Here is a 42,919-nt window from a genome sequence, read left to right as displayed (position 1 = left end):
GCCATGACCGAAGGTCTGCGCTTCGCAATTCGCGAAGGTGGCCGTACGGTTGGCTCGGGCGTCGTTGCCAAGATCGTAGCTTAAGCCGGTACCTTAACGGTCCGCGCTTACGGGGTCAGCTTTTGGCAGCTGACCTCTCTGCTGTTTTAGGGGTATAGCTCAACTGGCAGAGCGTCGGTCTCCAAAACCGAAGGTTGGGGGTTCGATTCCCTCTGCCCCTGCCAAACAACTGTCTGCAAGCTGGAAATGGCGAATTCTCCCGTAGAAACTGTACGTACGACTGGCGACAAGCTGCTGCTGGCTCTGGCCGGGCTGCTGGTGATTGCTGGCGTCGTGGCGTTCTACGCTTTGGAGCAACAGGCACTGTATGTGCGCGTTGCTGCCATCGTCGTCGTTCTGGCCATCGCAGCAGGTGTTGCATTGGCATCGCAAACTGGTAAAGGCTTCCTGGCTTTTGCGAAGGATGCGTATCGGGAAGTGGGTAAGGTCGTTTGGCCGACCCGTAAAGAGGCTGCCCAAACGACCGCGATCGTCTTCGCGTTCGTCATCATCATGGCGCTGTATCTGTGGATCAGCGACAAGACGATCGAGTGGGCAGTGTTCTCTTTGATTCTTGGCTGGAAGTGATATGTCTGATACCGGAGCTGCACCGAGCAAGAAGCGCTGGTACGTCATTCATGCCTACTCCGGCATGGAAAAAAGCGTAGCCAAGCAACTGCAAGAGCGCATTACGCGTGAGGGCATGCAAGATTACTTTGGTCAGATCCTTGTTCCGACCGAAGAAGTTGTTGAAACTACGGCTGGCCATAAGAAGGTCACCGAGCGTCGTTTCTTCCCCGGCTATGTGCTGTGTGAGATGGAAATGACGGATGAATCGTGGCACTTGGTGAAGAACACCCCCAAGGTCACGGGCTTTATCGGCGGCACGGGTACGCGCCCGATTCCGATCCGACAAGCCGAAGTCGACAAGATCATGTCGCAAATCAAGGACGGGGTTGAAAAGCCGCGTCCGAAGACGTTGTTCGAAGTGGGCGAGCTGGTTCGAGTCAAGGATGGTCCTTTCACGGACTTCAACGGCTCGGTGGAAGAAGTGAACTACGAAAAGTCCCGCCTCCGTGTCTCCGTCACCATTTTTGGACGGGCAACTCCGGTAGAACTGGAGTTCGGACAAGTCGAAAAGATCTAAGAATAAAATGCGCCGGCGCGACGTCCGGCGCGTTTTTGCGTTGGTGACACCCGTCGCCGAGGAGCGTCAGTAGCCCCGTTTTTGGTGAACGCGCGCTATGACTCAACCCCGAATATGCGCCACATATTCGTTCCGGAGTAAACCATGGCAAAGAAAATCATCGGCTTTATCAAGCTGCAGATTCCTGCAGGTAAAGCCAACCCGTCGCCCCCCGTGGGCCCGGCCCTGGGTCAGCGTGGCCTGAACATCATGGAGTTCTGCAAGGCGTTCAACGCGCAAACGCAGAGCCTCGAACCGGGTCTTCCGATTCCGGTGGTGATCACCGCCTTCGCGGACAAGAGCTTCACGTTCGTCCTGAAGACCCCGCCGGCAACGGTGCTGATCAAGAAGGCTGCCAACCTGCAAAAGGGTTCGGCCAAGCCGCACACCGACAAGGTGGGCAAGATCACCCGCGCACAAGCGGAAGAAATCGCGAAGACCAAGATGCCTGACCTTACCGCCTCCGATCTGGACGCCGCGGTTCGCACCATCGCTGGCAGCGCACGTTCGATGGGCATCACGGTGGAGGGTCTGTAATGGCTAAGATCTCGAAGCGTCAACAAGCACTGGCCGCAAAGGTCGACCGCAACAAGCTGTACCCGGTCGGCGACGCTCTGGCCCTGGTCAAGGAATGCGCAAGCGCCAAGTTCGACGAGTCGATCGACGTCGCCGTTCAACTGGGCGTCGATGCGAAGAAGTCGGACCAAGTGGTTCGCGGTTCGGTCGTTCTGCCGGCCGGTACCGGTAAGTCGGTTCGCGTGGCCGTTTTCGCCCAGGGCGAAAAGGCTGAGCAAGCCAAGGCTGCCGGCGCTGAAATCGTCGGTATGGAAGACCTGGCCGAGCAGATCAAGGCCGGCAACATGGACTTCGACATCGTGATCGCTTCGCCGGATACGATGCGTATCGTCGGTACGCTGGGTCAGATCCTCGGCCCGCGCGGCCTGATGCCGAACCCGAAGGTTGGCACGGTCACCCCGGACGTCGCTACGGCAGTGAAGAACGCCAAGGCAGGTCAGGTGCAATACCGTGTCGACAAGGCCGGTATCATCCACGCCACGATCGGTCGCGCTTCGTTCGAAGCCGCTGCTCTGCAGCAGAACCTTTCGGCTCTGCTTGAAGCCCTGACGAAGTCGAAGCCGGCTTCGAGCAAGGGTGTCTACCTGCGCAAGATCGCCCTGTCGAGCACGATGGGCGTTGGCGTGCGTGTGGACCAGACCAGCTTGTCGGCCTAAGCGATAAATATCGCAATCGCAGGGTGATGGCGTCCCCTGCGATGGCTGAGATCCTTGAGATCGACAGCCTGTAGCAAAAGACTTTGGGCGGAAGCGAATTCTTCGGAAGTTGCTTCCGGTTATCAAAGACCGTTGGCGGGAATGGGCATTCACTGACGCTCCCTTAATACGCCAGCCAACGCAGATGGCGAACCCGAACAAGTTATGCAGTCACACCGTCGCACGCGGGCAACCGGGCGCGAAGGTTGAAACTCCAGACATGTCGGTAAGCCGTTAGTGGAACGGCATCACCATGAGGTGATGTCAATTTTGGAGGTTAACCGTGGCACTTAATCTTGATGATAAGAAAGCCGTCGTGGCAGAAGTATCGGCGCAAGTCGCCGGCGCTTCGACCATCGTTGTGGCTGAATATCGCGGAATCACGGTTGGCGATCTGACGAAGCTTCGCGCCAATGCGCGTCAGCAAGGCGTCTACCTGCGCGTTCTGAAGAACACGCTGGCACGCCGTGCGGTGGAAAACACTGCATTTGCTGACCTGGCTGAGCAGATGACCGGTCCTCTGATCTACGGTATCTCGACGGATCCCGTAGCCGCTGCGAAAGTCTTGAACGACTTTTCGAAGGGCAACGACAAGTTGATCTTGAAGGCCGGCTCGTACGACGGCAAGGTGATGGACAAGGCAGGCGTGCAAGCGCTGGCCTCGATCCCGAGCCGCGACGAACTGCTCGCGAAGTTGCTGGGTGTCATGCAAGCGCCGGTTTCCGGCTTTGCTCGCGTCCTGGCTGCCGTGGCAGAGAAGAAGCAAGCGGAAGCTGCTTAATTCTCTCCCCGGTTACACGATCGCTGACTTCGGTCCGAACACAATCTAGGAGTTTTACAAATGGCAATCACGAAAGACGAAATCATCGAAGCCGTAGGCGCGATGTCGGTTATGGAACTGAACGACCTGGTCAAGGCGTTCGAAGAGAAGTTTGGCGTGTCGGCTGCCGCGATGATGGTCGCTGGCGGTGCTGCTGGCGGCGGTGCTGCTGCAGCTGCTGAAGAGCAAACCGAATTCAACGTCATCCTGGCAGAAGTCGGTGCAAACAAGGTCGGCGTCATTAAGGCCGTCCGCGAAATCACCGGCCTGGGCCTGAAGGAAGCCAAGGATCTGGTTGATGGCGCTCCGAAGGCTGTCAAGGAAGGCGTCGACAAGGCTGCCGCTGACGAAGCCAAGAAGAAGCTGGAAGAAGCCGGCGCCAAGGTCGAAGTTAAGTAATTCGGCTCTGCGCGTAGGGAAGGCTGGCGACGAAATGTCGTCAGCCTTTTTGTGCTTTCAGGAGATGCAAATCCCAAAACCGGGATTCCAAATTCGAAAGCGGGCTTGAAGCTGAGCCAAGTGGTTGAAATTGAAGTGATTTCGCTGTACCTCGTAAGACTCGCACGGTTTCAAACGGGCGTTCGCCCAACGAGACGGGTCCAGGGACATGCGATAGCGGCCGATGTGCCGCGCTGGGGAAGTAAGCGAGAGGCCAAAGAAAAAATCGCGACGGGAAGCGTATTCGATGCGTCAGGCATCGGCCCGTAACGGTTTTCTCTTTGTCTTCTGAAGCGACTGCAGAAGGCAAGTTTGGTCGGGCGACGGGCAACACAGGCATCCGTCGCCGTCAGCCAGCGGTTGGTAGCGGCCAACCACCAAGCTCGTTGCTCCGCGGCAAGCCCGCCGTGGGGGACGTCTGGTCTCAGTCGATGAACACCCGTTGGCGATGCCTGCCGTCGTCGTCAGCGTAGTGATTCGGAGATCGTAATGCACTATTCCTTCACCGAGAAGAAACGCATTCGCAAGAGTTTTGCGAAGCGTCCGACCGTGCACAAGGTGCCGTTTTTGCTGGCCACCCAGCTCGCCTCGTACACATCGTTCTTGCAAGCCGATGCGCTTGCATCGGAGCGGAAGCCGGAGGGTCTGCAAGCAGCCTTCTCCTCCATTTTCCCGATCGTTTCTCACAACGGGTTCGCACGCCTGGAGTTTGTCAGCTATCTGCTTGGCACGCCTGCGTTCGATGTCAAGGAATGTCAACAGCGCGGCCTGACCTTCTGCTCGGCCCTGCGCGCCAAGGTTCGTCTGGTGATTCTCGATAAGGAATCGCCGAACAAGCCGGTAGTCAAGGAAGTCAAGGAACAGGAAGTGTACATGGGCGAAATTCCGCTCATGACCTCGACGGGTTCCTTCGTCATCAATGGCACGGAACGTGTCATCGTCTCGCAGCTGCACCGTTCGCCGGGCGTGTTCTTCGAACACGACAAGGGCAAAACGCACAGCTCGGGCAAACTGCTGTTCTCCGCGCGTATCATCCCCTACCGCGGCTCGTGGCTCGACTTCGAATTCGATCCGAAGGACATTCTGTACTTCCGCGTTGACCGCCGTCGCAAGATGCCGGTCACGATCCTGCTCAAGGCCATCGGCCTGACGCCGGAACAGATCCTCGCGAACTTCTTCGTGTTCGACAACTTCAAGCTGATGCCGGAAGGCGCACAGATGGAGTTCGTGCCGGAGCGTCTGCGTGGTGAAGTGGCTCGTTTCGACATCACGGATCGCGAAGGCAAGGTCATTGTCCAGAAGGACAAGCGCGTCAACGCCAAGCACATCCGCGACCTCGAGAACGCCAACACCAAGTTCATCTCGGTGCCGGAAGACTATCTCCTCGGCCGTGTGCTCGCGAAGAACGTGATCGATGGCGACACCGGCGAAGTGATCGCCAACGCCAACGACGAAATCACCGAAAGCGTGCTGCTCAAGCTGCGCGAGTCGGGCGTGTCGGACATCCAGACGCTGTACACGAACGATCTGGACCAGGGTTCGTACATCTCGGCCACGCTGCGTATCGACGAAACCGCCGACCAGACGGCCGCGCGTATCGCGATCTACCGCATGATGCGCCCGGGCGAGCCGCCGACCGAAGATGCGGTCGAGGCCCTGTTCAACCGTCTGTTCTACAGCGAAGAAGCTTACGACCTGTCGAAGGTGGGTCGTATGAAGTTCAACCGTCGTGTTGGCCGTGACGAAGTGCTCGGACCGATGACGCTGGAAGACGACGATATTCTCGCGACGATCAAGATCCTCGTGGATCTGCGTAACGGCCGCGGCGAAGTCGACGACATCGACCACCTGGGTAACCGTCGTGTGCGTTGCGTCGGCGAACTGGCAGAGAACCAGTTCCGCGCCGGTCTCGTGCGTGTCGAGCGTGCTGTGAAGGAACGTCTGGGTCAGGCCGAGTCGGAAAACCTGATGCCGCACGACCTGATCAACAGCAAGCCGATTTCGTCGGCCATTCGCGAGTTCTTCGGTTCGTCGCAGCTGTCGCAGTTTATGGACCAGACCAACCCGCTGTCGGAAATCACGCACAAGCGTCGTGTTTCCGCACTGGGCCCGGGCGGTCTGACGCGCGAGCGTGCAGGCTTTGAAGTCCGCGACGTGCACCCGACCCACTATGGCCGCGTGTGCCCGATCGAAACGCCGGAAGGTCCGAACATCGGTCTGATCAACTCGCTGGCACTGTACGCCCGCCTGAACGAATACGGCTTCCTCGAGACGCCGTATCGCAAGGTGGAAGACGGCAAGGTCACCGACCAGATCGACTACCTGTCGGCCATTGAAGAAGGTCGTTACGTGATCGCTCAGGCGAACGCGTCGATCGGCGCCAGCGGCGAACTCACCGACGAACTCGTGTCGTCGCGTGAAGCCGGCGAAACGCTGATGGTCACGCCGGACCGCATCCAGTACATGGACGTGGCACCGTCGCAGATCGTCTCGGTCGCAGCCTCGCTGATTCCGTTCCTCGAACACGATGACGCGAACCGCGCATTGATGGGTTCGAACATGCAGCGCCAGGCCGTGCCTTGCCTGCGTCCGGAAAAGGCGGTTGTCGGTACGGGTATCGAACGTACGGTGGCCGTTGACTCGGGTACGACCGTGCAGGCGTTCCGTGGCGGCGTGGTCGACTATGTCGATGCAGGCCGTGTGGTGATTCGCGTGAACGACGACGAAGCCGTTGCCGGTGAAGTCGGCGTGGACATCTACAACCTGATCAAGTACACGCGTTCGAACCAGAACACCAACATCAACCAGCGTCCGATCGTGGAAGTGGGCGATAAGGTTGCGCGCGGCGATGTGATCGCCGACGGCGCGTCGACCGACCTGGGTGAGCTGGCGCTGGGTCAGAACATGCTGATCGCGTTCATGCCGTGGAACGGCTACAACTTCGAAGACTCGATCCTGATCTCGGAACGTGTCGTTGCGGAAGACCGTTACACGTCGATCCACATCGAAGAACTGAACGTTGTCGCTCGCGACACGAAGCTCGGACCGGAAGAAATCACGCGCGACATCTCGAACCTGGCGGAAGTGCAACTGAGCCGTCTGGACGAGTCGGGCATCGTGTACATCGGTGCAGAAGTCGAAGCCGGTGACGTGCTGGTGGGCAAGGTCACGCCGAAGGGCGAAACCCAGCTCACGCCGGAAGAAAAGCTGCTGCGCGCGATCTTCGGCGAGAAGGCTTCGGACGTGAAGGACACCTCGCTGCGCGTGCCGTCGGGCATGAGCGGCACCGTCATCGACGTGCAGGTGTTCACGCGTGAAGGCATTCAGCGCGACAAGCGCGCTCAGCAGATCATCGACGATGAACTGAAGGGCTACCGCCTCGACCTGAACGACCAGTTGCGCATCGTGGAAGGTGACGCATTCCAGCGTCTGGAGCGTTTCCTGGTGGGCAAGACGGCCAATGGCGGCCCGAAGAAGCTCGCCAAGGGCACCAAGATCACCAAGGAATACCTGGCCGATCTGGACCGCTACCACTGGTTCGACATCCGTCTGGCAGAAGACGAAGGTGCGCAACAGCTCGAACAGATCAAGGAATCGATCGAGCAGAAGCGTCACTCGTTCGACCTGGCTTTCGAAGAGAAGCGCAAGAAGCTCACGCAAGGCGACGAACTGCCGCCGGGCGTGCTGAAGATGGTCAAGGTGTACCTGGCGGTCAAGCGTCGTCTGCAGCCTGGCGACAAGATGGCCGGCCGTCACGGTAACAAGGGTGTGGTCTCGAAGATCGTGCCGATCGAGGATATGCCGTACATGGCCGATGGCCGTCCGGCAGACATCGTGCTCAACCCGCTCGGCGTGCCGTCGCGGATGAACGTGGGTCAGATTCTCGAATCGCACCTCGGCTGGGCAGCGAAGGGTCTGGGCTGGCGTATCGGCGAAATGCTGCAAGCGCACACCAAGGTCCAGGAGCTTCGCAAGTTCCTGACGAAGATCTACAACGAGAGCGGTCAGCAAGAAGATATCGACAGCCTGTCGGACGACGAAATCATGTCGTTGGCACGCAACCTGCAGAACGGTGTTCCGTTCGCGACGCCGGTGTTCGATGGCGCGCATGAAGAGGAAATCCGTCGCATGCTGGATCTGGCGTTCCCGGATCACATCGCGAAGGAACTCGGCATGACCCCGTCGAAGAACCAGGTCACGCTGTTCGACGGTCGCACTGGTGAAGCCTTCGAGCGTACGGTCACTTGCGGCTTCATGCACATGCTCAAGCTGCACCACTTGGTCGACGACAAGATGCACGCACGTTCGACCGGTCCGTACTCGCTGGTGACGCAACAGCCGTTGGGCGGTAAGGCTCAGTTCGGTGGTCAGCGCTTCGGTGAAATGGAAGTGTGGGCGCTGGAAGCTTACGGCGCATCGTATGTGCTGCAGGAAATGCTGACGGTGAAGTCGGATGACGTGACGGGTCGTACGAAGGTGTACGAGAACCTCGTCAAGGGCGATCACGTGATCGATGCCGGCATGCCGGAGTCGTTCAACGTGCTGGTCAAGGAAATCCGTTCGCTCGGTATCGATATCGACCTGGAGCGCGGTTAATCGCGTTCAGGCAACAGGAGAAAGCAATGAAAGCTTTGCTCGATCTATTCAAGCAAGTCCAGCAGGACGAACAGTTCGACGCGATCAAGATCGGTCTGGCTTCGCCGGACAAGATCCGCTCGTGGTCGTTCGGTGAAGTGAAGAAGCCGGAGACGATCAACTACCGGACCTTCAAGCCCGAGCGCGACGGTCTGTTCTGCGCCAAGATCTTTGGTCCGATCAAGGACTACGAGTGCCTTTGCGGCAAGTACAAGCGCCTGAAGCACCGTGGCGTGATCTGCGAGAAGTGCGGCGTCGAAGTGACGCTGGCCAAGGTGCGCCGTGAGCGCATGGGCCACATCGAACTGGCGTCGCCGGTCGCGCACATCTGGTTCCTGAAGTCGCTCCCGTCGCGTCTGGGCATGGTGCTCGACATGACGCTGCGCGACATCGAACGCGTGCTGTACTTCGAAGCGTACGTGGTTCTCGAGCCGGGCATGACGCCGCTCAAGCGTTGCCAGATCATGACCGAGGAGGATTACTACAACAAGGTCGAGGAATACGGCGACGAATTCCGTGCCGAGATGGGCGCGGAAGGCGTGCGCGAACTGCTGCGCTCGATCGACATCGACGCACAGGTCGAGCATCTGCGCGCCGAGCTGCAAGCCACGGGCTCGGAAGCCAAGATCAAGAAGTACGCCAAGCGCCTGAAGGTTCTTGAGGCATTCCAGCGCTCGGGCATCAAGCCCGAGTGGATGGTGCTCGAAGTCCTGCCGGTGCTCCCGCCTGAGCTGCGCCCGCTGGTGCCGCTCGACGGTGGCCGCTTCGCGACCTCGGACCTGAACGATCTGTATCGCCGCGTCATCAACCGTAACAACCGTCTGAAGCGTCTGCTCGAGCTCAAGGCCCCGGACATCATCGTGCGCAACGAAAAGCGCATGCTGCAAGAGTCCGTGGACTCGCTGCTCGACAACGGTCGTCGCGGTAAGGCGATGACCGGTGCGAACAAGCGCCCGCTCAAGTCGCTGGCCGACATGATCAAGGGTAAGAGCGGTCGTTTCCGTCAGAACTTGCTGGGTAAGCGTGTCGACTACTCGGGCCGTTCGGTGATTACTGTGGGCCCGACGCTCAAGCTGCATCAGTGCGGTCTGCCGAAGCTGATGGCGCTCGAACTCTTCAAGCCGTTCATCTTCCACAAGCTGGAAGTGATGGGCGTGGCCACGACCATCAAGGCCGCGAAGAAGGAAGTCGAGAACCAGACGGCGGTGGTGTGGGACATCTTGGAAGAGGTGATCCGCGAGCATCCGATCATGCTGAACCGCGCACCGACGCTGCACCGCCTGGGTATTCAGGCGTTCGAGCCGGTGCTGATCGAAGGCAAGGCAATTCAGCTTCACCCGCTGGTTTGCGCGGCGTTCAACGCCGACTTCGACGGTGACCAGATGGCTGTTCACGTGCCGCTGTCGCTCGAAGCGCAGATGGAAGCGCGTACCCTGATGCTGGCCTCGAACAACGTGTTGTTCCCGGCTAACGGCGATCCGTCGATCGTGCCGTCGCAGGATATCGTGCTGGGTCTGTACTACGCGACGCGCGACAAGATCAACGGCAAGGGCGAAGGCCTGTCGTTCATCGACGTGTCCGAAGTGCTGCGTGCGTACGACAACAAGGAAGTCGAACTGGCTTCGCGCGTGAACGTGCGTATTACGGAGTACCTGGTCGACGCGGAAACGGGTGAGAAGACGCCGAAGATCACGCTGTACCCGACGACCGTCGGCCGCGCGATCCTGTCGGAAATTCTGCCGCCGGGTCTGCCGTTCTCGGTGCTGAACAAGTCGCTCAAGAAGAAGGAAATCTCGAAGCTGATCAACACGGCGTTCCGCCGTTGCGGTCTGCGCGAGACGGTGATCTTCGTCGACAAGCTGATGCAGTCGGGCTTCAAGCTCGCTACGCGTGCCGGTATTTCGATCTGCGTCGACGACATGCTCGTGCCGACGAAGAAGGAAGAACTGATCGGCGAAGCGTCGAAGAAGGTCAAGGAATACGACCGTCAGTACATGTCGGGTCTGGTCACGTCGCAAGAGCGTTACAACAACGTCGTGGACATTTGGGGTGCTACCGGTGACGCCGTGGGTAAGGCGATGATGGAGCAGCTCTCGAAGGAAAAGACCACCGACCGCGATGGCAATGTCGTGGACCAGGAGTCGTTCAACTCGATTTACATGATGGCCGACTCCGGTGCTCGCGGTTCGAGCGCCCAGATTCGCCAGCTCGCCGGTATGCGTGGCCTGATGGCCAAGCCGGACGGCTCGATTATCGAGACGCCGATTACCGCGAACTTCCGCGAAGGCCTGAACGTGTTGCAGTACTTCATCTCGACCCACGGTGCACGTAAGGGTCTGGCCGATACGGCACTGAAGACGGCAAACTCGGGTTACCTGACGCGTCGTCTGGTCGACGTGACGCAGGATCTGGTCGTGGTCGAAGACGATTGCGGCACGAGCAACGGCGTGGCGATGAAGGCGCTGGTCGAGGGCGGTGAAGTGGTCGAAGCCCTGCGTGACCGTATCCTGGGTCGCGTGGCTGTGGCCGACGTCGTGAATCCGGAAACGCAAGAGACGGTGTACGAAGCCGGTACGCTTCTCGACGAAGACATCGTCGAGAACATCGAAGCGCTGGGTATCGACGAAGTGCGCGTGCGCACCCCGCTGACCTGCGATACGCGTTTCGGTCTGTGTGCACTGTGCTACGGCCGTGATCTGGGTCGCGGTACGCGTGTGAACGTCGGCGAAGCCGTCGGCGTGATCGCAGCACAGTCGATCGGTGAACCGGGCACGCAGCTGACGATGCGTACGTTCCACATCGGTGGTGCGGCATCGCGTGCGGCAGTGGCCTCGTCGATCGAAGCCAAGTCGAACGGTACGGTTCGCTTCACGGCGACCATGCGTTACGTGACGAACGGCCGCGGCGAGCAGATCGCGATCTCGCGTTCGGGTGAAGTCCTGATCACGGACGATCACGGTCGTGAGCGCGAGCGTCACAAGGTGCCGTACGGCGCCACGCTGCTGCAACTGGACGGCGCACAGGTCAAGGCCGGTGCCCAACTGGCTACGTGGGATCCGCTGACGCGCCCGATCATTACCGAACACGGCGGTTTCGCCAAGTTCGAGAACGTCGAGGAAGGTGTCACGGTTGCCAAGCAGATCGACGATGTGACGGGTCTGTCCACGCTGGTCGTGATCGATCCGAAGCGTCGTGGTCCGGCGTCGAAGAACGTGCGTCCGCAGGTCAAGCTGCTCGACGAGAACGGCGTGGAAGTGAAGATCCCGGGCACGGATCACCCGGTGACGATCGGCTTCCAGGTCGGCGCACTGATCACCATCAAGGATGGTCAGCAAGTGCCGGTGGGTGAAGTGCTCGCACGTATCCCGACTGAAGCGCAGAAGACGCGTGACATTACCGGGGGTCTGCCGCGCGTGGCCGAACTGTTTGAAGCGCGTGCACCGAAGGACGCCGGCATTCTGGCCGAAGTCACGGGTACGACGTCGTTCGGTAAGGACACGAAGGGCAAGCAGCGTCTGGTCATTACCGATCTGGACGGCAACCAGCACGAATTCCTGATTCCGAAGGAAAAGCAGGTGCTGGTGCACGACGGTCAGGTGGTGAACAAGGGCGAAATGATCGTGGACGGCCCGGCCGACCCGCACGACATCCTGCGTCTGCAGGGTATCGAAGCGCTGTCGCGCTACATCGTCGATGAAGTGCAGGACGTGTACCGCTTGCAGGGTGTGAAGATTAACGACAAGCACATCGAGGTGATCGTTCGCCAGATGCTGCGTCGTGTGCAGATCACCGACAACGGCGATACGCGCTTCATCATCGGCGAACAGGTCGAGCGTTCGGACATGCTCTACGAGAACGACGCCATGAACGCCGCGGACAAGCGTCCGGCGCAGTACGAGAACGTGCTGCTGGGTATTACGAAGGCGTCGCTGTCGACGGATTCGTTCATCTCGGCTGCATCGTTCCAGGAAACGACGCGCGTGCTGACCGAAGCCGCCATCATGGGCAAGAAGGACGACCTGCGTGGTCTGAAGGAAAACGTCATCGTTGGCCGTCTGATCCCGGCAGGTACGGGTCTGGCGTATCACAAGGCCCGCAAGGCCCGCGAAACGTCGGATCGCGAGCGTCACGACCAGATCGCTCTGGAAGAGGCGTTTGCCCCGATCCCCACTTCGGTGGAAGAGCCGACGGCAGAGTAAGCCGGACGCGGGCGGCGCTGGCGCAAGCCGGCACCGCCGATCCGGCACTACGCTGTATCGCTGTACGAAAGCGGCACCCTTTGCGGGGTGCCGCTTTTCTTTTGCGCGACGGTAAAACGTGGCCAAGACGCCAATCCGAGGCAAACTTCCGTCATCGCAATGTCGTTTTAAGTGTTTGAAATAACGATATAATTTTCGCTTCCTAAAGCGATGTGGCGTAACTTTCTACGAACCGGAATATGGCGATAACTCCTGTAATTCTGTGCGGCGGTAGTGGTACACGTTTGTGGCCTTTGTCGCGAGCCAGCTATCCAAAGCAGTATCTCGCGCTCGCCGGTTCGGACACATTGCTCCAGCAGACGGTCAAGCGCGTCGGCGCGCTCGACGGCGTGGCCGCCCCGCTGATCATCTCCAACAACGAACAGCGCTTCCTCGTGGCCGAGCAGCTGCGCGCGATCGACACGACCCCAGGCGCTATCGTGCTCGAACCCGTGGCACGCAACACCGCACCGGCGGTCGCGGCGGCGGCGCTGATTGCCCTGCGTCAGGACGCCGACGCCACGCTGCTCGTGCTGCCTTCCGATCACGCCATCGCCAATGAGGCCAAGTTCCTCGAAGCGGTGCGCGCGGCCAAGACGCTGGCCGACGACGGCTATCTCGTCACCTTCGGCATTCCGCCGATGTCCCCGCATACCGGTTACGGCTACATTCGCCGCGGTGCAGCCACGCAAGTCTGTGCGAGCGGGTTCAACATCGACCAGTTCGTCGAGAAGCCGGACGCCGACAAGGCCGCAGCACTCATCGCCGCGGGCAACTGCTACTGGAACAGTGGCATGTTCATGTTCAAAGCGTCGGCGTATCTCGACGAACTCGAACGTCTCGCCCCGGCAATGCTCAGGCAGGTGAAAGCGGCGGTGGAGCAGGGCGCGGTGGATATCGACTTCTTCCGCCTGGACAAGGCGAGTCTCGAAGCCTGCCCGTCGGACTCCATCGACTATGCCGTCATGGAGAAGGCGCAGCGCGCCGCCGTGGTAGACGCCGATGGTCTGGGGTGGAACGACATCGGTTCGTGGTCGGCGGTCGCGGAGATTGCCGAGCGCGACGAGAACGGCAATAGCCTGATCGGCGATGTCGTGACGCACGGCGTGAAGAATAGCTATGTGCGCGGTGAGAGCCGGATGGTCGCGGCCATCGGCGTCGAGAATCTCGTGATCGTGGAAACGCCGGACGTCGTGCTGGTCACGTCGAAGGATCACGTTCAGGACGTCAAGCGCGTGGTCGAGACGCTGATCGCCGAAGGCCGCTCGGAGTCAGTGTTCCATCAGCGCGTATTCCGGCCGTGGGGCGACTACGAAGGCATTTGTGTGGGCGATCGCTTCCAGGTGAAGAAGATCGTCGTGAAGCCGGGCGCTTCGCTGAGCTTGCAGATGCACTTCCACCGCTCGGAGCACTGGATCGTGGTGAAGGGCACGGCGCGAGTGGTGAACGGCGACACGACGACGCTGCTGACCGAAAACCAGTCGACGTACATTCCGCTGGGTACGACGCACCGTCTGGAAAACCCCGGCCGCGTGCCGCTTGAACTGATCGAAGTGCAGTCCGGCGCGTATCTGGGAGAAGACGATATCGTCCGCTTCCAGGACGACTACGGCCGTACGAAGTAAGCACGCAGGAAACAGATAAGAAGCAGGTAAGAAGCACCGAGCAGTCCCGCTCGCCCCGATGAAGGGGCGAGCCGCACGACGAAGGCACGCGCAGCACAGAAGCCGTTGTTCGATAAAAACACGAATGACACGGGGCAGCGATGAGCGAGGGGGCGAAGGCACGAAGGCCAGCGGTGAGTGCGCGCCAGGAGGGGATGCCTGTCGTCGGTGATGCATCCGCCGCGACGCCCGCACTCGTCGATAATCGCCCGATCAGCCGCGCTCACGCGCAAATGCGTGCCACCATCGATGCCAGCCCGCGCACCCGCGCGGTGGCGCAGCGGCAAGCGCTCGCTTCGCCGCCCCCACCGTTGTCATCGCCTGCGCCCATCCAGCGCGTCATCAATTTCTCGGCTGATGTCGAGCGCCAGTACACCAAAGACGCCTTTCTGACGAAGCTCACGCACGTCAGTGCGCTGACGTTCGACGAGATTCGGCGGACATGGATCGCAGCCGAAAAATCCTCAGAGCAGATCACACTGCCGGACAACATCGAAATGGCCTGGGCCATGCTGGCGCCGTTCCGGCCCAAGCCGCCGAGACGCCGGGGTGCCAAAGCGCCTGTTCTGCCTCAATACCCCGAGAACGATGTCCGTCTGCTCGATCAGGCCGCCAGCGCCATTCCAATGACGTCACGTTTCGACGTCGGCAAACATCAGGCCGCCATCAGTAGCCACTTTCAGACAATTTTTCCGCCCGCGAAAGAGGAGTCGGAGGAGGCGCAGCAGCCCTGGAACCCCGAGGAGCCGGGCGAATTCGAGGAGCATTTGTCCACGGTCGACTTCACGACGTGGGACAACCTGCTGCCCAGGCAGAAGCGAGTGCTACTGCGTAACCGGGACAATCCGAAGGTGCTGATGCGCGAGCTGAAAAACCTCGTTACCCACACGTCGGACGCCACGAACGATTACCTCATCGCGCTTTACAGTCATCTCGCCGCGTTACGGGGAGACGCCCGTGCCATAGGCGAGGAGGCAGGGCTGCCCGACAAAGGCGAATACCTTCAGACGATCGTCGACATCCGAAGCGGGAAGGCGCTCGGTTCCGAAGCGTACAAACCGCCGAAATACAGTCAGGTGTCGTCCATCGACTGGACTGACAGGGGCGAGCTGGTCGAGGATCATCCGTTCCTGCGTCAGCGAAGCGAACAGCTCTACAAGCATCTGGATGCGCGGCGCGACAGGAATGCGCTGGACGTTCTCACCAAGTGGGCGTCGCCCGCCACGGGGGTGCAGAAGAACAACGTGGGCATGGACATCGGTCTCTCGGCCAAGAGCCACGACCCGGGACACGCGGGCGACGACATCGCGTTGCTGGATTCGACGCTCGCACGCATTGCGCCCATTGAGGGCACCCTTTACGCCGCCTATCCGAGAAACGATTCGCTCCAGCCTGGCAGGCTTTTCAGTCAGGGAACGCCGCTGAGCGCAAGCGAATCCGCCGGCGGCACGGTCGCGTTTTCGAAGGGCGGCATGAAGAAGAAAGGCGACCCGATGGATCGCTATCGCATCTACGCCAAGGGCATGAACGGCATTCCGATCAGCCCCGTCGCGCCCGATATCGGGCACGGGCAGCGGGAGGTCGTCTTCCGGGCGAGTGCGACGTTCAAGGTGCTCACCGTTGAGGAAGGCAATTACGGCGCGGGCGTGACCCGGCTCGTGACGATGGTCGAGCAAGGCGAGTCGACATCACAGATCGATGCCGTCAAGCAAAGTCAGGAAGCGCTGCTCAACAGCAACGACCGGTGGCTGACACGGCTCGGCGACGTGGACGTCGATCAGCGCACGCAGTCGTGGTTCATCTCCAACAGCACGGGCGGCACCGTGGAGGGGCAGCGCGACGCCAGCTTTGCATTTCCGTACGGGAAGAAGACCGCGCAGGCATGGCACGACGTCATTACCGACAATGGCATCGATATCTGGTCGATCGACGGATTCCGTACCGTGGCTGCGCGCCTGGCGGGAGAGACCCGCAGCGAAATCGAATTCATCACGCAGGACGACGAGCCGTCATTCTGGGGCGCGCCGGTGAAACTGACATCGCCGGAAAGGAAGACGCTGACCGGACACGGCCTCTCGGTGACAAGCGCGAAGGGCAAAGGCAACAAGGGCCTGTTCAATGTGAGTTACCAGCAAGAAGACAAGGCATCGGCACTCGGCGAGTTGCTTGCGCAAAGCAAGGAGGCGTTTGACGCTATTCTTGCCCGGAAACCCAAACCGAAAGGACGTCGTCGGGTCGATCCCGAGACGGAAAAGGAAAACGACATCGCCCGGCTGGCGGCACGTGTTCAGCAGCAGATCAGTGTGCTGCATCCGCTGCACGACACCAACGGGCGCGTGAGTCGCGCCTACGCGTATCTGATTCTTCGTCGTGCGGGATATGGCGACAGGCCGCTACGGTTGTTCGATCAGGACAAGGACCAGACCACGTCGCAGGCGGACTGGGAAAACCAGTTCGCCAGCTATCAGCCGGAAGAAGAGGAGGAAGACGACTGGTTGCCGAGTATCGGTCCGGTGACGGATATGGGCGGCGCTCGCAGCTTCATCGGCACGTTGGCGGGCGGCACGATGCCCCGTCGGCTATCGGAGGTAGAGAGGGAGGAGAAGACGCTCAGTGCTCAGCAGGACGTCGATGACCGCGACTTGTGGGTCGAGGAGGAGATGCTGGCGTTCGCCTCGCACCGGCCGTCATGGCTGCCGCCAGAATTGGGGCTGGAGATGGACGCTTTCGTCGCGTCCGAGATGAAGCGCAGGGAAGCGGAAGAAGAGGCGCCAGAGAAGAAGGGCAAGAAGAACAAGAAGAAGCGGGTGCGCGCGACGCCGTCGACAAAGCCCAGGCGATATGCCGATGCGGTGGCGCTTCAGCATCGCGTGACGATTGCGATATCGAACAGGATTCAGACCAGTCTTAACCGGAAGCGAAGCTTCGACGAGATCGACGAGCAGGGCGTGTCGGACGAAGAGGATTCGGACCGGGACAACGCGTCGGATATCGAGGACGATGAAAAGACGCACTTCTCGGCGCGTCGCGTTATTGTCGGTAGGCGTGGTCGACGTGGTGGCCGTGATCTTTCGGAGGCATCGGAAGATACCGACGACGCATACGAAGCGCACCACGACGAACAGGACGAACAGGACGACGAAGACGACCCTGACTACCGGCCCGGCGACGAGAGGAAGTACAAGAAGCCGAGGAGCCGTCGATAAAAAAGCCCCGCCGTCGAATCGAGGGCAGGGCTTTGTGCTGAGGGCAGGGAACGTCGATCAGAACCCGAAGTGCCCTTGCACGTAGACCATGCGCGGTGCGCCGACCATAATGCCGCCGTTCTGATCTGTGTTGCGCGTGTAGAAGCGCTTGTCGAACACGTTGTTCAGACCCACGGTGATGTCTGCGTTCTTGTAGAACGGCAGCTTGTACAGCGCTTGCAGGTTCCATACCCGGTAGCCCGGCACCTTGCCGTTCAGACCATCGGCCGACGGCGCATCGGTGTTCGCAAGATCCGAGTACTGAGAGCTTTGGTGCGTGGTGGAGACGTTGAACGTCCACTGACCGATCGTGTAGCGCGCGCCGAGAGTGTCGGTGAATCGCGAGTAGAACGGCACGTCGAGACCGGCCGTCGTGCCCGACTTCTGGATCGCACGCACATACGTAAAGTTCGCATACAGGTTCAAGCCGCGCAGCGCGCTGTCGCGATCGAACGTGTAATCGATCGCGGTTTCGATACCGTCGTGGTTCGTTGCACCGATGTTCTGGAACGTCGCGGGACTCACGCCCGGCACCTGCAGAATCTGGTTGTCGAACTTCATTCTGAAGGCCGTCAGTTCGGCCTTCCAACGATTGTCCGTCCAACGCGTGCCGATTTCATACGTGCGGGCCAGTTCTGGCTCCAGCGGGTTCGACGCCGACATCGAATTGAGCTGCGTGTTCTGCACCGGGCCGAACGACGTGCTGTAGTCCGCGAAGATTGTCCACGCACTGTTCACCAGATACGACAGGTTCACCGAAGGCAGCGGCTTGTTGTTGTCCGTGCGGAAGGTGCCGCCCGAGGCTTTGTCCACGCGTTGCGACGAGATCATTTCGTAGCGCAGGCCCGGCGTGAAGCGCCAGTTGCCCCATGCCATGCGGTCGTCGATGTAGAACGCGTTGGCGCTGGTGTAGTTGTAGAACGTCGTCGTGGCGGACGTCTTGCCATTGGACAGCGTCGTCTGGAAGTTGTTGTCGTCGCCACGCTCACGAATGAAGCGATAGCCGACGGTGACGTCATGCGCCGTCGGACCGAAGAACAGGCGCTGGGTGTAGCGCGGCTCGATGCCGAACGTCTGATAGTTACGCGGCTGGTGAATCTGCGCCAGCGGCAGGACCGAGAGGTTCGTCAGCGTGCTTTGGCGATAGCTCTCGTTGTAGAACGTGCGGATCTCGAATTCCTGCGTGTCCGAGATCGTGTTCAGGTAGCCGAAGTCGAGACCGGTGCGATTGCCGCTCCAGTAGTCGGTCGGACGCGTGTTCTGGAACGGATCGGCGTTGTACTGCGCGGCCGTCAGCCCGCCCGGGGTCATCGACTTTGCGTCGAAGTACGAGATCTTGCCGTACACCTGCTGGCTCGGCGTGATGTCATAGCGCCACTTCAGCGCGAGATCGTTCACATGCTCGTCGCTGCCCTTTCGCCAGTCGCGGCCGACCATGCCCGAGTACAACAGCGCGAGGCCCAGACCGTTGTCCATCTGCGTGCCGAGGAACAGGCCGTACTGCGTGTTCGCCCCACCACCGGTGGTGTACATGTTTTCACGCACGGTCGCGTCGGCCGTCAGGCCCGGCGTGCTCGGGATCGAACGTGTCTTGAAGTTGATCACGCCACCAACGTTCTGCGGACCGTAGCGCACGGCACCACCGCTACGCACGACGTCGATGCTCTCGATGTTGAACAGGCTGACCGGCGCGAACGACAACTGCGGCTGACCGTAGGGCGCGACAGCGAGCGGGATGCCGTCGAGCAACACGGTCGAGCGCGGGCTGAAACGGCCCGCGAGACCGCGCACGCCGACGTTCAGCGAGATGGCGCTGCCTGCACTGCTGGAGTTGTCCGTGGCCTGAACACCGGGAATGCGGCGCAGGACGTCGCCGATGCTCGAGGCACCCGACGCGTCGATCTGCTCCTTCTTCACGACCGTGCGCGCGCCAGGAAAAGTCTTCGCGCTGTTGTCGAGGCCGGTGCCCAGCCAGTCGCCGGAGACGTTCACTGCACCGAGTTCGACGTCGGCCTTTGCTTCGGCCGCCGAGGTCGCTTGTTGTGCGTGCGCGGCACCCAGCGTGACCATCAGCAATGCGGCGGCGCACGCGGTCGCGCGGGGCAGGCGTTGCAGGCGATGGGTGGGAATAACGGCAGAAATAGCCGCGGGAACAGCGGCACGGCGACTTGCGGACATCTTCATCTTGGCAGACCTTCGTAACTTCTGGCGGTGGCGAGCTAGGCCGCTGAGGGATGTGCGTAACGGCCATGCCTGACGGCAAAGCACATCTGCGGCGTGCGGATCGTTATGAGTAAGACGTTGTAATAAAGCGACGCGGATTATAAATGCAAATCACTCTCATTTTTAATGGGTGCCGCCGAACATCTGTCGGTAATCGGACGGGAGGGATTGCGCAGGGGCGCGCGCGATGGGGGGAGCTGAGAGGAATGCGCGACATTGCGCAGAGATGTCGCGCAATGTCGGACGGAAACGGGAAGATGCGATAACAAATGCCGATCGCCGTGTTTGCTTCAACGGTCGGTTGAGACTGTGGCTCCAACACCACAACCGCTCGGCAGATGGGGGTTCACGCGGTATCGGATTATCCAGTTTTTCTTATCAATCGCCCAAAATCGATTGATTGTTCGTGGCGCGCGTGGCCGCAAGAATAGGGGACTATTCAAGACGATGCCGACAACGGAGACCCCGCGATGCCGAAGCTCGACGCCTCGACCCATCAGGCCCTTGCCCGCGAACTGCACGAAGCCGAGCGCAGCCGCACGCCCGTGATGCAGTTCTCCCGCCGTTATCCCGAGATGACGATTGCCGACAGCTATGCGATCTCGCAGGCGTGGCTCGCGCTGAAGTTCGCCGAGGGTCGTCGCGTGATCGGGCACAAGATCGGGCTGACGTCGCGTGCCATGCAGGTGGCCGCCCAGATCACCGAACCCGATCACGGCACGCTGCTCGACGACATGCTTGTTGCCGACGGCGCAACGCTGGAGGCGTCGCGCTTCATCGTGCCGCGTCTCGAAGTGGAGCTGGCGTTCATTCTCGCCAAGCCGCTCAAAGGACCGGGCGTGACCCTGTTCGATGTACTGGACGCCACCGCCTGGGTGACGCCCGCGCTGGAACTGATCGACGGTCGTATCGAGCTGTTCGATCGCGACACCAAAGCGCCGCGTAAGGTCTTCGACACGATTGCCGACAACGCGGCGAATGCCGCCGTGATTCTCGGTGGCCGTCCCGTCAAACCGGATGCCATCGACCTGCGCTGGGCAGGCGCGCTGCTGTATCGCAACGGGGTGATCGAAGAATCCGGGTTGAGTGCCGCAGTGCTGAACCATCCGGGCAATGGCATTGCATGGCTCGCCAACAAGCTGGGCGCGTTCGACGAAGGGTTGCAGGCGGGCGAGATCGTGCTGGCGGGCTCGTTCACACGGCCGGTGGCCTGCACAGCGGGCGATGTCTTCCACGCGGACTACGGTCCGCTCGGCGCCATCGGTGTGCGCTTCGTCTAAGTCCGAATGCTGCTTTCGACGGCATCCGACTGCCCTTCACATCAGGAAGCCCTTGTCATGAAAACACCTCCGAATACCTTCCGTCAGGCGCTGGCACGTGGCGAGCGTCAGATCGGCCTGTGGATGGGACTCGCCACGCCGTACGCCGCGGAGCTGTGCGCAGGCAGCGGGTTCGACTGGCTCGTAATCGACGGCGAGCACGCCCCTAACGATCTGCGCACGATGCTCGCGACATTGCAGGCCGTCGCGCCCTATCCGGTACACCCGGTGGTACGTCTGCCGCACGGCGACGCGGCGCTCATCAAGCAAGTGCTCGAAATCGGCGCGACGACGCTGCTCGTGCCGATGGTCGAGTCTGCCGCGATGGCGCGCGATCTCGCGAGCGCCACGCGCTATCCGCCGCAGGGCACGCGTGGCGTCGGCAGCGGACTGGCGCGCTCGTCGCGATGGAATCGCTATGAGGACTATCTGCACGCCGCGAACGACACGACGTGTCTGCTCGTCCAGGTGGAGACGGCCGATGCACTCGCGCAAGTCGACGAGATTGCCGCCGTTGACGGCGTGCACGGCGTGTTCATTGGCCCGGCCGACCTCGCGGCGTCGATGGGCCGTCTCGGGCAGGCCACTCACCCCGACGTGCGCACGGCCATCGAAGATGGCGTCGCACGCATTCGTCGCGCGGGCAAGGCGGCGGGAATCCTGTGTGTCGACGAGACGCTGGCGACACACTACCTCGACCTCGGGGTGACGTTCATCGCGGTCGGGATCGACACCACGTTGCTGGCCAATGCGAGCCGCGCGCTGGCCGCGAAGTTTGCTGTCTCGGACGCCTCAACCCCCGAGAAGGGCTGATCGGGTAACCAAGGGGCGCGCGATCCCTCCGATGTTCCGGTTCGCGCGCCTTCCACGCCTTTCCCCTTCGTGCTTCCCCTGAAAATTCATTTAAAGAGACAAGGCATGAGTGATACCCGTTTTGACGTCGCCGGTGTGTCGGTGTCGCCAGACCACTACATCGATGGCCGCCGCGTGGCGTCTGCCGAGACGTTCGCATGCGTCTCGCCCATCGACCAGACGCATCTGGGCGATATCGCCAGCGGTAATCTCGGGCACGTCGATGCCGCGGTGACGTCGGCCTCGCTGGCGTTTCCCGCATGGGCGGCGCTGAGCGCGGCGCAACGTCAGCCGTATCTTCAGCGCTTTGCTGACGCCATCGGCCGACGCGCCGACGCGTTCGCCACGTTGGAGAGCGCAGACGCTGGCGTGCTGCGCTCGCGCATGGCTCACGGCGTCGTGCCACGTGCGATGCAGAACATCACGTGGTTCGCCGAGCATGCGCTGACGCTGCAGGACCGCGTGATCGAGACACCGCAGGCACGCCACCTCGTGCGTCACGATCCGGCCGGTGTCGTGGCCATCATCACGCCGTGGAATTCGCCGTTGATGCTGGCGACGTGGAAGATCGGCCCGGCGTTGGCGTCCGGTAACACGGTGGTGCTCAAGGCGCCCGAGTGGGCGCCGTTGACGTCGTCGTTGCTGGCGGATTGCGCGCACGAGGCAGGATTGCCGCCGGGGGTCTTCAACCTGTTGCAGGGCTCTGGCGCACAGACCGGGGCGGCGCTGGTCAGCGATGCAAGGCTCGCGCGTATCTCGTTCACCGGCTCGGTCGCTACAGCCAAATGGATTGCGAAGACGGCTACCGACAACCTCGTGCCGTGCAGCCTCGAACTCGGCGGCAAGTCGGCCTTCATCGTACTGGCCGACGCCGATCTCGACGCGGCCGCCGCGACCGCCGCGCTGATGTACCGCAACGCCGGGCAGGTGTGCCTCGCCGGGACGCGTCTGCTCGTGCATGCGGACGTGGCTCCCGTGTTCATCGAGAAGCTGCGCGAGGTGGTCGGGCGTCTTGTCGTGGGCGATCCGCGCGACGCGGCGACCGAAGTCGGGCCGATCATCCATATGCGCCAGCTGGAGCGTGTGCAGGGGTTCGTCGAACGGGCGGTCGCGGGCGGTGCTCGCCTGCTGTGGGGCGGCATGCGGCATGACTTTGGCGCGCAGTATTTCGCGCCGACGCTGCTCACCGATCTGCGTCAGCACGAGGAGATCGTGCAACAGGAAGTCTTCGGCCCGGTGCTCACGCTGCAAACGTTTGCGAGCGACGACGAAGTCGTCGGCATGGCTAACGGCACGGACTACGGACTGGGCGGCGTCTGCTATGGCGACGAAGTGCATGCCATCGCCATTGCCGAGCGCGTGCGCACGGGTTTCATCTGGATCAACAGCTTCGGCATTCGCGATCTGGCCGCGCCGTTCGGTGGCATCAAACGCTCGGGCGTCGGACGCGAGGGCGGCGACTGGAGCTTCGAGTTCTTCTGCGACGTGAAGGATGTCGTCGTGCCGAAACAACCGTTCAAGGCGAGCTTCAGCCATCGCTGACGGCGCGCTGTCACATCGTCAAAACAATCAGCAAGACAACAGGACAAGAGGAGAGCAGCATGGGACAGATCGTTGGCGCGGCGCTGGTGTCGCATCACCCCGGCCTGATGCAGTGTGAGGAGTTTCGCGTGTTGCAGGGCGCGGGGGCGGATTCGGACCTGATTCCCGGATACGCGCGGTTGCGCGAGCGCATTGAAGCTGTGCGTCCGGACGTCGTCATGATTTTCGATTCGCACTGGTTCACGACCGGCTATCACCTGGTCGACGGCGGCGCGCGTTACTCGGGCATGTACACGTCGGACGAGATGCCGTGGTATCTGCACGGCGTGCCGTACGATTATCGCGGACACCCGGAACTGGCGCTCGCCATCGACGGCGTCGCGCGTGAGCGTGGCGTGCGGGCGCGCGCCGTGCAACACCCGGATCTCGCACGGCATTACCCGACGATCAACGTCATCAAACAGTTGCGCCTCGAAGCAACGCCGATCGTCACCGTGAGTTCCTGTCAAAACTGCGAGACGCAGCACTTCCTGCAGTCGGGCGAAGTGATCGGCGAGGCGATTCGCCGCAGCGATCTGCGGGTGGTGATGCTCGCGTCCGGCGCGCTGAGTCACAAATTCAACGGCATCGACTGGAAGCCGAATCATCCGCGCATCTTTCACGAGAGCAACGTGTCGCGTCCGGAGAACATCGAGAGCGACAAGCGCGCCATCGAAGCGTTTCGCGAGGGACGCCACGACCGGATTCTGGCGGACTGGGATACGGACTACCGGAAGCGTCCGTGGGAAGCGCACGGCGCGCACTACTTGCAGATGGTCGGTGCGCTCGGTGGGGCCGAATGCCGCAGCGCGGGTACGGTGCTGTCCGACTACGAGAACGCGCGCGGCACGGGCAACGTGCACATCTGGTTCGATACGATCTGACGGGGCGACATCATGGATTTCGAATTTCCGCTGCGTGAATTGCCTGCGGTGATGCGCGGCCCGCGTGTCGAGCGTCGCCATATTCTGCTGGGCGGCAGCGCGTACTGGGGCACGATGGTCGAAGAGGCGGGAGAGGCGCAGGGCATGCTTCGGCTCGACGATGGACGTCTTGTCGACCCGCAAACGGTGACGCATCTGCCGCCGGTGAATCCGTCGAAGATCATCGCCGTGCACATCTCCTATCGCTCGCGTAGCATGGAGACGCGCAACAAGCCCAAGCCCACCGACACGCCGACGTACTTCATGAAGCCGACGACGTCGCTGAACGGACATGACGGCCAGATTCTGAAGCCGACGGATTGCCGGTATCTGAACTACGAAAGCGAGTATGCGGTGGTGATCGGGCGCACGTGTCGCAACGTGCTGCCGGACGAAGCATGGGATTACATCGAGGGTTTCTGCCCGGCGCTGGACATGGGCTTGCAGGACTTTCGCGACACCGATCAGGGGTCGATGCTGCGGGTGAAGGGCGCGGACACGCTGCTGCCCATCGGACCGGGTATCGTGCGAGGCGTGAACCTGTTCGAACAGACGTTGCGCACCTATCGCAACGGGCGCGTCGTGCAGGAAGCGCACATCGGCGACGAAACGATCTGGGGCCCGCATTACGTGATCGCGGACATTGCGCGTCACATCACGCTGATGCCGGGCGACGTCATTCTGATGGGTACGCCGTGCCACTCGCGTTCGGTGGATGCGGGCGATCTGGTGGAATGCGAGATTACGGGATTGGGACGGCTCTCCGGCCGGGTCGTGCAGATCGATGCGCCGCGTGCGGCGGCGCTCGGTGTGGGCCATCCGCCGGGCGACAGTCCGGAAGTGCGCCGTGTGGCGCTGGGTTTTGACGAACGTGTGCCGGAGCGATTCAAGGAGAATTATCGTCTCGCGGCACATCAACCGGAGTGAACGGATGAAGGTGACGATCATTGGCGCGGGCGCCATCGGTGGACTGATCGGGCAACGACTCGCGGCGACGGGAGAAGCGCAGGTCAGCGCGCTGGCGCGTGGCGCGACGCTGGCCGCACTTCGCGAGCGGGGCTGGCGGGTCAAGCAGGGCGAGACGCTGGCGACCGGCCCGGTGGCGGCGGCGCATGCTTTGGAAGACGCCGCGAAGCTTGGCGAGCAGGATCTGGTTGTGATCGCGGTGAAGGGGCCGGCGCTGGCGCAGGTTGCGGCGTCGGTGGTCCCGTTGCTCGGTCCGCAAACGCTCGTGTTGCCCGCGATGAACGGCGTGCCGTGGTGGTTCTGCCAGGGCGTGCCGGGGTTCAGCGCAGGAGAGAGCGATGGAGGCAGCGGTGGCGATGCGACGCTGACGAGCGTCGATCCGATTGGTGCAATCGGTGCGGCGATTCCGCTAGCGAACGTGATCGGTTGCGTGGTGCACGCGAGTGCTTCGACGCCGGAGCCCGGGCTGGTCGATCACAAGATGGGCCGTGGGCTGATCATCGGTGAACCTGGGGGCGGGGCGAGCGAGCGCGTGCAGCGTCTGGCGGCGTTGCTTGAGCGTGCTGGCTTCGAGGCGAAAGCGTCGGAGAACGTGCGTCTGGACATCTGGTACAAGCTCTGGGGCAATCTGACGATGAACCCGGTGTCGGCGATCACGGGCGCGACCATCGACCGGTTGCTCGACGATCCGCTGGTGCGCGACTTCTGCTCGGCAGCGATGCGCGAGGCGGCCGCCATCGGTGCGAAGATCGGCTGCGCCATCGACCAGTCGCCGGAAGACCGGCATCAGGTGACGGCAAAGCTGGGGGCGTTCAAGACGTCGATGTTGCAGGACGTAGAGGCGAATCGTCCTATCGAACTCGACGCGCTGGTCAGCGTGGTGCGCGAGATCGGCCAGCGGGTGAGCGTTCCTACCCCGAACATCGACGCGCTGCTGGGCCTGACCCGATTGTTCGGTCGGGTGCATGGGTTGTACCCGCAGTAGGTCGTCGTTCGCGATTGTCGCTGTTCGTTGCTATCGACGTAAAAGAGAAGGGGCACCGAGGTGCCCCTTTGCTATTGGTTCGTCTACTTCTCTACTTGCACTTGATCAGCGCACGCCCGTGTGGCGGTACACCTGACTCAGCGCCATCAGTCCCACGGCGGCAGCGGCCATCATGTAGAAGCTCGGGGCGAGTTTGCTGCCGGTGGCGTTGATCAGCCAGGTCAGAATGAACGGGGCGAAGCCGCCGAAGAACGTCACCGACAGGTTGTACGACAGCGACAGACCCGTCGTGCGCGTCTTTACCGGGAAGATCTCCGAGGCCAGCGCGGGGAGCGGCGCGAAGTACATCGTCATCAATACGCCCAGCACCGTCTGCAACGCGAGCATCACGCCGAAGCTCGGGTGAGTCGACAGCAACCAGAACATCGGCCAGATCGTCACGAGCAGAAGTGCGGCGGCGATCATCATCGGTTTGGCGCGTCCCACACGGTCGGACCACGCGCCGACGACCGGCGAGAGGAACATCTGCACGATCCCCGTTGCCACCGTCGCCGCAAACGCGACCGACGCAGGCAAGCCCAGTTGCTTGATGGCATACGTCGGCATGTACAGCACCAGATACGTGGACACCGTGGCGACGACCACGGCACCCACCGCCAGCAACAGGCGCATCTTCTGATGACTCAGCGTGTCGCGCAGCGGTGTCTGCGTTGGCTCGGCTTCCAGAAACTCAGGCGTCTCGCTCACGTGACGGCGGATGTAATACGCAACCGGGCCGATCAGCAAACCGAACAGGAACGGCACGCGCCAGCCCCAGCTCTGCATCTGATCCGGCGACAACGTGCTCGTGAGCACCGCACCGAAACCGGCGGCAAGCAATGTCGTCAGCCCCTGACTCGCGACCTGAAAGCTCGCGAAGAAGCCACGCCGTTGCGGTGCGTGTTCGGCGAGGAACGCGGTGGCGCTGCCGAATTCGCCGCCCGCTGAGAAGCCCTGAATCATGCGTGCCAGCACAATGCCAGCGGGTGCGAGCAAGCCGATGGTCTCGTACGTCGGCATGAAAGCGATGATCGCCGTGCCCGCCATCATCAGCAAAATCGTGAGCGTCAGTGCTTCACGACGTCCCCGTCGATCTGCATAGACGCCGATCACAATCGCGCCCAGCGGTCGCATGAAGAACGACACGCCGAAGGTGCCGAGCGTGAGCAGCAGTGAGGTCGTATCGTCGTGCGTGGGGAAGAACAGCTTCGAAATCGTGACGGCGAAAAAGCCGTAAACGACCAGATCAAACCATTCCAGCGCGTTACCGATGGACGCCGATATCACCGCGCGCCAGGTGTGAGAAGTCGAGTGCCCGCGAATATGGGCACCGGCAGCCGTTGCAGTGTTCATGAAGTCTCCGTTCGTCGTTTTATATGTTGAGCATGCTTGTCCAGCGTTGTTCGGCGAGCATGCGCGCCGCGCTAATGCCCGGTCACCGCTTCGTGAGCACCTGTGCGATGGCGCGCGCGACGGTGTCGACGTTGCGCGTGTTCAGGCCCGCGACGCACATACGTCCCGAGCGCAGCACATAGACACCGTGCGTCTCGCGCAGCGTGTCTGCCTGCGCGGCCGACAGGCCCGTGTACGTGAACATGCCGCGCTGCGCGATGTAGCGCGACAGCTTCTCGCCGGTCACATGGGGTTCCAGACGTGCGTGAATCTGCGCGCGCATCGACGCGATGCGCGTGCGCATGCCGTCGAGTTCGGTCTGCCATGCGCTGCGCAGCGACGGCGTCGTCAGCACTTGCGCGACAAGCCGTGCGCCATGCGTCGGCGGATTGCTGTAGTTCGCACGTACGGTGCCCATCAGCTGGCCGAACACGCGCGACGCTTCGTCCGCCGTGGCGCAAACCACCGACAACGCGCCGCAGCGCTCGCCATACAGGGAGAAGTTCTTCGAGAAGGAGTTGGCGACGACCGTCGGCACGCCTGCGTCGGTCAGTGCGCGAACTGCGAAGGCGTCGGCGTCGAGCCCGTCGCCGAATCCCTGATAGGCCATGTCGACGAACGCGATCAGCCCGCGCTCGCGCAGCACAGGCACGAGCGCCTCCCACTGCGCCTTCGAGAGATCGACGCCGGTCGGGTTGTGACAGCACGCATGCAGCAGCACGATGCTCTGCGGCGGTAGCGAGGACAGCGTGGCCATCATGGCGTCGAAGCGCAGGCCACCGGTGGCGTCGTCGTAATAGGGGTAGGACTGCACCGGGAATCCGGCGCTCTCGAACACCACGCGATGGTTGTCCCAGCTCGGATCGCTGATCCAGAGGCTGCTCTCGGGGAAGTAGCGCTTCAGGAAATCGGCCCCGACACGCAATGCGCCGCCGCCGCCCAGCGTCTGCAAGGTGGCGATGCGCTGTTCGCGCCGCGCGGCGTTCTGCTCACCGAAGACCAGCGCTTGCACAGCGTCGCGGTACGCCGGGGTGCCCGCCATCGGCAGATAGGGACGGGGGCCAATGTCGGCGAGCACCGCCGACTCGGCGTCACGCACGGCCTGCATGACCGGCAGACGGCCGTCGTCGTCGAAGTAGATGCCAATGGACAAGTTGACCTTGTGCTGGCGGGGATCCTGACCGAAGGCTTCGTTCAGGCTGAGGATGGGGTCGCCGGGGTAGGCGTCGACATGGGAAAACATGAGGCTCGCTCCGTCTCGATCGTCGGTTCACGGGGGAATTTTGAAAATCGATTGTGGGCGACGCCCCTTTGCGGAACAATCAATCGATTCTGGTCCATTCGTAAGTGAAACTTGATAATCGAAACGCCATGCCCCTGACCCGTGTCACCCTGCGCCAGTTCGAAGCACTGGTGGCTATTGCGGAATTGCATAGCTTTGCCGAGGCAGGCAATCGCCTGGGACTCACGTCGTCCGCTATCAGTCAGCTGGTCGCCGAGCTGGAGTCGGTGCTCGGCTTTCGCATCTTCGACCGGACCACGCGGCGCGTCGCGCTCTCCAGCGCCGGTCGCGATTTTTTGTCGTCTGCCGAGTCGGTGCTGCGTTACGTTCAGGCTGCCGAGAAAACGGCCGACGACTTGCGTAACCGCGCCGCCGGTATCGTGCGCGTCGGTGCGCCGCTGGTGCTGGCCAGCATGGCGCTGCCCGCCGCGATTCGCGAATACGCCGCTTCGCGACCGAAGGTCGTGGTGCGTGTGGTCGATACCCCCGTCGACGCGCTCATCGATCATGTCGCCAACGGCGATCTCGACATTGCCATCGGTCCGAATCGTGCGACGGGCGCGCATGTGGCCGGTACGCCTGCGTTCGATAGCCCGTGGGTGTTGTGGTGCGCGCCAGAGCATCCGCTTGCGCGTCGCAAGCGCGTTCGATGGACCGACCTGCGCGACACGCCTCTCGTCGCCGCCGGGCGCGATCACGAGCGCAGCGTCGCGCAGATGCGTCAGTCTGCGCTACCCGATGCGCGCATCACGTCCATCGATGTCGTCGACAACGTGACGACGGCACTCGGCGTCGCCTCGCAGGGATTGGCCGCGACGCTTACACCCGGCTATGTAGCGGCGCTTGCCCATCCGTTCGGCTTGCTGATGCGTCGCGTTGTCTCGCCCGAGACGATTCGGCAAGTGTGCGTTTACCGGTCGGTGTCGCGCGCGCCGTCGCCAGCGGCGGAAGGGTTCGCGCAATTCTTGCTGGAGTGGCTGCCGCAGTGGAACGCACGGATCATGGAGACAGCGAAGACGTGACCAACTTCGCAGGTGCCTCCATCACGACCGTTCAGGTCAGTGACGCAATGTTCCAGACCGGAAAGTACGGCGGTTCGATGATGTTTTCGCTGAGGTTGAACTGCGTGCAGGGCGCGAGCTTCTCGCTGTACGGTTGTGAGTCGTATCAGAAGAGCTTCGGCACGTGTGGCATGCGCGGCGTGCTTGTGAACGTTGGGGCGAAGTACGCCTTCTGAGGTGCGAGCGGCGCACCCGTCGACGCAGTGTCGCCGGGTGCGGTGAATGTCAGAACTTAGCGTTAGCGGCGCCTGGCATCGGGCGAGGGGAGTGCGGCGAGGTCTTCGCTCAGTTGCGCGCGCAACGTGACGATGGCTGCGGTGGTGTCGGCGGGCTTCAGTTCCTCATGCGCGATGGCCTCGCGCAAGTGGTGACGCAGCATCGGATCGCGCGTTTGCGTCAGCGTCTCGCGATAGAACGGCAGGACGCTCTCCGGGTGTCCGCCGATGCGATAGAGATGCGCGATCTCCTCGATGGTGCGAACCGCAGCGAAGCCCGGACCGCCGTGACTGGCCGGACCCATAGGGCCACGCGGTCCGGGGCCACCGAAGTGCGGACCCATGCCCGGCGGCGGGGGCGGTATCTCGCCCGGCGTGGCGGCTTGCGTGCGGGCGGGGGGCGGAGCGTCGGTGGCGGCCGCAGCGGGCAGGCTGACGCCGGTAGCGGTCAGCGCCAGCATCAGCGCAAGCCCGCTCACGGTCTGGCGCATTGAAATATTGATCATATGGACTCCGTATCAAATGCGTTCGCTGAATCGTCGAACGACGGGGTCAAGCGTAACGTGCCTCGAATGGCAGACAGCAGGGCGGTAACGACATGTAAGGCGGGGGCAGGGCGTGAGGGCCGATGAGATCGGCTGGGGAAGATGTCAGACGAGCGTGGCGGATCTGCCTTGAGGGGGTGATGCGCATCGGAGGGCGGCGGTACACTGGCGCGGCTGCCCGGCAAACTTTGCGTGGGCGTCGTTGTCTATCCCGCCTCAGCGTTCGAGGAGCCTGTATGACCACCGAAGCCACCCAAGCCAACGAATCTGCCGCATCCACGGGACATGCGCATCCGGCGAGCGTTACGTCGCTGCGCAGCCCGGTCGACTTTTACGCCACGCTCACTCGCGTGATCGACACCCTTAAGCAGCACGGCATGACCATCTTCGCCGACATCGACCAGAGCGCGGCGGCGGCCTCGGCGGGCGTGTCGCTGCGTCCCACCCGGTTGGTGCTGTTCGGTAATCCGAAGGGCGGTACGCCCGTCATGGCCGCAAACCCCCATGCAGGACTGGAACTGCCATTGAAAGTGATGGTGTGGGCAGCGAGCGCCGACGACGTGCGCGTGGATTTCCTGAATCCCGGACCGTCGCTGAGCGCGCTGTACGACATCGACTCCGCGCAGGTAGCGGGGTTCGGCGGCGTGGTGAAACTGCTCGAAGCGGCGCTCACTAAAGAGGCGGAATGAGCGTTGGACTGAGCTTGAGCGGGTTCGGACGTCGAAACGATGAGTGGCGCAGGACGGGCGACAAGGCGCGATTTCTACGTCAGGAGGTCGCGGGGCGCATCGTGTGAAGGGGCGTCGAGCCTTATCCGGCGGGCATTCCGACGCGCTGTGAATCGTCTCAAAAGTCCCTATACTGATCCGGCCTAGCTGCGTCTGGCCAGAGCGTGGCCGCGCCCGATCCCCCTGCGGGCGTTGTTCGAAATCAGGGCGCAGGCATTTCCCTCTTTTTTGATGGAGCAACTTCCGTGTCGAACAGTCAATGGATTCGCGTTGAAACCGTGGATGGCGCATTCGATGCCTATCTGGCATTGCCGCCGAATGGTAAGACGGCCAACGCCCAGGGCGTGGTGCTGGTGCAGGAAATCTTCGGCGTGAACGAGCACATTCGTGGCGTGGCCGATCAGTACGCGATGGACGGTTACGTCGTGCTCGCGCCGGACATCTTCTGGCGCTCGACGCCGCGCGTCGAACTCGGCTACTCGGGCGACGACTGGGGCCGTGCGATGGAATTGCGCAAGGCAGTCGACGTCGAGAAAGCGGTAAAGGATGTCGAAGCGACGGCGAAGGCGCTGCGCGGCAAGCTGGATGCGGGGGCCAAGGTCGCCGCCATCGGCTACTGCTTCGGCGGTCTGCTGTCGTACCTGAGCGCCGCGCGCGGTCTGGTCGACGCTGCCGTACCGTACTACGGCGGCGGCATTCACAACTATCTGAGCGAAGCGGCCAACCTCAACGTGCCGACGCAGTTCCACTATGGCGCGCTCGACAGCCACATCACGCCGGACATCGTCGCGCAGGTGAGCGAGGCGGTGAAGTCGCGTCCGAACACCGAAGTGTTCGTGTACCCGAACGCGGATCACGGCTTCAACTGCTGGTCGCGCGAGTCGTACCATCAGCCGTCGGCCGCGCTGGCCCACGGCCGTGCGCTCGAGTTCCTGGCGAAGTCGTTCGCGAAGTAAGGCGTTGTTTTCCCCCGATGGCCGTGCGCGGTCATCGATTCGGTAAACGCAAAGAAGCCCGCCAATGCGGGCTTCTTCGTTTTTGTACGTCCTGCTTCATCGATCTGCTGTCGACCTGTCGTCGATTTTTAGCGGGTGGCGTCCCGGCTAAAAAAGCCCGTCGCCGAAGCGACGGGCAAAGTCCTGTGCGTCGAACCGCTACGCACAGCGACAGGAGTCTTAGGTCGGGAAAGACCGGAGATCACACTGAGCACCGGCAACCGGTGCGTCGTTATGCGCAGAACGCGCGCCGCGCCGCGGCCTCTCGTCAGGCAAGAGGTCCGCAGCGCGGCGAGTTACATTACGAACCGAAGTAGGTCGTGCCGGCACGTTGCTGGCCGCCCACCGAACCCATCGTGATCGGGGCGCTGACCGAGGCCGGTTGTGCGCTCGGGGCTGCCTTCGGGTAGACGGCGTCGTGTTGCACCACGAGACCGGCTTGTTGCGCCTGAACGAGTTCTTCACGAACCTGGGCGCGGCTCAGGGCGCTGGTTTGCGGAACCCACGAGAATTCCGAGGGGCCGTCGAATGCATCGCTGGCGAAAGCCGAGCCGGCCGAAACAGCCAGCATTGCGGAAACCAGAGCCGAAGTAATAAGGGTGCGCTTCATGATATTTCTCCTGTCTTTTGAAAGAGGCGATGTTCAATTCATCGTCGACAGTTGAAGTGTATTAATGCGGCCCTTCGCGATAAAGACGACTTATTGCAAGCAACTGTTGCTTAGATAGAAATAATCGTTCGAACCTTTTAGGAGACATCCGATGCTCTATCTCTGGATCAAGGCAGTGCACCTGATCTCGGTCATCACGTTCATTGCGGGACTTGTGACGATGGCGCTGGGCGGGCGTCTGGCACAGCCCGAGTGGCGTCGCGTGGCGCGACGGGCAGACTACGCACTGGCATCGCCCGCATTGATCGTGGTGTGGATCACGGGACCGACGCTCGCCATCATGGCCAACTGGTGGCACGCACCTTGGCTCATGGCCAAGCTTGTGTTCGTGATCGTCGTGTCTGCGTTACACGGCCGGTTGTCGGCCACACTGCGGCGTCTGGAACGCGACGGGAGCACGCAGCCACCCGCCGTGTTCGGACGCGCCCTGCCCGTCACGCTCATTTCGATGACGATCATCGTTGCGCTTGTGATCGTCAAACCGTTCTGAGCGGTGCGCGTGGTGCAACGATACGGTAAGGGATTCGACCCGCGTTCGGCTTGGTGGGGGCGTGTGGGCGGTGTTACGCTGACGACATCGCCAAATACGTCCCAAATTTCGCCTTTTTTGAGGCTTGGTCCCAATGCCGATCACCAGTGCGATACCCCTGGAGTTTCAGGCTCATGACCGCCCCGTCGGCGCGTTGGCGAAAGATTACCCCGATGGTCATGTAGTGCGCCCTCACAGTCATCGACGCGCGCAATTGATGTATGCGAGCGCCGGTATTCTGGAAGTTCGCACCGATACGTCGTTTTGGGTGATTCCGCCGCAGCGCGCGTTGTGGATTCCGGCCAACGTCACGCATGAGGTGCGCATGCGCGGCAAAGTGGAGATGCGCACGATCTATGTCGATGTCGAACGACTCGGCATGGCAGCCTCCGATGTGCCCGTCGTCATCCGTGTCTCGGCGTTGCTGCGCGAGCTGATTCTGCGCGCGATGACGCTGCCGCCCGACTGGTCGCCGCTGGGCAAGGATGCGCTCGTGATTGCGCTGCTGCTCGAAGAGGTCGAGTGGAAAAGCGATTCGCCGCTCCACCTGCAGGTGCCGCGCGACGCGCGTCTGCGCAAGATCTTCGACACCTATCTGACAACGCCCGCCGACCCCCGCAGTCTTCAGGACTGGGCCGTGGAGGTGGGGGCGTCGAGCCGTACGCTGGAGCGTCGTTTCATGACGGAGTTCGGTTTGCCGTTCCGGGAGTGGCGTCAGCAGATGCGACTGCTGGGCGCTTTGCCATTGCTGGGGGCCGGGCGGCCCATCACGCAAGTGGCGCTCGAAGTCGGTTACGACACGCCGAGCGCCTTTTCCACTATGTTCCGCCGCTTTATGGGCGTGACGCCAAGCGAGTACCTGACGCGCGCCCGCGGCCCGGAGTGAGCCAGTGCATGGCGTCCCACATGTCGTCATAAACTGGGACGCCTTCGTCGAGCAGCGGCGAGCGCCGACGTTTCGAGCCGATGCCAACGAAATCGATGCCGAGCTTGCGCGCGACTTTCAGGTCCCACATCCCGTCGCCGATCGAGACCACCGCCCGCGGGCGCGTAATCCCATAGCCCGCCTGCGCCCGCTTGATCGCCTCGGCCACCAACTGGTCGCGCGAGCTGTATTCGGACGCGGTGATGAGCATCGCGTCCGTGTAATCGATGGCGACAGAGCGCAGCTTGCGGTGACTGACCTGCCGGATGCCGCCCGTGGCGAACACCACACCCCAGCGCGAGCGGTGCGCGGCCTCGACGAAGGCGCGCGCACCGGGGATCTCGGCCAGCCCGTGCGCATTGAGCAGGGCAGTGAAGCGCTCGTCGATCTCGTGCTCGAAGCGGGCCAGATCGTGCGGCTGCGGCAAGGCGCGACCGTTTTCGGCGTGGGCGTGAATCAGGATGCCGGTGTCGGTGTGATGCGGATAACTTCCCCAGTCGGTGTTCAATGCCTCGAACGCCAGCGATTCCATCGCGCCAAGCAAGGCTCGTTGATGGATGCGCACCGAGTCGGTCAGCGTACCGTCGACATCGAGGACCAAAATACTGTCTTTCTCGAAACTTGCCTGCATGGCGGGTAGTGGACTCGTGTCAGGGCGGAGTGGGGGAGCTGCCGCCGAAATGTGGGAGTGTACGAATTCGCCAGAGTAAGTAAAACGTGCCGAGTGACAGCGACTACGTCTGATGCGACAGATCGAGCTACGGGAAATGATAGCTCGACGTCATCCCGTCATTTTCCAAAGCGGGGGCGGGCAAGCTGGCGGTACTTCCGATCCCACTGCTCAAGCATCGCGACTGCCTTGGCCATTTCATTGAGCGACACTCTACTGCTGCGCGCCGTACGGCGCTTAGGGGGCGGTGGGGGAGGTTCGACGGTTTCCGTTGTTTCTGCCACTTCCGGGGCTGTCAGGGACGTCGCGGGTGCCGGTTCGGGAGCGCGGGGTGAGCGCATCGCTTCCGACGAGGTCGACTCGCCCTGTGGCGCATCGTATTGTGCAACGTCTGCTGACACCCCCGACCCGCGCTGTGCGCAGAGCGATTGCCTGACGTCGGCGTGCGATATCGGCGCGCGCGACTCGCGGGTCGCGCCGTAGGCGAAGTCGTGATAACGCCGATGTCCGTCATGAAGATGCTTCGCGAGGGTTCGGACGAGATTGGGGCGTCGTATCTCGGCATGCATCGGTAGCAGCGTCGCATCGAAATTCTCGGGAATATCGCCGAACAACTGCTGCTGGTGCTGGGCGGCGTGGGTTTTGACGTCCTGATCGACCCATTCGACCGTATCCGGCGTGGCCAGCGAGACAAACAGGAGCAATTGCCGGTCAGGGGCAGGAATTCGGATATACGCGCCCAGCGTGGCGCGTTGAATCTCCGGCGGGCCCAGGGGGAGACGCAGATCGTCGTGTGGAAACGGGACGTCGATGCCATACCGCAGGGCTTCCGGCACGCTCGTGACCCACTGCGTCACGGACAACTGCGGGATCTCGATATAGGCTCCGGTATCTTTCAGCAGGCGCTCCACGCCGGGCAACAACTGGTTCAGCTGCTTGGTCAGGCGTTGTTCGATAGAGCGAACGGAATATTGACCCTGCGACTCCGCAGCGCGGGCGTTGAAGAACTCGCGCTCCAATGTCGCGCTGTCACGCCGTTCACGCGACAGCTTTTTGCGCATCTCCGGTTCCAATGACGCTTCACAACCGGCGAGCAGCAGACGGCTTACGTCGACGTCGACACGAATGTTGGCGGGCAGATCGAGAAGGCAGTTCCGTGCATCGTCGCGCGCGCCGATAACGCACACCGGTCGCACATCGGCCAATCGCTCCGCGAAGACGCGGGGCCGTGTGACCGGCTGTTGCGACCAATTGACGGACGCGCCGTTTTGCGCGGCGTGCCAGCCCCGGACGGTCGACGCAATCATGGTGGACGAGATCGGCGCGGAGGCAGCACGTGTCAGGTCGGTTGCTACGCCTGGCGTGCGGGCTTGTACGTGCCGCCCGGGGAGCGCCTCGGCTGCGTTCGCGGCCGGCGGCAGCCAATCGGACATTGAGTTGAGAATCATCGTCACTCCAGTTGAGGTCAAGGGGGATTTCCGTGAACTGGAGTATTCCTGCTGAGGCAAATCGGATTGTCGGGTTGAGGCCCGGATGTTTGCAGATTGGGATCGGCACTTTAGTCGCGCATGCATGACGTCTGTGCCGACCATCCGGTAACGCACCTCACGGGGTGGCAAGGGAGCGACCGTTGGAGACCGTCAGGCGCTCTGCTCCTTATCCATTTGCCCCGTAAGTCGCGGCTGTATTGCTTCCGATACTGCCGCGCGAGTTACCAGGCTTCGCGGCCCGTGCTGCTGAGCTCGCACGCAATGGCCGGTGGCAGAGACCGACTGCATCCCGACTCAACCATGCGGGTGACCGGCACCCTGCTCGGCTCGCCTGGGGGCAGGTCGAGCAGGCAGTTCTTTCGGTCGTCGTGGTTGCCGACGACGCACACGTCGACTAAATCCGCCAATCGGGTTTTCAGGAAATGGTGATAGGTCTGCGGTTCGAGACCGATCGGCTGCAAAACCGGTTTGGGTACCTCGCGCTTTACGTAGGGGCATCGCGAAGCCGACGTGATATCGCAGGTGCTCTCGAAGGTCTGGCCGGGTGATCCCCCCGCCCCCGGCGAACCATGTCAGGCCGCTCGCCGCCGCCAATACCTGCGGCGCAATACGGCTGATGTGCACGCGCTTGCTCCGGTAGATGGCGCGCGTAACACGGCGCGCCTGACCGGACTTTGCGTGAGCCCGCCGACATGGGCTTTTGCCATGCGCGCCGGGCCTGTCGGTATCGGGAGCGATACGTCGCGTACCCCCTTCCGACGGCAAACCTCAGACGATCGCGGCCCGCAGGCTCGGCGGCGCTTCGCGCAGCAGCGACCGGAGACGCTTGAGCGCACTCGACAGGCGCTCCGGATCGCGCACGCCGCCCAGTGAGATGCGGATCGCGTTGGGCGCGTCCGGCGACAGGCAGAAGGCATCCGCAGGCGTGACGGCGAGTCCCTCCGCGCGGGCGGCCATGGTCAGTTCGCGGGCCGTCCACGGGGCGGGCAACTCATGCCAGAGGTGAATGCCCTGAATCGACGGGGCGCTCGCGTCCCCCAGAATCTCGGCGGCGATGGCCTGACGCTGCGCGGCCGCTTCCTTCACGCCGTCCATGAGACGGTCGGCGGTGCCGTCGTGGATCCACTGCGTCGCCAATCCCGACATCAACGGCGGCGCCATCAGCGCGAACGAATGCAGCGTACTGAGGAAGACGTCGCGCTTGCTGCCGTCGGCCAGACGGACATACGCGGTGCGCAGGCCCGGCGTCAGACATTTAGACAGCGTGGACACATAGTGCACGCGATGCGGCGAGAGGCGGGCGAGCGGCGGCGGCGCGTCCGGCATCAGGCGCCAGTAAGGGTCGTCTTCGATGAGCGTGAGGTCGAGCTTGTCCGCTACGGCGAGCAGTTCCCGGCGGCGGCGCTCTGGCATCGTGCGCGTGGTCGGGTTCTGGAGCGTGGGGTTCAGATAGACGAGGCGCGCGCGGTGCTGGCGGGCGGCAGCGGCCAGCGCATCGGGCAGCATACCGTCGGCGTCGGCGGCAACGCCCTCCAGACGGCGACCGAGCGAGCGTGCCGCGCTGCGTACCCCCGGGTAGACGATTGGCTCACACAACACCGTTTCGTCCCGCTCGGTCTCGGTGAGCAGCAATGCCGCCAGCGTGGCCTGTGCACCGGGGCAGACGAGTACGTCCGCCGGGTCGAGGGTGCCGAGCATGGGCGCGAGCCAGAGCGTACCGGCCTGACGGTCGGCAACGCCCCCGTCCCCCAATTGGTACGCCATGAGCATCGACGCATCGGTATGCCGCAGGACTTCGTCGATCCCCTTTTGCAACAACTCGCCAAGGAACTGCCCAGCCGGTGCTGGCGGAATGTTCATGCCCAGGTCCAGCACCTGATCGAGCGCCACGCGCGGCTTGCTGACGAAGGTGCCGAGCGGGCCGCGCCCCTCGATGGCGCTTCGGTCGCGCGCCCGGTTGTAGGCGCGCGTGACCGTGGTGAAGTCGATGCCCAGCCATGACGCCAGCTCGCGCTGCGCGGGCAGTCGGTCGCCGGGGCGCAGGCGGCCGTCCGCGACCGACTGCTCGATAAAGCTTGCCAGCCTCAGATATCGGGGGCCTTTGCCCGCGGTGAGCGCAGGTTTCCAGAAGGTGGCGCGAAGCGTGTCGTGAGAAGTGTCCATAGCCATGTCGGTGTTATGTATGGAAATTCGTACGTAAATCGACGGTGTATGCAGTGTAGTTTGCATACATGCGAGTCGCAAGTCTTGAATTTGGGAGGGGGAGACGCACCTTGAGCCGGTGCCTGCGGTGGTGTGGATTCGTGGCGACGACGACCATGACCCGACCATGACCGTTAACAATCAACGACTTACAGCGATAATTTGCGCGAGAGTGCGTTGACACTTGCCAACAGCGGGGGTATAGTCGCAGGCTCCGGTTTTTCCGGCGGCATGCCCGTGCCTAATGCAAAGTGCTTATGCATCAAGCGTTTAGATGCGGACTATCCGCAAGAGCAGCCGGGGAGTACGCAGTAAAGTCGCATGACGGCCCGCCTTGGCTTTCATGCTTTTGACACGTTTAGGAAATCACAATGCCAACGATTAACCAATTGGTCCGCAAGCCGCGCACCTCTGCTCAAATCAAGAGCAAGAGCCCGGCCCTGCAGGACTGCCCGCAGCGTCGCGGCGTGTGCACCCGTGTGTACACCACGACGCCGAAGAAGCCGAACTCCGCTCTGCGTAAGGTTGCCAAGGTGCGCCTGACGAACGGTTTCGAAGTCATTTCGTACATCGGCGGTGAAGGCCACAACCTGCAGGAACACTCGGTCGTGCTGATTCGCGGCGGTCGTGTGAAGGACTTGCCGGGTGTGCGTTACCACATGGTGCGCGGTAGCCTCGACACGCAAGGCGTCAAGGACCGTAAGCAAGCCCGTTCGAAGTACGGCGCGAAGCGTCCGAAGGCCTAAGCGGCTTAGCGGATATACGTTCGGTGATGGTGGTACATCGTCACTGAGTAAGTGGTCACTCGGCCCGAAAGTGGCTAGTAGGTGGCCTGGAGCCCAGCTCCAACTGAATCAATTAAGGAAGAAATCATGCCGCGTCGTCGCGAAGTCCCCAAGCGCGAAGTGTTGCCCGATCCGAAGTTCGGCAACGTTGAAGTCGCTAAATTCATGAACGTGCTCATGCTTGCCGGCAAGAAGTCGGTTGCAGAGCGCATCGTTTATGGTGCTTTCGAGCAGATCCAAACCAAGGCGGGCAAGGATCCGCTGGAAGTCTTCAACACGGCTCTCGGTAACGTGAAGCCGGTGGTTGAAGTCAAGAGCCGCCGTGTTGGCGGTGCAAACTATCAAGTTCCGGTCGAAGTGCGTCCGTCGCGTCGTATGGCATTGGCGATGCGTTGGTTGCGTGAGGCCGCGAAGAAGCGTAGCGAGAAGTCGATGGCCCTGCGCCTGGCTGGTGAGCTGATTGAAGCCTCGGAAGGTCGTGGCGGCGCCATGAAGAAGCGTGACGAAGTTCACCGCATGGCTGAAGCCAACAAGGCCTTCTCGCACTTCCGCTTCTGACGCTGGCAAGCAGTACCTAGAGCAGAAACCGGGGCGGGTGCGCATGAGAAATTGCGCCTCGCCCGTTTGTGTTAGTAGCCCCCTCAAAAATGGCGGCTACATTGAAAGAGGCTTAAAGTGGCTCGTACAACCCCTATCGAGCGCTACCGCAACATCGGTATTAGCGCTCACATCGACGCAGGTAAAACCACGACGACCGAGCGCATTTTGTTCTACACCGGTGTGAACCACAAAATCGGTGAAGTGCACGATGGCGCGGCGACGATGGACTGGATGGAGCAGGAACAAGAGCGCGGCATCACGATTACGTCGGCTGCCACGACCTGCTTCTGGTCCGGCATGGCCAACAATTATCAAAAGCACCGCATCAACATCATCGACACCCCGGGTCACGTCGACTTCACGATTGAAGTCGAGCGCTCGATGCGTGTTCTCGATGGCGCGTGCATGGTGTACTGCGCCGTGGGTGGTGTTCAGCCCCAGTCGGAAACCGTGTGGCGTCAGGCCAACAAGTACGGCGTGCCGCGTCTGGCGTTCGTCAACAAGATGGACCGTACCGGCGCGAACTTCTTCAAGGTCTACGACCAGTTGAAGAACCGCCTGAAGGCCAACCCGGTGCCGGTGGTGGTGCCGATCGGCGCTGAAGAAAACTTCAAGGGCGTGGTCGACCTCATCAAGATGAAGGCGATCATTTGGGACGAAGCGTCGCAAGGCATGAAGTTCGACTACGTCGACATTCCGGCCGAGCTGCAAGCGGAAGCCCAGAAGTGGCGCGAAGGCATGGTCGAGGCCGCTGCCGAGTCGAGCGAAGAGATGATGAACAAGTACCTCGAAGAGGGCGACCTCTCCGAAGCTGACATCATCAAGGGCATTCGTCTGCGTACCATCGCTTGCGAAATCCAGCCGATGCTGTGCGGTACCGCGTTCAAGAACAAGGGTGTGCAGCGCATGCTGGACGCCGTGATCGACTTCCTGCCGTCGCCGGTCGACATTCCGCCGGTCAAGGGTACGGATGACAAGGAACAGCCGACGGAGCGTAAGGCTTCGGACGAAGAGAAGTTCTCGTCGCTGGCGTTCAAGATCATGACGGACCCGTTCGTTGGCCAGTTGATCTTCTTCCGCGTCTACTCGGGCGTTGTGAACAAGGGTGACACGCTGCTGAACTCGGTCAAGGGCAAGAAGGAACGTCTGGGCCGTATCGTGCAGATGCACGCGAACCAGCGTGAAGAAATCGACGAAGTGCGCGCTGGCGACATCGCCGCTGCAGTCGGCCTGAAGGATGCAACGACGGGTGACACGCTGTGCGATCCGTCGGCACCGATCGTGCTCGAGCGCATGGTGTTCCCGGAGCCGGTGATTTCGCAGGCTGTCGAGCCGAAGACCAAGGTCGACCAGGAAAAGATGGGCCTCGCCCTGAACCGCCTGGCGCAGGAAGACCCGTCGTTCCGCGTGCAGACCGATGAAGAATCGGGTCAGACCATCATTTCGGGTATGGGCGAGCTCCACCTCGAAATTCTGGTCGATCGCATGAAGCGCGAATTCGGCGTGGAAGCCAACATCGGCGCTCCGCAGGTTGCCTACCGCGAAACCATTCGCGCGACGGCTGCCGACGTGGAAGGCAAGTTCGTCAAGCAGTCGGGCGGTCGCGGCCAGTTCGGTCACGCCGTCATCACGCTTGAGCCGAGCGAGCAGGGCGCTGGTTACAAGTTCTTCGACGAGATCAAGGGTGGTGTGATTCCGCGTGAATACATCCCGGCCGTTGATAAGGGTATCCAGGACACGCTCAAGAGCGGTGTGCTTGCTGGCTTCCCGGTCGTCGACGTGACGGTCCACCTGACGTTCGGTTCGTACCACGATGTGGACTCGAACGAAAACGCGTTCCGCATGGCTGGTTCGATGGCTTTCAAGGAAGCTATGCGCCGTGCCAAGCCGGTCATTCTCGAGCCGATGATGGCCGTGGAAGTGGAAACGCCGGAAGACTACATGGGTAACGTGATGGGCGACTTGTCGAGCCGTCGCGGCATTATCCAGGGCATGGACGACATGGTCGGCGGCGGCAAGATCGTGCGCGCTGAAGTTCCGTTGTCGGAAATGTTCGGCTATTCGACGTCGCTGCGTTCGGCTACGCAAGGCCGCGCCACGTACACGATGGAGTTCAAGCACTACGCTGAAGCTCCGAAGAACGTGAGCGAAGCCATCATCAGCAACAAGAGCAAGTAATTCATTTGTAGGGTGTCCGCATCATCCGGTGCGGCGCCCGACACACTGTTTAATCGTCTATTCAGTATCTGAGGATTCGGAAATGGCAAAGGAAAAATTCGAGCGGACTAAGCCGCACGTGAACGTCGGTACCATTGGCCACGTTGACCACGGCAAGACCACCCTGACGGCTGCTATCGCAACGGTTCTGTCGGCCAAGTTCGGCGGCGAAGCCAAGAAGTACGACGA

Annotated in this window: 35 protein-coding genes and 1 tRNA gene; 28 read left to right on the top strand and 8 right to left on the bottom strand. The window is 62.0% G+C overall.

Going from position 1 to position 42,919, the window contains the following annotated elements; translation table 11 throughout:
- From PAN31117_RS26355 to PAN31117_RS26300, 12 genes are all read left to right on the top strand, one after another.
- The coding region (locus tag PAN31117_RS26355) for an EF-Tu C-terminal domain-related protein (protein WP_455709878.1) at positions 1–84 on the top strand (84 nt) is incomplete at its 5' end.
- Positions 85–148: 64 nt separating this feature from the next.
- Positions 149–224, top strand: a tRNA-Trp gene (locus tag PAN31117_RS26350).
- Between the two features lie 22 nt (positions 225–246).
- Entirely contained in the window at positions 247–627 is a 381-nt protein-coding gene (secE, locus tag PAN31117_RS26345; RefSeq protein WP_039393786.1) for a preprotein translocase subunit SecE, read from the top strand.
- Between the two features lies 1 nt (position 628).
- Complete coding sequence (nusG, locus tag PAN31117_RS26340; RefSeq protein WP_039393784.1) at positions 629–1,186, top strand: transcription termination/antitermination protein NusG; 558 nt, start codon at positions 629–631, stop codon at positions 1,184–1,186.
- Positions 1,187–1,330: 144 nt separating this feature from the next.
- The gene (rplK, locus tag PAN31117_RS26335; protein ID WP_039393782.1) at positions 1,331–1,762 is read left to right on the top strand and encodes a 50S ribosomal protein L11; all 432 of its coding nucleotides are present in this window, start codon (positions 1,331–1,333) and stop codon (positions 1,760–1,762) included.
- Positions 1,762–2,457, top strand: a complete 696-nt coding sequence (gene rplA, locus PAN31117_RS26330) for a 50S ribosomal protein L1 (RefSeq protein ID WP_150740798.1) — start codon at positions 1,762–1,764, stop codon at positions 2,455–2,457. The genes rplK and rplA overlap by 1 nt, the downstream gene beginning before the upstream one ends.
- Positions 2,458–2,779: 322 nt before the next feature.
- Entirely contained in the window at positions 2,780–3,277 is a 498-nt protein-coding gene (gene rplJ / locus PAN31117_RS26325) for a 50S ribosomal protein L10 (RefSeq protein ID WP_046290062.1), read from the top strand.
- Between the two features lie 60 nt (positions 3,278–3,337).
- Entirely contained in the window at positions 3,338–3,715 is a 378-nt protein-coding gene (gene rplL / locus PAN31117_RS26320) for a 50S ribosomal protein L7/L12 (protein ID WP_046290061.1), read from the top strand.
- A 528-nt stretch (positions 3,716–4,243) separates the two neighbouring features.
- Entirely contained in the window at positions 4,244–8,350 is a 4,107-nt protein-coding gene (gene rpoB, locus PAN31117_RS26315) for a DNA-directed RNA polymerase subunit beta (RefSeq protein WP_039393774.1), read from the top strand.
- 26 nt (positions 8,351–8,376) lie between these two features.
- Positions 8,377–12,588, top strand: a complete 4,212-nt coding sequence (gene rpoC / locus PAN31117_RS26310) for a DNA-directed RNA polymerase subunit beta' (protein WP_150740797.1) — start codon at positions 8,377–8,379, stop codon at positions 12,586–12,588.
- A 239-nt stretch (positions 12,589–12,827) separates the two neighbouring features.
- Positions 12,828–14,252 (top strand): mannose-1-phosphate guanylyltransferase/mannose-6-phosphate isomerase, encoded by a 1,425-nt coding sequence (locus tag PAN31117_RS26305; protein ID WP_150740796.1) that lies wholly within the window; start codon positions 12,828–12,830, stop codon positions 14,250–14,252.
- Between the two features lie 194 nt (positions 14,253–14,446).
- A complete protein-coding gene (locus tag PAN31117_RS26300) occupies positions 14,447–17,497 on the top strand; it encodes a Fic family protein (protein ID WP_150740795.1) in 3,051 nt (1,016 codons plus the stop codon).
- Positions 17,498–17,554: 57 nt separating this feature from the next.
- On the opposite strand, the gene PAN31117_RS26295 is transcribed toward PAN31117_RS26300, so the two are convergent.
- Positions 17,555–19,714 (bottom strand): TonB-dependent receptor family protein, encoded by a 2,160-nt coding sequence (locus tag PAN31117_RS26295; protein ID WP_442417698.1) that lies wholly within the window; start codon positions 19,712–19,714, stop codon positions 17,555–17,557.
- A gap of 515 nt (positions 19,715–20,229) precedes the next feature.
- Here PAN31117_RS26295 and hpaH point away from each other — a divergent pair.
- From hpaH to PAN31117_RS26265, 6 genes are all read left to right on the top strand, one after another.
- A complete protein-coding gene (gene hpaH, locus PAN31117_RS26290) occupies positions 20,230–21,039 on the top strand; it encodes a 2-oxo-hept-4-ene-1,7-dioate hydratase (protein WP_150740793.1) in 810 nt (269 codons plus the stop codon).
- A gap of 57 nt (positions 21,040–21,096) precedes the next feature.
- Positions 21,097–21,891, top strand: a complete 795-nt coding sequence (gene hpaI / locus PAN31117_RS26285; RefSeq protein ID WP_150740792.1) for a 4-hydroxy-2-oxoheptanedioate aldolase — start codon at positions 21,097–21,099, stop codon at positions 21,889–21,891.
- A 105-nt stretch (positions 21,892–21,996) separates the two neighbouring features.
- Entirely contained in the window at positions 21,997–23,472 is a 1,476-nt protein-coding gene (locus PAN31117_RS26280; protein WP_150740791.1) for an aldehyde dehydrogenase family protein, read from the top strand.
- A 59-nt stretch (positions 23,473–23,531) separates the two neighbouring features.
- Positions 23,532–24,395, top strand: coding sequence for a DODA-type extradiol aromatic ring-opening family dioxygenase (locus PAN31117_RS26275; RefSeq protein WP_150740790.1), 864 nt, complete (start codon positions 23,532–23,534; stop codon positions 24,393–24,395).
- 12 nt (positions 24,396–24,407) lie between these two features.
- The gene (locus tag PAN31117_RS26270) at positions 24,408–25,361 is read left to right on the top strand and encodes a fumarylacetoacetate hydrolase family protein (RefSeq protein WP_150740789.1); all 954 of its coding nucleotides are present in this window, start codon (positions 24,408–24,410) and stop codon (positions 25,359–25,361) included.
- A gap of 4 nt (positions 25,362–25,365) precedes the next feature.
- Positions 25,366–26,385: a 2-dehydropantoate 2-reductase gene (locus tag PAN31117_RS26265; protein WP_150740788.1), complete on the top strand. Its 1,020-nt coding sequence runs from the start codon at positions 25,366–25,368 to the stop codon at positions 26,383–26,385.
- A 105-nt stretch (positions 26,386–26,490) separates the two neighbouring features.
- Here the strand turns inward: PAN31117_RS26265 and PAN31117_RS26260 are convergent, their stop codons facing one another.
- Together PAN31117_RS26260 and PAN31117_RS26255 are read right to left on the bottom strand one after the other, a co-directional pair.
- Positions 26,491–27,777, bottom strand: coding sequence for an MFS transporter (locus PAN31117_RS26260; protein WP_150740787.1), 1,287 nt, complete (start codon positions 27,775–27,777; stop codon positions 26,491–26,493).
- A gap of 82 nt (positions 27,778–27,859) precedes the next feature.
- Positions 27,860–29,059: an amino acid aminotransferase gene (locus tag PAN31117_RS26255; RefSeq protein WP_150740786.1), complete on the bottom strand. Its 1,200-nt coding sequence runs from the start codon at positions 29,057–29,059 to the stop codon at positions 27,860–27,862.
- A gap of 128 nt (positions 29,060–29,187) precedes the next feature.
- On the opposite strand from PAN31117_RS26255, the gene PAN31117_RS26250 reads away from it, so the two are divergent.
- Positions 29,188–30,120 carry a LysR family transcriptional regulator gene (locus PAN31117_RS26250; RefSeq protein ID WP_150740785.1) on the top strand — a complete coding sequence of 311 codons (933 nt, stop codon included), beginning with the start codon at positions 29,188–29,190 and terminating at the stop codon, positions 30,118–30,120.
- Positions 30,117–30,335 carry a hypothetical protein gene (locus PAN31117_RS26245; RefSeq protein WP_150740784.1) on the top strand — a complete coding sequence of 73 codons (219 nt, stop codon included), beginning with the start codon at positions 30,117–30,119 and terminating at the stop codon, positions 30,333–30,335. Before PAN31117_RS26250 ends, PAN31117_RS26245 begins: the two co-directional genes overlap by 4 nt.
- A gap of 62 nt (positions 30,336–30,397) precedes the next feature.
- Here the strand turns inward: PAN31117_RS26245 and PAN31117_RS26240 are convergent, their stop codons facing one another.
- Positions 30,398–30,880, bottom strand: coding sequence for a hypothetical protein (locus tag PAN31117_RS26240; RefSeq protein WP_150740783.1), 483 nt, complete (start codon positions 30,878–30,880; stop codon positions 30,398–30,400).
- 275 nt (positions 30,881–31,155) lie between these two features.
- Between PAN31117_RS26240 and PAN31117_RS26235 the strand changes: the two genes are divergently transcribed.
- Together PAN31117_RS26235 and PAN31117_RS26230 are read left to right on the top strand one after the other, a co-directional pair.
- Complete coding sequence (locus PAN31117_RS26235) at positions 31,156–31,608, top strand: DUF302 domain-containing protein (RefSeq protein ID WP_150740782.1); 453 nt, start codon at positions 31,156–31,158, stop codon at positions 31,606–31,608.
- A 284-nt stretch (positions 31,609–31,892) separates the two neighbouring features.
- The gene (locus PAN31117_RS26230) at positions 31,893–32,603 is read left to right on the top strand and encodes a dienelactone hydrolase family protein (RefSeq protein WP_150740781.1); all 711 of its coding nucleotides are present in this window, start codon (positions 31,893–31,895) and stop codon (positions 32,601–32,603) included.
- 340 nt (positions 32,604–32,943) lie between these two features.
- Here PAN31117_RS26230 and PAN31117_RS26225 read toward each other — a convergent pair whose 3' ends face one another.
- Positions 32,944–33,252, bottom strand: coding sequence for a DUF4148 domain-containing protein (locus PAN31117_RS26225; protein ID WP_150740780.1), 309 nt, complete (start codon positions 33,250–33,252; stop codon positions 32,944–32,946).
- A 151-nt stretch (positions 33,253–33,403) separates the two neighbouring features.
- Between PAN31117_RS26225 and PAN31117_RS26220 the strand changes: the two genes are divergently transcribed.
- The gene (locus PAN31117_RS26220; protein ID WP_150740779.1) at positions 33,404–33,802 is read left to right on the top strand and encodes a CopD family protein; all 399 of its coding nucleotides are present in this window, start codon (positions 33,404–33,406) and stop codon (positions 33,800–33,802) included.
- A 133-nt stretch (positions 33,803–33,935) separates the two neighbouring features.
- Entirely contained in the window at positions 33,936–34,727 is a 792-nt protein-coding gene (locus PAN31117_RS26215; protein WP_150740778.1) for an AraC family transcriptional regulator, read from the top strand.
- Here PAN31117_RS26215 and PAN31117_RS26210 read toward each other — a convergent pair.
- The 3 genes from PAN31117_RS26210 to PAN31117_RS26200 form a co-directional block, all read right to left on the bottom strand.
- Entirely contained in the window at positions 34,675–35,397 is a 723-nt protein-coding gene (locus PAN31117_RS26210) for an HAD family hydrolase (RefSeq protein ID WP_150740777.1), read from the bottom strand. The two genes, PAN31117_RS26215 and PAN31117_RS26210, sit on opposite strands and share 53 nt — an antisense overlap.
- A gap of 158 nt (positions 35,398–35,555) precedes the next feature.
- Entirely contained in the window at positions 35,556–37,028 is a 1,473-nt protein-coding gene (locus tag PAN31117_RS26205) for a hypothetical protein (RefSeq protein WP_150740776.1), read from the bottom strand.
- 666 nt (positions 37,029–37,694) lie between these two features.
- The gene (locus tag PAN31117_RS26200; protein ID WP_174991151.1) at positions 37,695–39,089 is read right to left on the bottom strand and encodes an aminotransferase-like domain-containing protein; all 1,395 of its coding nucleotides are present in this window, start codon (positions 39,087–39,089) and stop codon (positions 37,695–37,697) included.
- Positions 39,090–39,499: 410 nt separating this feature from the next.
- On the opposite strand from PAN31117_RS26200, the gene rpsL reads away from it, so the two are divergent.
- From rpsL to PAN31117_RS26180, 4 genes are all read left to right on the top strand, one after another.
- On the top strand, positions 39,500–39,874 hold the full coding sequence (gene rpsL / locus PAN31117_RS26195) for a 30S ribosomal protein S12 (RefSeq protein WP_010804142.1): 375 nt from the start codon (positions 39,500–39,502) through the stop codon (positions 39,872–39,874).
- A gap of 126 nt (positions 39,875–40,000) precedes the next feature.
- Positions 40,001–40,471, top strand: a complete 471-nt coding sequence (gene rpsG / locus PAN31117_RS26190) for a 30S ribosomal protein S7 (protein ID WP_023593821.1) — start codon at positions 40,001–40,003, stop codon at positions 40,469–40,471.
- Between the two features lie 117 nt (positions 40,472–40,588).
- Positions 40,589–42,691: an elongation factor G gene (gene fusA, locus PAN31117_RS26185; RefSeq protein ID WP_150740774.1), complete on the top strand. Its 2,103-nt coding sequence runs from the start codon at positions 40,589–40,591 to the stop codon at positions 42,689–42,691.
- Between the two features lie 82 nt (positions 42,692–42,773).
- A partial coding sequence (locus PAN31117_RS26180; protein ID WP_246189265.1) for a GTP-binding protein occupies positions 42,774–42,919 on the top strand: 146 nt, incomplete at its 3' end.

Origin of the sequence: Pandoraea anapnoica (genome assembly GCF_902459765.1) — a bacterium.
GTDB classification, from domain to species: Bacteria; Pseudomonadota; Gammaproteobacteria; order Burkholderiales; family Burkholderiaceae; genus Pandoraea; species Pandoraea anapnoica.
Note: the sequence above shows the minus strand (reverse complement) of the source record. Positions and strands in the feature narration are given on the sequence as shown.

What these genes read in the sequence shown, in the direction of transcription:
- rpsL (WP_010804142.1), top strand. Translation starts at nt 39,500, where the DNA reads ATGCCAACGATTAACCAATTGGTCCGCAAGCCGCGCACCTCTGCTCAA.
- rpoC (WP_150740797.1), top strand. Translation starts at nt 8,377, where the DNA reads ATGAAAGCTTTGCTCGATCTATTCAAGCAAGTCCAGCAGGACGAACAG.
- PAN31117_RS26255 (WP_150740786.1), bottom strand. Translation starts at nt 29,059, where the DNA reads ATGTTTTCCCATGTCGACGCCTACCCCGGCGACCCCATCCTCAGCCTG.
- PAN31117_RS26250 (WP_150740785.1), top strand. Translation starts at nt 29,188, where the DNA reads ATGCCCCTGACCCGTGTCACCCTGCGCCAGTTCGAAGCACTGGTGGCT.
- nusG (WP_039393784.1), top strand. Translation starts at nt 629, where the DNA reads ATGTCTGATACCGGAGCTGCACCGAGCAAGAAGCGCTGGTACGTCATT.
- PAN31117_RS26300 (WP_150740795.1), top strand. Translation starts at nt 14,447, where the DNA reads ATGCCTGTCGTCGGTGATGCATCCGCCGCGACGCCCGCACTCGTCGAT.
- PAN31117_RS26260 (WP_150740787.1), bottom strand. Translation starts at nt 27,777, where the DNA reads ATGAACACTGCAACGGCTGCCGGTGCCCATATTCGCGGGCACTCGACT.
- PAN31117_RS26280 (WP_150740791.1), top strand. Translation starts at nt 21,997, where the DNA reads ATGAGTGATACCCGTTTTGACGTCGCCGGTGTGTCGGTGTCGCCAGAC.
- hpaI (WP_150740792.1), top strand. Translation starts at nt 21,097, where the DNA reads ATGAAAACACCTCCGAATACCTTCCGTCAGGCGCTGGCACGTGGCGAG.
- PAN31117_RS26295 (WP_442417698.1), bottom strand. Translation starts at nt 19,714, where the DNA reads ATGTCCGCAAGTCGCCGTGCCGCTGTTCCCGCGGCTATTTCTGCCGTT.
- PAN31117_RS26235 (WP_150740782.1), top strand. Translation starts at nt 31,156, where the DNA reads ATGACCACCGAAGCCACCCAAGCCAACGAATCTGCCGCATCCACGGGA.
- PAN31117_RS26205 (WP_150740776.1), bottom strand. Translation starts at nt 37,028, where the DNA reads ATGGTCGGCACAGACGTCATGCATGCGCGACTAAAGTGCCGATCCCAA.
- PAN31117_RS26270 (WP_150740789.1), top strand. Translation starts at nt 24,408, where the DNA reads ATGGATTTCGAATTTCCGCTGCGTGAATTGCCTGCGGTGATGCGCGGC.
- secE (WP_039393786.1), top strand. Translation starts at nt 247, where the DNA reads ATGGCGAATTCTCCCGTAGAAACTGTACGTACGACTGGCGACAAGCTG.
- PAN31117_RS26215 (WP_150740778.1), top strand. Translation starts at nt 33,936, where the DNA reads ATGCCGATCACCAGTGCGATACCCCTGGAGTTTCAGGCTCATGACCGC.
- rplA (WP_150740798.1), top strand. Translation starts at nt 1,762, where the DNA reads ATGGCTAAGATCTCGAAGCGTCAACAAGCACTGGCCGCAAAGGTCGAC.
- hpaH (WP_150740793.1), top strand. Translation starts at nt 20,230, where the DNA reads ATGCCGAAGCTCGACGCCTCGACCCATCAGGCCCTTGCCCGCGAACTG.
- PAN31117_RS26265 (WP_150740788.1), top strand. Translation starts at nt 25,366, where the DNA reads ATGAAGGTGACGATCATTGGCGCGGGCGCCATCGGTGGACTGATCGGG.
- rpoB (WP_039393774.1), top strand. Translation starts at nt 4,244, where the DNA reads ATGCACTATTCCTTCACCGAGAAGAAACGCATTCGCAAGAGTTTTGCG.
- rpsG (WP_023593821.1), top strand. Translation starts at nt 40,001, where the DNA reads ATGCCGCGTCGTCGCGAAGTCCCCAAGCGCGAAGTGTTGCCCGATCCG.
- PAN31117_RS26240 (WP_150740783.1), bottom strand. Translation starts at nt 30,880, where the DNA reads ATGATCAATATTTCAATGCGCCAGACCGTGAGCGGGCTTGCGCTGATG.
- rplK (WP_039393782.1), top strand. Translation starts at nt 1,331, where the DNA reads ATGGCAAAGAAAATCATCGGCTTTATCAAGCTGCAGATTCCTGCAGGT.
- PAN31117_RS26225 (WP_150740780.1), bottom strand. Translation starts at nt 33,252, where the DNA reads ATGAAGCGCACCCTTATTACTTCGGCTCTGGTTTCCGCAATGCTGGCT.
- rplL (WP_046290061.1), top strand. Translation starts at nt 3,338, where the DNA reads ATGGCAATCACGAAAGACGAAATCATCGAAGCCGTAGGCGCGATGTCG.
- PAN31117_RS26305 (WP_150740796.1), top strand. Translation starts at nt 12,828, where the DNA reads ATGGCGATAACTCCTGTAATTCTGTGCGGCGGTAGTGGTACACGTTTG.
- PAN31117_RS26275 (WP_150740790.1), top strand. Translation starts at nt 23,532, where the DNA reads ATGGGACAGATCGTTGGCGCGGCGCTGGTGTCGCATCACCCCGGCCTG.
- PAN31117_RS26220 (WP_150740779.1), top strand. Translation starts at nt 33,404, where the DNA reads ATGCTCTATCTCTGGATCAAGGCAGTGCACCTGATCTCGGTCATCACG.
- PAN31117_RS26200 (WP_174991151.1), bottom strand. Translation starts at nt 39,089, where the DNA reads ATGGACACTTCTCACGACACGCTTCGCGCCACCTTCTGGAAACCTGCG.
- PAN31117_RS26210 (WP_150740777.1), bottom strand. Translation starts at nt 35,397, where the DNA reads ATGCAGGCAAGTTTCGAGAAAGACAGTATTTTGGTCCTCGATGTCGAC.